This window comes from Bradyrhizobium sp. LM2.9 (assembly GCF_054056555.1).
Genome location: NZ_JBSRYJ010000002.1, coordinates 7465226 through 7522896, shown reverse-complemented (window position 1 = coordinate 7522896; position 57671 = coordinate 7465226). Strand labels below are relative to the sequence as shown.

34 protein-coding genes and 10 pseudogenes (1 of these 44 cut by a window edge) are annotated in these 57671 nt (G+C 59.8%); 16 read left to right on the top strand and 28 right to left on the bottom strand.

Annotated elements, in window-relative coordinates:
• The 6 genes and pseudogenes from ccoP to ACVWW3_RS38095 form a co-directional block, all read right to left on the bottom strand.
• Positions 1 to 620 carry the 5' portion of a cytochrome-c oxidase, cbb3-type subunit III gene (gene ccoP, locus ACVWW3_RS38120; protein WP_456651289.1) on the bottom strand. Its footprint begins 253 nt before the window's first position, so only the first 620 of its 873 coding nucleotides appear in the window; its start codon is at positions 618 to 620; its stop codon lies beyond the left edge, outside the window.
• Between the two features lie 6 nt (positions 621 to 626).
• Positions 627 to 791: a cbb3-type cytochrome c oxidase subunit 3 gene (locus ACVWW3_RS38115; RefSeq protein WP_456651290.1), complete on the bottom strand. Its 165-nt coding sequence runs from the start codon at positions 789 to 791 to the stop codon at positions 627 to 629.
• 13 nt (positions 792 to 804) lie between these two features.
• On the bottom strand, positions 805 to 1539 hold the full coding sequence (ccoO, locus tag ACVWW3_RS38110; protein WP_456672367.1) for a cytochrome-c oxidase, cbb3-type subunit II: 735 nt from the start codon (positions 1537 to 1539) through the stop codon (positions 805 to 807).
• Positions 1540 to 1549: 10 nt separating this feature from the next.
• Entirely contained in the window at positions 1550 to 3196 is a 1647-nt protein-coding gene (gene ccoN, locus ACVWW3_RS38105) for a cytochrome-c oxidase, cbb3-type subunit I (RefSeq protein ID WP_456651291.1), read from the bottom strand.
• Positions 3197 to 3408: 212 nt separating this feature from the next.
• Complete coding sequence (locus tag ACVWW3_RS38100) at positions 3409 to 3834, bottom strand: CBS domain-containing protein (protein WP_456651292.1); 426 nt, start codon at positions 3832 to 3834, stop codon at positions 3409 to 3411.
• 36 nt (positions 3835 to 3870) lie between these two features.
• Positions 3871 to 4702: pseudogene (locus ACVWW3_RS38095) on the bottom strand (universal stress protein).
• Between the two features lie 205 nt (positions 4703 to 4907).
• Here ACVWW3_RS38095 and fixL point away from each other — a divergent pair.
• The 5 genes and pseudogenes from fixL to ACVWW3_RS38070 all read left to right on the top strand — a co-directional run.
• Positions 4908 to 6425, top strand: coding sequence for a sensor protein FixL (fixL, locus tag ACVWW3_RS38090; RefSeq protein ID WP_456651293.1), 1518 nt, complete (start codon positions 4908 to 4910; stop codon positions 6423 to 6425).
• 3 nt (positions 6426 to 6428) lie between these two features.
• On the top strand, positions 6429 to 7046 hold the full coding sequence (gene fixJ / locus ACVWW3_RS38085; RefSeq protein WP_456651294.1) for a response regulator FixJ: 618 nt from the start codon (positions 6429 to 6431) through the stop codon (positions 7044 to 7046).
• Between the two features lie 44 nt (positions 7047 to 7090).
• Entirely contained in the window at positions 7091 to 7510 is a 420-nt protein-coding gene (locus ACVWW3_RS38080; protein ID WP_456651295.1) for a response regulator, read from the top strand.
• A 103-nt stretch (positions 7511 to 7613) separates the two neighbouring features.
• Positions 7614 to 8312, top strand: coding sequence for a helix-turn-helix domain-containing protein (locus tag ACVWW3_RS38075; protein ID WP_456651296.1), 699 nt, complete (start codon positions 7614 to 7616; stop codon positions 8310 to 8312).
• 170 nt (positions 8313 to 8482) lie between these two features.
• Positions 8483 to 8965 (top strand): annotated as a pseudogene (locus ACVWW3_RS38070) (radical SAM protein); the annotation flags it as partial.
• 296 nt (positions 8966 to 9261) lie between these two features.
• Here the strand turns inward: ACVWW3_RS38070 and ACVWW3_RS38065 are convergent.
• Entirely contained in the window at positions 9262 to 9774 is a 513-nt protein-coding gene (locus ACVWW3_RS38065) for an Hcp family type VI secretion system effector (protein ID WP_456651297.1), read from the bottom strand.
• A gap of 197 nt (positions 9775 to 9971) precedes the next feature.
• A complete protein-coding gene (locus ACVWW3_RS38060) occupies positions 9972 to 11246 on the bottom strand; it encodes an IS256 family transposase (RefSeq protein WP_456651298.1) in 1275 nt (424 codons plus the stop codon).
• Positions 11247 to 11350: 104 nt separating this feature from the next.
• Between ACVWW3_RS38060 and ACVWW3_RS38055 the strand changes: the two genes are divergently transcribed.
• On the top strand, positions 11351 to 11596 hold the full coding sequence (locus ACVWW3_RS38055) for a hypothetical protein (protein WP_456651299.1): 246 nt from the start codon (positions 11351 to 11353) through the stop codon (positions 11594 to 11596).
• 336 nt (positions 11597 to 11932) lie between these two features.
• On the opposite strand, the pseudogene ACVWW3_RS38050 reads toward ACVWW3_RS38055, so the two are convergent.
• The 4 genes and pseudogenes from ACVWW3_RS38050 to ACVWW3_RS38035 all read right to left on the bottom strand — a co-directional run.
• Positions 11933 to 12446: pseudogene (locus tag ACVWW3_RS38050) on the bottom strand (transposase); the annotation flags it as partial.
• Between the two features lie 873 nt (positions 12447 to 13319).
• Positions 13320 to 14249 (bottom strand): TauD/TfdA dioxygenase family protein, encoded by a 930-nt coding sequence (locus ACVWW3_RS38045; protein ID WP_456651300.1) that lies wholly within the window; start codon positions 14247 to 14249, stop codon positions 13320 to 13322.
• A gap of 408 nt (positions 14250 to 14657) precedes the next feature.
• A complete protein-coding gene (locus tag ACVWW3_RS38040) occupies positions 14658 to 14996 on the bottom strand; it encodes a hypothetical protein (protein ID WP_456672366.1) in 339 nt (112 codons plus the stop codon).
• Positions 14941 to 16005, bottom strand: a complete 1065-nt coding sequence (locus ACVWW3_RS38035; protein ID WP_456672365.1) for a pectate lyase family protein — start codon at positions 16003 to 16005, stop codon at positions 14941 to 14943. Before ACVWW3_RS38035 ends, ACVWW3_RS38040 begins: the two co-directional genes overlap by 56 nt.
• Before the next feature lie 837 nt (positions 16006 to 16842).
• Between ACVWW3_RS38035 and ACVWW3_RS38030 the strand changes: the two are divergent.
• Positions 16843 to 17486: pseudogene (locus ACVWW3_RS38030) on the top strand (FMN-binding negative transcriptional regulator).
• A gap of 114 nt (positions 17487 to 17600) precedes the next feature.
• Here ACVWW3_RS38030 and ACVWW3_RS38025 read toward each other — a convergent pair.
• The 4 genes and pseudogenes from ACVWW3_RS38025 to ACVWW3_RS38010 form a co-directional block, all read right to left on the bottom strand.
• Positions 17601 to 17999, bottom strand: a pseudogene (locus tag ACVWW3_RS38025) (IS5/IS1182 family transposase); the annotation flags it as partial.
• Between the two features lie 51 nt (positions 18000 to 18050).
• Positions 18051 to 19184, bottom strand: coding sequence for an IS3 family transposase (locus ACVWW3_RS38020; RefSeq protein WP_456672364.1), 1134 nt, complete (start codon positions 19182 to 19184; stop codon positions 18051 to 18053).
• 85 nt (positions 19185 to 19269) lie between these two features.
• Positions 19270 to 20229: pseudogene (locus tag ACVWW3_RS38015) on the bottom strand (IS5 family transposase); the annotation flags it as partial.
• A 785-nt stretch (positions 20230 to 21014) separates the two neighbouring features.
• A complete protein-coding gene (locus ACVWW3_RS38010) occupies positions 21015 to 26585 on the bottom strand; it encodes an AAA family ATPase (RefSeq protein WP_456672363.1) in 5571 nt (1856 codons plus the stop codon).
• A gap of 3260 nt (positions 26586 to 29845) precedes the next feature.
• Here ACVWW3_RS38010 and ACVWW3_RS38005 point away from each other — a divergent pair.
• From ACVWW3_RS38005 to nolL, 5 genes and pseudogenes are all read left to right on the top strand, one after another.
• Positions 29846 to 30529: a response regulator transcription factor gene (locus ACVWW3_RS38005; RefSeq protein WP_456651302.1), complete on the top strand. Its 684-nt coding sequence runs from the start codon at positions 29846 to 29848 to the stop codon at positions 30527 to 30529.
• Between the two features lie 91 nt (positions 30530 to 30620).
• On the top strand, positions 30621 to 31010 hold the full coding sequence (locus ACVWW3_RS38000; protein ID WP_456651303.1) for a response regulator transcription factor: 390 nt from the start codon (positions 30621 to 30623) through the stop codon (positions 31008 to 31010).
• 70 nt (positions 31011 to 31080) lie between these two features.
• Positions 31081 to 32267 (top strand): IS3 family transposase gene (locus tag ACVWW3_RS37995; protein WP_247350894.1). Its coding sequence is split into 2 segments (ribosomal slippage): positions 31081 to 31333 and positions 31333 to 32267, totalling 1188 coding nucleotides; the frame shifts between segments, so codons are not numbered across the junction.
• A gap of 1199 nt (positions 32268 to 33466) precedes the next feature.
• Positions 33467 to 34729 (top strand): diaminobutyrate--2-oxoglutarate transaminase, encoded by a 1263-nt coding sequence (gene ectB, locus ACVWW3_RS37990; RefSeq protein WP_456651304.1) that lies wholly within the window; start codon positions 33467 to 33469, stop codon positions 34727 to 34729.
• A 1085-nt stretch (positions 34730 to 35814) separates the two neighbouring features.
• Positions 35815 to 36937, top strand: a pseudogene (nolL, locus tag ACVWW3_RS37985) (nodulation factor fucose acetyltransferase NolL).
• 465 nt (positions 36938 to 37402) lie between these two features.
• Here the strand turns inward: nolL and ACVWW3_RS37980 are convergent.
• From ACVWW3_RS37980 to istA, 3 genes and pseudogenes are all read right to left on the bottom strand, one after another.
• A pseudogene (locus tag ACVWW3_RS37980) lies at positions 37403 to 37825 on the bottom strand (3-methyl-2-oxobutanoate hydroxymethyltransferase); the annotation flags it as partial.
• Positions 37826 to 38082: 257 nt separating this feature from the next.
• Entirely contained in the window at positions 38083 to 38826 is a 744-nt protein-coding gene (istB, locus tag ACVWW3_RS37975; protein WP_334518610.1) for an IS21-like element helper ATPase IstB, read from the bottom strand.
• Between the two features lie 11 nt (positions 38827 to 38837).
• A pseudogene (gene istA, locus ACVWW3_RS37970) lies at positions 38838 to 40335 on the bottom strand (IS21 family transposase).
• Here istA and ACVWW3_RS37965 point away from each other — a divergent pair.
• Positions 40217 to 40918: a hypothetical protein gene (locus ACVWW3_RS37965; protein ID WP_456672474.1), complete on the top strand. Its 702-nt coding sequence runs from the start codon at positions 40217 to 40219 to the stop codon at positions 40916 to 40918. The pseudogene istA and the gene ACVWW3_RS37965 sit on opposite strands and share 119 nt — an antisense overlap.
• 667 nt (positions 40919 to 41585) lie before the next feature.
• On the opposite strand, the pseudogene ACVWW3_RS37960 reads toward ACVWW3_RS37965, so the two are convergent.
• The 8 genes and pseudogenes from ACVWW3_RS37960 to ACVWW3_RS37925 all read right to left on the bottom strand — a co-directional run bounded on the left by ACVWW3_RS37960 (position 41586) and on the right by ACVWW3_RS37925 (position 51316).
• Positions 41586 to 42859: pseudogene (locus tag ACVWW3_RS37960) on the bottom strand (adenosylmethionine--8-amino-7-oxononanoate transaminase).
• A complete protein-coding gene (gene bioD, locus ACVWW3_RS37955) occupies positions 42856 to 43476 on the bottom strand; it encodes a dethiobiotin synthase (protein ID WP_456672448.1) in 621 nt (206 codons plus the stop codon). Before bioD ends, ACVWW3_RS37960 begins: the two are co-directional and overlap by 4 nt.
• Before the next feature lie 9 nt (positions 43477 to 43485).
• Positions 43486 to 44640, bottom strand: a complete 1155-nt coding sequence (locus ACVWW3_RS37950) for an 8-amino-7-oxononanoate synthase (RefSeq protein WP_456651307.1) — start codon at positions 44638 to 44640, stop codon at positions 43486 to 43488.
• 86 nt (positions 44641 to 44726) lie between these two features.
• Positions 44727 to 45080 (bottom strand): aspartate 1-decarboxylase, encoded by a 354-nt coding sequence (gene panD, locus ACVWW3_RS37945; RefSeq protein ID WP_456651308.1) that lies wholly within the window; start codon positions 45078 to 45080, stop codon positions 44727 to 44729.
• Positions 45081 to 45130: 50 nt separating this feature from the next.
• Complete coding sequence (bioB, locus tag ACVWW3_RS37940) at positions 45131 to 46114, bottom strand: biotin synthase BioB (RefSeq protein WP_456651309.1); 984 nt, start codon at positions 46112 to 46114, stop codon at positions 45131 to 45133.
• A gap of 585 nt (positions 46115 to 46699) precedes the next feature.
• Positions 46700 to 47119 (bottom strand): DUF7694 domain-containing protein, encoded by a 420-nt coding sequence (locus ACVWW3_RS37935; RefSeq protein WP_456651310.1) that lies wholly within the window; start codon positions 47117 to 47119, stop codon positions 46700 to 46702.
• On the bottom strand, positions 47116 to 47316 hold the full coding sequence (locus tag ACVWW3_RS37930) for a hypothetical protein (RefSeq protein WP_456651311.1): 201 nt from the start codon (positions 47314 to 47316) through the stop codon (positions 47116 to 47118). Before ACVWW3_RS37930 ends, ACVWW3_RS37935 begins: the two co-directional genes overlap by 4 nt.
• 3715 nt (positions 47317 to 51031) lie before the next feature.
• On the bottom strand, positions 51032 to 51316 hold the full coding sequence (locus ACVWW3_RS37925; RefSeq protein WP_456651312.1) for a hypothetical protein: 285 nt from the start codon (positions 51314 to 51316) through the stop codon (positions 51032 to 51034).
• A 436-nt stretch (positions 51317 to 51752) separates the two neighbouring features.
• Between ACVWW3_RS37925 and gmd the strand changes: the two genes are divergently transcribed.
• From gmd to glmS, 3 genes are all read left to right on the top strand, one after another.
• Complete coding sequence (gmd, locus tag ACVWW3_RS37920) at positions 51753 to 52838, top strand: GDP-mannose 4,6-dehydratase (protein ID WP_456651313.1); 1086 nt, start codon at positions 51753 to 51755, stop codon at positions 52836 to 52838.
• On the top strand, positions 52819 to 53796 hold the full coding sequence (gene fcl, locus ACVWW3_RS37915; protein ID WP_456651314.1) for a GDP-L-fucose synthase: 978 nt from the start codon (positions 52819 to 52821) through the stop codon (positions 53794 to 53796). The genes gmd and fcl overlap by 20 nt, the downstream gene beginning before the upstream one ends.
• A 220-nt stretch (positions 53797 to 54016) precedes the next feature.
• On the top strand, positions 54017 to 55843 hold the full coding sequence (gene glmS / locus ACVWW3_RS37910) for a glutamine--fructose-6-phosphate transaminase (isomerizing) (RefSeq protein ID WP_456651315.1): 1827 nt from the start codon (positions 54017 to 54019) through the stop codon (positions 55841 to 55843).
• A 444-nt stretch (positions 55844 to 56287) separates the two neighbouring features.
• On the opposite strand, the gene ACVWW3_RS37905 is transcribed toward glmS, so the two are convergent.
• The gene (locus ACVWW3_RS37905; RefSeq protein WP_456648077.1) at positions 56288 to 57562 is read right to left on the bottom strand and encodes an IS256 family transposase; all 1275 of its coding nucleotides are present in this window, start codon (positions 57560 to 57562) and stop codon (positions 56288 to 56290) included.
• Positions 57563 to 57671: the final 109 nt, after the last annotated feature.

Here is a 57671-nt window from a genome sequence, read left to right as displayed (position 1 = left end):
TCGTACCCCTTGCGGGTCGAGAGCTCTGATAGCGCGCGGACATAGTTGGCCACCGTGACGATCTCGTCCGGCTTCAGCACGCCGTCCTTGCCGAAGGCGAGCATCTGGCCCTCATGCGTCTTGGCGTGGCCGGAACGCGCGCCGAACTGGATGGTCTGCATGATCTGGTCGAGCGTGCCGCCCCACAGCCAGTCATCGTCGTTCAGGTTCGGATAGCCCTTCGCGCCGGCGCCGCCGCTGCCATGACACGGCGCGCAATTGTCGCCGAACACCGTCTTGCCCTTGGCGCGGGCGAGCGCCAGCAGCGCCGGATCCTTCTCGATGTCGGCGAGCGAGGCCGCGCCCAGCGCCGCCATCTTGTCACCTCGGATCTTCTCGAGATTGGCGAGCTCGACTGCGACGTCGGCGCGCGACGAGTAGCCGAACACGCCCGTGGTATTGCTGGAGATCAGCGGCCAGGCCGGATAGACGATCCAGTAGCCGATCGCCCAGACGATGGTGAGGTAGAAGGTGATTACCCACCAGCGCGGCAGCGGCGTGTTGAGCTCCTTGATGCCGTCCCACTCGTGCCCGGTCGTGGACCTTCCGGAGACGGAATCGATGCTATGATGATCGGTCATGATCTCTCACTCCTCCTGCAACGGCAGGTGCGCCGCTTCATCGAAAGCGGCCTTGTTGCGAGGCCAAAATGCGTAGGCGACGATCGCGAGAAAGATCGCGATGAAGACCGGCGTCCAGAGCGTGGTCACGAGACCGGACGCAAAATTGTCGAGTGTCAGGATGGCTTTCATCGGTGATGCCTTCTCAGCGAAGATTGGCTTTCTCGTTGTAGATCTTGAAGTCAACCAGCGTGCCGAGCATCTGCAAGTATGCGATCAGCGCGTCCATTTCGGTCGGCGTGCCGGTCTTGCCGTCGAAATTGCGCACGACGGCCTTGGCGTAGCGCTTGCTGAAGGCATCGCTGCCGGAATTATCCGGATCGGCCTGGGCCTTCATATCGGCGCCGGCGCTCGCGATCTGATCGTCGGTGTAGGGCACCCCGACGGTTCTCAGCGTACGCATGTGGTCGGCGATCGTGTCGGGATCGACTTCGGTCTGACTGAGGAACGGATAGCCCGGCATCACCGATTGCGGCACAATCGCGCGCGGGTTGGTCAGATGGGTGACGTGCCAGTCGTCGGAATATTTGGCGCCGACGCGGGCAAGGTCCGGACCGGTGCGCTTCGAGCCCCACTGGAACGGATGATCGAACATGCTCTCGGCGGCGAGCGAGAAGTGGCCGTAGCGTTCGACCTCGTCGCGCAACGGGCGGATCATCTGCGAATGGCAGAGATAGCAGCCCTCGCGGACATAGACGTTGCGGCCTGCGAGTTCCAGCGGCGTATAGGGCCGCACCCCGTCAACCGCCTCGATCGTGCTCTTGAGGTAGAACAGCGGGGTGATCTCGACGAGACCGCCGATCGCGATCACCAGCAGGATGCCGATGATCAGGATGATCGAGTTCTTTTCGAAGACTTGATGGCGTATCCAGAACGACATGGAAAACTCCTCATTCCGCCGGCTGAAGAGCGATGGGCATCTCTTCTTCTTCCGCTTCGCAAACCGTCATCCAGAGATTGTAAGCCATGATCAGCGCGCCGATCAGGAACAGCCCGCCGCCGGCGGCGCGGATGATGTAGAAGGGATGCATCGCCTCGACGGTCTCGATGAAGGAATATTCAAGGAAGCCGAGCGAGGTGTAGGCGCGCCACATCAGGCCCTGGAGGATGCCGGACACCCACATTGCCGAGATGTAGAGAACGATGCCGAGGGTTGCGATCCAGAAGTGCCAGTTGACGAGCTTCAGGCTGTAGAGCCCCTTGCGATTCCAGACCCACGGCACCAGGCAGTACAGCGCGCCGAAGGAGACGAAGCCGACCCAACCGAGCGCGCCGGAATGCACGTGACCGATGGTCCAGTCGGTGTAATGGCTGAGCGAGTTGACGACCCTGATCGACATCATCGGGCCTTCGAAGGTCGACATGCCGTAGAAGGCGACGGAGACGACGAGCATGCGCAGCACGGGGTCGGTGCGCAGCTTGTCCCAGGCGCCCGACAGCGTCATCAGGCCGTTGATCATGCCGCCCCAGGAGGGCATCCACAGCATGATCGAGAAGGTCATGCCGAGCGTCTGCGTCCAATCCGGCAGCGCCGTGTAGTGCAGGTGATGCGGACCGGCCCAGATATAGAGGAAGATCAGCGCCCAGAAGTGGATGATCGAGAGACGGTAGGAATAGATCGGCCGCTCGGCGCGCTTCGGGATGAAGTAGTACATGATGGCGAGGAAACCGGCGGTCAGGAAGAAGCCGACCGCGTTATGGCCGTACCACCACTGGAACATGGCATCCTGGATGCCGCCCCAGGCGACGTAGGATTTTGAGCCGAACACCGAGACCGGGAGGGCCGGATTGTTGCCGAGATGCAGCACCGCGATCGTCACGATGAAGGCGAGATAGAACCAGTTCGCGACGAAGATGTGCGGTTCCTTGCGCTTGGTGACGGTGCCGAGGAAGACGAGCAGATAGGTGACCCAGACGATGGTGAGCCAGAGATCGGCGTACCATTCCGGCTCGGCATATTCCTTGGACTGGGTGACGCCGAGCAGATAGCCGGTGCCTGCGATCAGGATGAAGAAGTTGTATCCGACGACCACGAACCAGGGCGCGAGATCGCCGGCAAGACGTACGCGGCAGCTCTTCTGTACGACGTAGAAGGACGTGGCGATCAGCACGTTGCCGCCAAAGGCGAAGATCACCGCCGAGGTGTGCAGCGGACGCAGACGGCCGAAGCTGGTCCAGGGCAGATCGAAGTTCAGCGCCGGCCAGGCCAGTTGCGAGGCTATGATCAGGCCGACGAGGAAGCCCGCGATGCCCCAGAACATCGCCATGAAGGAGGAAAACTTGATCGGGCCCATGTTGTAGTTGGGGCGGCCGTTGATCTCCGCCGGCGGCAGCGCCGCCGGGCGGTCGTAGTAGCGGTTGATGATGCAGAACACCGCCGCCAGGCTCGCCGCCGCGCTGAGCGCGGCGTGGAAGGCGAAGGGCGCGTCGAGCGCCTTGGCCGACGCGATCAAGCAGAAGAAGGCGGTGACCGCGAACACGACAGCCAGGCCGCTTTCACCCGGCGTCATGGATTTGGAGAGGGCGGGCTGGCTCATGCGGATTCTCTCTGAAAGAACACATCGCCAGAAACCACATTCACCCTCGCGGGGAATTGATTGAAATCAACAGAAGTGGATTTCCGTTGACGTGAGACCGATGCGGATCAGAGATTAGTATCAACTGCTTGCGCACAGCACGGCGCACGCGGCGAAGCATTGCCTCCGTTGAAATCACGGAGCTTGAACTCGCGGGAATCGAGGCAGACTCGTCAGTCGCGCGCGGTGACCTTGAGCGCCGCCATGACGTCCTCGCGGGCGATGATGCCGACTAGCTTCTGTGCGCCGTCGAGTACGATGATGCTCCTGATGCGATGCTCGACCATGATCTGGAACACGCGTGTCAGTCTTGTGTCGGGGCTGACATAGATGAACTCGGGTGTCATGACGTCGCCGATCTTGCGGCTCATCAGGTCGGGATAGCGCGGCAGCATCTGGCTCGGCCTAAAGGCGAAGCACTTCAGGATGTCGAATTTGGTGACGATGCCGACCACCTGCCCGTCATCCTCGACCGGATAGGAGTTGAAATCGTCCTGCTCGAACATCTCGCTGAGCGCGAGCAGGTCATGGTCGCGCTTCACGGTTTTGACGTTACGCGTCATGTAGCCGCCGACGGTCTGCTCAAGGAAATTGTACACGGCGCGTCCTCATCGATTCGTCTTGAGTTCGAAGCGTCAGTGCGACAGCAGCACACATCGGGCGGTTTGCGTGACTAGATATTGCGTGACGCCGCCGAGGATCAGTTCGCGGAAACGCGAATGGCCGTAGGCGCCGGCGACGATCAGCCCGGCCGCGATGTCGTCGGCGACCTTCTCCAATCGTTGGGCGGCAGTTTCTGCTCCACCCGCTCCCGAGACCCGCGCTGTCGCGGTGACGCCGTGGCGGGCGAGCCAGGCGGCAACGTCGCTGACCCGCCCCACCACGGCCGAACGGTCGTCATCGTCCTCCGGAATTTCTACGATGGTGACGTCCCTCGCCTTTCGGAGCATCGGCAGCGCATCGGCCACGGCGCGGCGCGCCTCGGGCGTGTCCTTCCAGGCTACGAGAACGTTGCGCAGATCGAGCCAGGTGATCCGGTCAGGCACGGCCAGAAGGGGTCGGCCGGCCTGCATCACCAGATCCTTCGGGCTTACCAGCGAAAACGCATCGGAGAAGGCCGGGCTCTGTCCGCCACTGACCACGATGTCGGCGCAGCGCGCCTGCGCCAGGACGAATCGCGCGGGAAAATCTGCGGAGCTGCGCCATTCCGCGCCCGGCGCGGGTCCTGGTGGCAGCGTGGAATTCGGCCTCCAGATCGGCAAGACACCTCTTGACCGAGACCTCCTCCTGATTGATCAGGCGTTGGGCCGCAGCGCCATCGGTGAAATAAATCGGCGGCGCGAACTTCGCTGCGGCGACCCCGACGAGTGCGGCCTCGTATCGTTCGGCGAGCTCGCCCGCAACCTGAAGGCGCGCATTGTTGGGCTGATTCAGCGCGAGGCTCACCATCACGGTCGCGTATGTCATCGGGCGTCTCCGCTGGACTGTGCTTTGACGAAAATTGTAGCCCCGCGGCGATCCGGCAGGATGAGCTAGATCAAATCGCCCTCGTCGTGCCGCGGGAAATCCGCCAACGGAATCAGACATCGGAACTTGCCACCGGGGCTTCCTTGGGCGAAATTGCCGGCAGGTCGCGGCGGTTCGCCCCCGGACAGCAGAATGGGAGCAACCAGTGTCGCCGACCCGCGTAACGCATCCGCCACACGATCATCGCGGCGAGCATTTCCGGGTCCGGATCGAAGGATTCGGCGTCGGCACCTGGGATCTCGACCTCACGACGCGCGAGCTGGAATGGTCGGAAACCGCGCGGATGCTGCTCGGTATCGAGCGCGGCAGACCTGCGACCTACGATCTATTCCTGTCGCGTCTCGAACCCGACGACCGCGCGCGCGTCGAGACCGCGATCAAACAGGTCTCCGAACGCGGCGGCGGCTTCGACGTCTCCTTCAGAATTGCCGGGACGTCCGGCCGGAGCAAGTGGATCAGGGCCCGTGCCGGCCTGATCAGGGATGATGCGGGTGTCGCGCGCCATCTCAGCGGCATCTTTCTCGACGTCGACGCGGAGAAGCAGGTCGAGGAAACCCTGCGTACGCGCGAGACCCACCTCCGTTCCATCCTTCACACCATCCCCGACGCCATGATCGTCATCGACGGAGGCGGCATCATGCAGCTGTTCAGCACGGCGGCCGAACGCCTGTTCGGCTGGTCCGAGCAGGAGGCGATCGGCCAGAACGTCAGCATGCTGATGCCGGAGCCGGATCGCACCCGCCACGACAGCTACATTGCGCGCTATCGCTCGACCAAGGATCCGCACATCATCGGCATCGGCCGCATCGTGACCGGCAAGCGCCGTGACGGCACCACGTTCCCGATGCATCTGTTGATCGGCGAGATGCAGTCCGGCGGCGAGCCCTATTTCACCGGCTTCGTTCGCGACCTCACCGAGCACCAGAAGACGCAGGCGAGGCTGCAGGAGTTGCAGTCGGAGCTCGTCCATGTCTTGCGACTGACCGCGATGGGCGAGATGGCCTCCGCGCTCGCCCACGAGATCAACCAGCCGCTGGCGGCGATCAGCAACTACATGAAGGGATCGCGGCGGCTGCTCGCCGGCAGCACCGATCCCAACACTGCGAAGATCGAAACCGCGCTGGACCGCGCCTCGGAACAGGCGCTGCGAGCCGGCCAGATCATCCAGCGCCTGCGCGACTTCGTCTCCCGCGGCGAATCCGAGAAGCGGGTCGAGAGCCTGTGGAAGCTGATCGAGGAGGCAGGCGCGCTCGGCCTTGCCGGCGCGCGCGAGCAGAACGTGCAGCTCCGCTTCAATCCCGATCCCGGCGCCGACCTCGTCCTCGCCGACCGGGTGCAGATCCAGCAGGTTCTGGTCAATCTGTACCGCAACGCGCTGGAAGCGATGGCGCAGTCGCCGCGGCGCGAGCTGATCGTCACCAACAGGCGCGTCACCGACGACATGATCGAGGTCGAGGTGTCGGACACCGGCTCCGGCTTCCGGGAAGACGTCATTCCAAACCTGTTTCAGACCTTCTTCACCACCAAGGAGAGCGGCATGGGCGTGGGATTGTCGATCAGTCGCTCGATCATCGAAGCTCACGGCGGCCGCATGGTGGCCGAGAGCAACGCATCGGGCGGCGCGACATTCCGCTTCACTTTACCGGCAGCCGATGAGACCTGAGCAATGACGACCAAGGGACATGTCTACGTTATCGATGACGACGAGGCGATGCGGGACTCGCTGAACTTCCTGCTGGATTCCTGCGGCTTCGGCGTCACCCTATTCGACAATGCGCAAGGGTTCCTCGGCGCCCTGCCTGGCCTCGCCTTCGGCTGCGTCGTCTCCGACGTGCGCATGCCGGGCCTCGACGGGATCGAGCTATTGAAGCGGATGAAGGCACAGCAAAGCCCGTTCCCGATCCTGATCATGACCGGCCATGGCGACGTGCCGCTCGCAGTCGAAGCGATGAAGCTTTGTGCGGTCGACTTTCTTGAGAAGCCGTTCGAGGACGACCGCCTCGTCACCATGATCGAAGCCGCGATCCGCCGGGCCGAACCGGTCGCCAAGAACGAGGCCATCTCGCAGGACGTCGCCGCGCGCGTCGCCTCCTTGAGTCCCAGGGAGCGCCAGGTCATGGAGGGGCTGATCGCGGGCCTCTCCAACAAGCTGATCGCCCGCGAATACGACATCAGCCCGCGCACGATCGAGGTCTACCGGGCCAATGTGATGACCAAGATGCAGGCGAGCAGCCTGTCGGAACTGGTGCGGCTGGCGATGCGCGCCGGCATGCTGAAGGATTGAGGCAGGTCAAGGCACTTGTGCGGGCCTGTGGTAGCCACGCAGGCATGATCGAGATCGGCTCGCCCCATCAGCGGCCCCCAGGCGCATCGGCAAAGCCCACCGTCTACGTGGTCGACGATGACGCCGCTGTGCTGGGCTCCCTGCGCTTCCTGCTGGAAACCGACGGCTTTGCCGTGCGGACCTTCAGGAGCGGCACTGCGCTGCTCAATGCGACGACCCCACCCGGCGCGGACTGCTACGTGATCGACTACAAGATGCCTGACATCAATGGCATCGAGTTGGCCTGGCGGCTGCGCCAATCCGACGCCGACAGGCCCGTGATCCTGATCACCGGCTATCCCGACGGAAATATCTCGGTAAAGGCAGCGGCGGCAGGGATCAAGGACGTGATTCTGAAGCCGCTCCTCGACGAAAACCTGGCAAAATGCATCCGTCACGCCATCCAGGACAGGCGCGGCCACTGACCTACGGGATTCTCCGTAGGTAAACCTCCTTAAGATATCGCTCGAAATTTCCGGATCGCGCGATCCCGCGTACCAATGCACCATCACAACGGAGATGGCGCAGATGCTGACCCAGACGCTCAAGACCCAGGCGATTAAGACCCAAATCGGCGGTAAGATCGCTCCCGCGCGTTCCGTTTCCGAACAGTTCGGCGCGATCGCCGGCCATGCCGGCCTCGTTGCCACCGAGTTCTCCTATCGCAAGGACGAGGAGATCTACGGCGAGGACGAGCCCGCCGAATATGTCTATCAGGTCGTCTCCGGCGCGGTGCGCAGCTACAAGCTGCTCTCCGACGGCCGCCGTCAGATCGGCGCGTTCCATCTTCCCGGTGACGTGTTCGGACTCGAACCCGGCCAGACGCATCGCCTTGCGGCCGAAGCGATTATTGCCACCAGCGTGCGCCTCATGGAGCGAGCCAGCATCGAAAGGTCCGCCAGCACCGACGTACAGGTCGCGCGCAAGCTCTGGGCCATGACGGCGGGCGAGCTGCGTCACGCCCAAGACCACATGCTGCTGCTGGGGCGCAAGACGGCGATGGAGCGTGTTGCAACCTTCCTGCTCGAAATGGATCGCCGCCTCGCCGTCGCCGGCATGATGGCACTGCCGATGTGTCGGCGCGATATCGGCGACTATCTCGGCCTCACGCTCGAGACCGTATCGCGCGCGCTCTCGCAGCTTCACGCAAAGCGCATACTCGGCTTCTCCGGCGCCCGCCAGATCGTACTGCGCAACCGCCAGCGCCTGCACAATCTCGATGCCTGATCGCTTTCACCCGGCCGCGTTTCTCCTCCCCGACTTGGCCCGCCGAACGCATTTCGGCGGGCCTTTCTTGCCGCAATCAAGCCGCGGGCTGCGTTTCCGGCCAGGAGGATCAGAGTTGCCAAAACGTGTGCCAACTGCTGCGGCGGAGTTGAAGCCCAAAACGACCAAACCGGATTCCTATCTCGCACATCCATTTCGGCGGCGGCACGCCGACGATCATGTCACCTGAGGCCTTCGCCGATCTCGTCGGCGCGCTCCGCTTCTCCTATTTCTTGCTGCCCGACGCCGAAATCGGCGTAGAGATTGATCCGCGTACCCTGACCGAGCCGATCGCGGAGGGTTTGGGCTACAGCGGAGTCCATCGCGCGAGCCTGAGGGTACAGAGCTTCGATCCTGTTGTGGAGTGCGCTATCAACCGCCTGCAGATTATCGAGCAGACCGCCACGTGCGTTGAGCGCCTGCGGCGGGCCGGCGTCGGCCGGCCCAACTTCGATCTTAACTACGGTCTGCCTCTTCAGAGCGTGGAATCGAGCCTAGAAACAGTCGCCAAATGCATCGAATTCCGTCCGGATCGCTTGTCGGTGTTCGGTTACGCGCATATTCCCTACTTCAAGAAGCATCAGTGCAAGATCGCAACCAACGTCTCGAAGGATGGCGAGCAGCAGGCCGGCAATAGGTCACGAACCGACGTCCGGTCTATGGGGTGCTGAAGACGGTGCAAAACTATACGCCGTCCGAGGTCCTGTTGAGCATCAGTGAGCTCGCGCGGCCATCCACTTTGATGCACACCCAGCGCGGCCGCCTCTTAGTTCTGCGACGACCGCGTGGAATGCGCGCTACTGCTCTCGATGTATGGCCGATGTATGAGGGCAAGTCGGAGCGCCCTTATGACCTGCGGAGAGGACCTCTGGCAAGTAAGACAGCGACGGTGCGAACGCTGCTGCGTTTGTCACCATTTATCCTCTCCGCTGGTGCTGCCTGGAATGTGCTCCCATTTGACTTCCTTGTAGGTGAACGACCAATCTTCCATGTTCTGGAAGAAGTTGTTCTGTGGGTTAATCGTCAGCGGCACATAGGCCTTGCCCGCGACTAACGTTGCGTTCTTCCAGCTTATTTTGAAGAAGTTCTGCGGCTGCGGCAAGCCGGCCGAATCGGTGCGATAGAAGTCGCAGACCACCTGTTCGAGCACTTCGTTGGTGGCCAGTGCCTGCCACAGCAGCGGCGAGGACCGATCGAAGAACTTCGTAAAGAGGACTGGCTCGTGGTTGCGAGCGCCCGTGGCGACCCCGCTCGTCACGTCACGTGGAACGACAACGCCGCTGGTGAAGCCGACGACCGTGATCTTCCCTTGTTTACTTGAGTCACCCTTAGCGACCTGCCCGATGCTGTCCGGCTTGGAGGCATCTTTAGAGATGTCGCCCTGTTTCAACCCCTTGATTGAGATGTAAGCTTCAAGTGACACTTTGGTCCCTCCGTATCTCTGGCATGCGTCGGAATGTTCGGGCACGATCGTTATCGCAACATTCATGCCAAGGGCCGTGCGCATCCTTGGCCTGTCTTGGGGCTTTCTGGGTTCTTGACTGTCAACAACAGCACTCGGATGTGGGGATGTCCCGATCGGTGTTGAACTACGTCGGGCCGACGTTGCCGGAGTGAATGTTACGCGGCCCTCGTGACGTGGGCAACGGGCTTGATCGTCATGCGATCGTGGTGAGCTTGAAGGGCCGCACGCAGAACCGACAATTGCTTATGCGCCTTCAATCGTCGGAAGCCCTTGTTGGCCTCGATCATGCCGGCCGCGACCCATCGCAAGGCCATACCGGCATCCCGCCAGCGTTTGACGTTGCGCGTGACGCGGCGAATGGTGCCCATCATGTTCTCGACGATGTTGGTACAGGCGAGCGATCGACGAAGCTCCTTCGGCAGCTTCAACCGGACGACAGTCAGGATTTCGTCGAGGCCTTCGAGGATGCTGGCCGCTACGCCGGGCCATTGCTGGTCGAGTCGACGCGCGAGATTGCGGATCAATTTTTCAGCCTTGTCGGCGTCATCGAGCTCCCAGGCCTGGCGCAGCACCCGACGGGTGGCCGCATGATGTTCTTTCGGCAGGCGTTCCACGATGTTGCGCGCCTTGTGGATCTGGCAGCGCTGGATCGCAGCGGCCGAACCGAAGGTGCGGCGGATCGCCTTCGACAACGCTTTCGCGCCGTCGGCGATGAACAGTCTTGGCACCGTCGGGTCGAGCCCGCGCGAGACCAGGTTGTCCAGCAGGGCCTGAACCGTTGCGGCATTCTCGGTCGCCCCTTCCACCAGAGCCAGCGGATGCTTGTTGCCTTCGCCGTCAATCCCGATCGCGGCGACCAGCACGAGATCGTCGCCGAGATGCAGCCCATCGATTTGGACCACTAGAAGGTCGAGCGCGGACAGGTCGGCAGCCATGAAGTCGGCCAGCCGCGCCGCCGACAGCGCTACGAATCTCCGCGAGGCCGCCGACTTCGAAACCCCCGATCCGGGCGGTGCCGGCACGTCACCCTCGGGCAGCCGGACAGCGCGGCCGAACCGGCGCGTCGACACATTGATCAGCATCAGGTTCATCGCCCAGCGACCGAGCCAATCCTCCTGCGCCGCCGTTTCCCAGCTCGGGATCGTGACCTCGCGGCCGTCCACGCCCCGGGCCCGCGGGCGCTCGACCTCGATCTTGCCGCCGTGGAAGCCGATCCGTCCCCGCGTTCGGCCCCAACGGTGCGCCCGCCGCGCCGCGTCGCGACCGTGGCGCAGCCCGCAGGCCGCCGTGACATCCGCCTCCATCATCGTGCCGAGCGCCTCGATCCCTGCCGCAAGGCAGAACCGATCGAAGCTCGCCCGCACTTCTGCAAAAGCTTCGTCCACAGCCCCGGTCGCCGGCGAACCAGCCAGTGTGATATCTCTCGTCATGGCGTTGCTCTCCTTTGTGGAATCAGCACCCCGAGCCTACCGGCTCAAGGTGGGCAACGCCGACCTCTTCAGAAATTCAACAGAACCCGGGACATCCCCCTCGGATGTCCAAGCACCGACATCACGTGATGGCGGTGTCGCGGACAAAAGACGATCTGTTATGGCTCAAGGGGGCCGACTGCGTCCAATCGACACTCGACATCGAGAAAGGCCCGCGTCGCAACGTCGAGCATAGCCCGCCCCGTCACACGATAGCCCGTCGACTTATCGACGACGGCATTGCCATGAAGCGCGTAGACCAGCACCGTGCAAAACTCTCGCTGTCGTCGCTCCAGGTATTGGCAGGATAGGCTAAGGCGCAATTCTCTTCCGTCACGAAGGCGTTGCGAATGAATCCCGTTGGCCGACGGCGGCGGTATATTGATCGAAGCTCCGTCAGGTTCTCGATGCCGCGATCTGACTGACAGTCCTACGCAGCTGAGCATGGACAGGAGGACTCATCTTAATAAAACTGGGAGTCCAATACTTCTCCGTCGGGTCCACAATTGTGACGCTTCGCTCTAACAGTCTGCCGGAAAAATCTTAAATGGGGAATTTTCATTTTTCCGCCGGTCGTTTTTGGAACGGCGCGGTAGAGTTGGATGTAATTTCTAGCTTGTTATTGAGTGTGCCCCGGCGCGGGGTGGCTATGCGGCGAGCAGTTTTGGAATTCGGATCAGGTTATAGGCGATCAGATTAAGCAGGAAGTCGGCGGCGACGCGAGCGATGCCCCGATGTTTGGTCTTGCGCATGGTGCCATGCTGCTTGCCCCATCCGAAAATGCACTCGACCATCGCCCGGCGTGATTGCGACATGCCGTATCCCGGATGCCGCGTGGTTCGTTCGTCGATCGCGCTGTTACGGTTCTTGCCGGTTTTGGTGATGGCCTGGTTTCTGTATCACATGCGGCGTCACGCCGATGGCGCGAAGATTGGCGACATGATCGGCCGTATCGTACGCCTTGTCCTCACCAGCCGTGATGCGGCGACCTGCGGCTTTGCGTCTCGCCTTCAGCATGACCTCCGCAGCCCGGCGCTTGGCGGTGCCATTGGCATGCGTGACCCTGCCGGCCACCGCCAGCCCATGCCGGTTCTCCATGGTGGCGTGGCCCATATAGCAAAGCTTGGCCTCCCGTCCGGCCGCCTTGCGATAAAGCCTGCTTCATAGGTCACGATCATAGAGTCGACTGTACTAAATGTCGGATTCTGGCCGATATTGTTGATTGGCGATGGTGCTTCTGGCGGCATTACCGAGTTGATTGTTGACAAACGTGTTTAGGGTCCAGCCAGCGATTCCAATCCCGAGATCCGAAAGCTCGGATCTGACAGAAGCTGTATCTCCGGGTCACTGGTGCTCGAACTGCCGGCGAGACTAGCTATCAGGGAAAGGAGAATACGCTCTCTTGGCTTCGCACTTGGTCGAGAGATGAAAGCAACTACGCCAGCCAAGTATGCCCGCATGGATACTGGCGCTATACCGCAACGATGCATAGTGATTTCCACGTCCATCGATTTGAATGAAATGCACTTCCTGATCTATCGTGTCCGCAGGACCAAGCCCAGTGAACGCCGCACCTTTTTCGCGGAGCTTCTCGAATTTGCGAATGGGTCAATCTGCTTTTGACTTCTGCTCTTGGCGGTCTCCTCCGCACTGTCGCGCGTTGTGGTAGACCTAGCTGCTTTTGGTAGCGAGTTCCCAGAAAGGCGCGCTGCTACTTTACGGCAATCGCTATATCTGTCCGATGGTCGTGGCGCTGGCCGAAAGGCGATGCGCAAGGTCGGCGGACACGAGCCCCCTTCCGCGGCAAATCGACCGAACGCGGCCGGATGATTTGCGCCACTCGAATGCTGACTCATTTTCGAGACGCTTTAGCATCTTACTTCAGCAAGGATGTCGCCTCCCGAGTCTGCGGCGCGTTAGCCCTCCCATCCAATGGCGTGTGGCGTTCTGCTGGGTTCACTTCTCTTCTCAAACATCTATTCGCGCGAACATGCGATAAGAGCAGTGCACTATCGGTGAATTTGCCGAGCCTTGCTAGGCAACCTTCGTGGACGTGTGCTTCGTCGTCTTGAGGCGCGTTACACTGCATCGACCGTCGACGCTGACGGGCGCGTCACCATCGATTGCGGCACGATGAACGACGCGATGCTGGTCACCGTAATCGTTGACCGCATAATGCTGCGTTGCGCGGTTATCCCAGATCGCGACATCGCCTTCTTTCCAGCTCCAACGTACGGTGTTTTCGGGAGCCGTGATATGAGACTGGAATAGATCAAACAGCTTCTGACCGTCGCGTTTTGGGATATCAATAAACCTTTGCACCAGATCGCCGAGCACCAGCGCGCGCTCGCTGGTCTCGGGATGTACACGGACCACCGGGTGCTCCGTCTCATAGATCGTTTTGGTAAAGACCTCATCAAAATGCTTCTGGTCGATTTCGCGAACACGGCAGGTCCCGGCGTAGTCGAAGGCGTTGCTGTGAACGGTCCAGAGTTCGTCGGCAAGCCGTTGGAGCGGCCGCGGCAGATCCAGATAGGCGGCCACAGCGTTCGACCAAATCGTATCGCCACCGGACGATGGGACCACAATGGCTCGCAGCACCGCAAGTTTAGGATACGCCGCGAGAAAGGTTCCATCGGCGTGCCATACATCAGCCCGGCTACCTCCGCGCGCGGAATCAAGCTCGATGATCGAGGCCGTTCCATTGATCTTACCGAGTGTCGGATGCGGCACCAGCCTTCCCAAACAAGCAGCAAATCGCTCCTGCTCCGCGTCATCAAGATGCCCCTGATCGCGGAAGAAGATCACCTTGTGTTCGAGCAGCAAGCTGTTGATCCCAGCGATGGTTTGGCTCGGCAAATCACCCGAGAGTTTGATATTTCTGATTTCAACACCGATGCGCGCTGCGCGCTTGACGAAGTCGCTCAGTGGAATGACACTCTCGGTCGAAGGCGTTTGTTTCATTGCGAATTTTTCCAAAGCTTTGCGGATTCTTTAAGCGAACGAGGGCGCGTGTGACTCGGTTTCGAAGGCGAGCCTCGCGCTATGGGGTACTCTCGAGCAAGCACCATGCCAGTCGGAAAACGGAGCTGTGAACGTCCGTCAGGTACAGGATCGGATTTAAGTCGAACAGTTTGCCAGGAACTCGATGCCACCTCCCACCCTTTTTCCAACGCCACCCGGGTCGGTGGCGAAAGGCATAGGGCGCATAATCGACAGGAAATGTACCGCTCGGCACCCGAAGAGAAAGGCCATACGGTCCTCGTGCAACGTCGGGCAGCCAGCTGTGCGTACTGTTCTCGTCCAGTATGCGCCCTCCGCTTAACATTTGCGGACGTCGGCCAGTCTCGAGCCGCCTCTGCGAACGGGCCATCACCGGCTCTCAAGGTGTCCGGGACCTGCCCTGGCCGTGATCACTGCCGAAACATCATCGGCTGGAAATGGAAGAGGAATAGATGACCTTGGAAGAGCTCCAAACGATTGAACTACGGCTTCATCCAGGCGAAAGCCATTGATCCGCGGCACTGGGATCGCGATGTTCTCGATGCACCGACGTCCGAGCACGGTGAGGCAGATGTTCTGCACGGTCCGGCTGGGTTTGCCCAACAAACCAAAGATATGTCCACTACCGGTCTTTATAGGTGTTTCAATGTTGTCAAAGTAGTTGCCCTCGATCAGTACTTGCACAGATGGTCCCAGCATCCACTGCATGGAAGAATCCGCCGCTCTGTTGCGCATTCGTGTTGTGGAAGTAATTGTTAAGGAGATGAATAATAGCCCGCGCACCGTCAATGTGCGGCGCCCGCCCTGAGATCTCATGGAAATAGTTATTTGCGATGGTGATCGTCTGCGGGACACCAAGAAACAGGAGATTCCAATAGTGCTCCCCGTTACAATAGGAAGAATAGGTATCGCTGCCATCGAAGTCGTTCCAGGAAATCGTAATATTCGTCGTAGGGCCAAAGCCGCCGGCAATCATCTGCCGCCCGATATTATGAAATCGGTTGTGATCGATCCAAACCAGGTCGGCTCGTGCAATTGCAATAGCATCGCCGGCAAATATCACGCCCTGATTGATATCACTGATGGTCAGGTTGCGAATAACGACATTGCTGCCCCCATTTAGGCGTAGCCCCTTCCCTTTGATTGTAGAACTCGGGCCAACGCCGATCAACGTCTTGTTTGAGCCAATCTCCAGCGGGCGCTTGCCGGCCCTGTCGAAGCCGACCAATGTCTTCTCCTTGCCATCGCAATGCGCATCGTTGCCATCCATAAGGAGAAGGGACTCACGCTTGTAAGGCGCCGAACAAGCACGGCCGTATTGGCAACCCTGCCCCTCGCCTTGCCCTTCCGTACCGGTAAAGTCTATGGTTCCGGCTACCTGGATCTCGCGCGGACTATTGTCATTGCAGTGCCCGAAGCTGTACGAACGACATAACTCATACTTCAGAGCTTTGGTTGATCTGACCTGAACTACCTCGCCTCCAAGGCCGCCCGTCGCTGCAGAGCCAAAGCCCTTGAGGGCTTCCGGTCGCACATTGTTCGATCCGAGCACGGAAGAGACGCCGACGACGACAGCAAGTCCACCGAGCACGCACAACGACCGCTTGATGTGCTTCATCATGTCCTTCATAGGCATGTGCTCTCTCTTACCCGGAAAATCCGCACGAGGACTTGAACTCTCGAACTCAAATGCTGAACTGGAATAGGCCATCAGCATGCGGCGTTAACGCCATCAGATCGTCCTCAATAAGGCAGGATCGGAAGATCGGAACCATGCTACGCAACAACCGAAATGCGCAGCCGCAGGCTCCGCTGTGATGCATCTGGTTGCCATTGAGCCAATCACGGCCGATGAAAGCAGCGGTCGATGCTTCGAGAGCCCCGTCAGCGGAATACTGTAGGGTGCAACACATCTGGCCTCGGAAGATGGGCCGTTGCTCCTGACCGTTTTGCTGGACCGGCGGGAGGCGCTTGAGCTCTTCGGCATTTTCAACCAACACCAGAACGCGTGGTGCATGATAATTCGCATCCCGCGGGAAACAGATAGGCGGCGCGGCTGGGATCCTCGTTTTCCTGGATTGCACGTCGGATGTTAGACCCCCTCTTGTGCGATATAGATGGGCGAGCTTGGGCCCGTATGTCGCGTGCCCGACACATCACACGGACGGACGCCTCCTACACTTCATGACCGGCAATGTCACGCCACCGGAATGGCTACGATTTCCCGGTTTTGATATGTCCGACCAGTGCCAAGGGGCGGATCTAGCACAGCCAGTCACCGCCAACCTGCGACTCACGGCGCGGCGAGCTGATGCGGCAACGGCTCAGCCGCAATTCTGGTCGTCCCCCCTCATAGCCCGAAGGTGAAGCTGCTCATGTGCTGCAGTCATCGCCACGAAGAGCCGAATTCGTCTTACCGCCCCCAGGGGCCTAGCGCGCGCGGAGGATTGAAACTACGTACCAAACTGCTTCTTTTGTGATCCAGCATGAGGCGTACCTTAGTCCGAATCATGACTCGCCCGGCTTTCCGTCGGGCTGCCGGGGAGCTTCGCCGATGTACACGCCGCCCTCCTTCCAAGTTGTCGATATCACCGACGTTCATCAGACGATGCGCGAGGCACGCTCGGCGACACTGATCACTGCTACTCACGAGGGGCTTGTTGGAACGATGCTGCCCGTAGTACTCGACGGGAGCGAAGGCTCCATGGGCACGATTTTCGCCCACGTGGCGCGTGCGACTCCGCAGTGGAAGCTGACACGCACTGGCGAAGCGATGGCGATTTTCGCTGGGGCAGAGGCCTATGTCAGCCCCTCCTGGTACGTGACCAAGCACGAGAGAGGCGAGGCCGTACCTACGTGGAACTATGTCGCTGTGCATGCCTATGGGCCGATCGATTCTTCGATGATGCCGATCGGCTGCGAAAGGCGGTCACGCGACTGACCGATGTGCATGAGCGCTGGGGCAAAGACCGTTGAGCGGTGTCTGACGCCCCTGCCGATTTCATCAGAACGGAGCTTAAGGGGATTGTCCGTCTGCGATTGCAAACTACACGGTTCGATGGCACGCGGAAGATGAGCCAGAACCGCAACGCGGCGGATCGCGCCGGCGTCATCGAGGGGTCATCGAAGAGCGACCGTGACGAAGACCGTCGTGTGGCTCACCTCATTGCGATGACGAACCCGAACGAGGTATTGTGAAAAACGCGGTACCACTTGCATTTCTCCATATCCTCGACTGCTCTCCTTCTGCACAGCGATGCGCCGGCCGCGGTCGGTTCCTGCTCGCGTCAGGTGCTTTTACAGAGTCGTCCGTTAACAACCCGGTTGAAGCGGTGATCGGTCGCTGGCAGCAGCGATGAGGGCGGTCAGGATCAGGCACCAAAGAGCCCTGAACCAGGCGAGGATGCGGCGGAAGTTGTGGCCGACGGCTGAGAGGATGACGTTGGCGGCGTCTCCTGCGCGGCCTTTGAGGTAGCAGCGGCCGAGGTGACCATCGGTCTTCAGGTGTCCGATGATGGGTTCGATGGCGGAGCGGCGGCGCAGCTCGCGCTTGATGACACCGAAGACGCCGCGCTTTTGACCCGAAATGAAGACGCGACGGGGATTCTGTGCGTCGTGGCCGCGATATCCCTTGTCGACATAGGCCCGCTCGATCGCACAGCCGGTGAGCGTCTCGGTGCGGTCGATGACGTCGCGCAAGGAGAGCTGGTCCCGGTTGTCTGAACAAAATCTCCGCGTCGATAAGTGGAGCGTCTGCCGGGGTTAGGCCGCCATGCGGATTGGCGGCTGGTTGAAGTAGGCTTGATCCGGTGTGCTGCCGTCAAGGCTCGAGTGTGGACGTCGGCCGTTGTAGAAGTCGAGATAGCGGCCAATCGAAGCTCGCGCCTCGCCGACCGTTTCGTAAGCTCGCAGATAGACCTCTTCATATTTGACGCTGCGCCACAGCCGTTCGACGAACACATTGTCCCGCCAAGCCCCTTTGCCGTCCATGCTGATGGCGATGGCTTGGTTGGTGAGCAGGCCCGTGAAGGCCGCGCCAGTGAACTGCGAGCCCTGATCCGTGTTGAAGATTTCGGGCTTGCCGTGACGCGCCAAAGCATCCTCCAGGGTCTCGACGCAGAAGGCCGCCTCCATCGTGATCGACAACCGCCACGAGAGAACCCGGCGGGTTGCCCAATCCAGCACGACAGCGAGATACACGAAGCCGCGCGCCATCGGGATATACGTGATGTCCATCGCCCAGACCTGGTTCGGCCGTGTGATCTCCATGCCGCGCAGCAGATACGGATAGATCTTGTGACCGGGCTCTGACTTGGTCGTGCGCGGACGGCGATAGAGCGCCTCTATCCCCATCCGCCGCATCAGCGTCTTCACATGCCGGCGGCCGACCTTGCACCCCTCGGCAGCCAGCAGGCCGCGCAACATACGCGAACCGGCGAAGGGATACTCCAGATGCAACCGATCGAGCCGTTGCATAATCGCGAGGTCGGCGGAGGGCACCGGACGCGGCAGGTAATAGACGCTGCCACGGCTGATGTTCAGAGCTTCCGCTTGCCTAGTGATCGACAGATCGTGCTCACGGTCGATCATCGCTTTGCGCTCAGCAACCCCGCCTTGGTGAGCGCTCCTTCTAAAAAATCGTTCTCCAGCGTCAGCTCTCCGATCTTGGCGTGCAACGACTTCACGTCGATGGCACGGCCCGGCAGATGCCGCGGGACCTGCCCCGAAAACGTCAGAGGCACCGCCCTCCAGTTGGGCCTTCCACGCCGTGATCTGATTGGGGTGGACATCAAAGTGCTCGGCCAACTGCGCCAGCGTTCGATCGCCCTTGATGGCGGCCAGCGCTACTTTCGCCTTGAAGGCCGGGGAATGGGTTCGGCGGGATCGTCTGCTCATCGTCGCTCCTGTCTGCGGCAACTATCGCCGCATTCAGGCAGAAACTCCACTTATCGCGATGTTCAGATTTCTGAGACCAGCTGTAGGTGTGACCGTCGTACGGGTTGTCGGGCAGCGCCCTGGCGTGCAGCACGAACAGGCCACCGGGAGCACGGCGGTTGTTGGTGACGATGGAGGCTTTGACACCGAACTCGTAAGGCGCGGCTGCCTTGCCCTTGCCGATACACTCCACCTCCGGGGCGTGGAAGGAGTAAAGCTTCCAGCCGCGCTGGCGCTGCTGCTGCGAGCGGATCTGCGAAGCCCGGCTGAGCGGGAGGGCGAAGGCGTTCTCGAGCACCGCCTGCCCTTCGATCTTGCGGCGGATATCGCGAATGATCCGGCCCAGCCGGCTGCGCAGGATGCGCAACTGCCGCTGATGCCGCTTGAATTGCTTGGCATGAGCGTAGCGCCCCGCCATCATTGCCGCGGTCTTGGCGATGCGAAGATAGGACTGCCGCAGCCTGACCCCGTGCTTCCTCGCCAGGCGGTTGAGCCCCTTGATCGCCGCGTGCAGCAGCTTGGCATCGGTCGGGAAGGTGATGGCCTTCGGCTGCACGGTGGTATCGACCGTGACCCGCTTGAGGTCCTGGCTGCGCAACGCGCCGGCCTCGTGCGCTACCCGCAGGCTCTCGGCCAGCAACAGCTCCAGCTTGTCGCCGAGCCGCTTGCGCCAGTGGCTCAGGTCCGAGCGCTCGTGCGGGAACGCGTGCTGGAAGAACTCTTCGCCGGTGAAGTACTGGAAATACGGGTCGTGGACCCAACGCTCGCACACACCCTCATCGGACAGGCCGTAAATGTGCTTGAGCAGGAGCAGCCCGATCACGAAGCGGGTCGCGATGCCCGGACGCCCGTTCTCGCTATAGAGCGGCGCGATCTCGCCGTCGATCCAGTCCCAATCGACCTTGCCGGCGAGCTGAACCAGCTCGTGCTTCATGTTGATGATCTGGTCCAGCCTGGCCCGGAACAGATCGCCCGATCCCGTCGTCCTGTGCTTCTTCGGTCGCATCGCCACCTCCGATGCGACCACGGAATCATGACTGGCGATTCGACGGAATCCTGAAAATGAAATCGCAAGCTTCCGATGCCCGAAGCATCAAATCCCTGCAATCCCAAATCAGTCTACAAAGACAAATGCGATTCTGGCTCAGTCGCTTAGCCCAACTTCACGGACGACTACAGAGCACAGAAAACCACACACGAGGCCATCGCTTGCTGCGAGCGGCAGCAGCGGCGCGAGGCCCAACGCCAACTCCGGAGAAGAAGAGCGGTACACCGGTCGCAATCCGGAGCCTGCTTCGGGGCGCCTGACAGGAATGTTCTGCATTGAGATCCGATTCAAGGAGGCTGCGCCGGCTCCCGTTGCTAAACCAGTTTAGTACGGAATCTTGCGATTGGCGCTAACTGATCAGCCACACTGAAACTCTGCACAGCCACAGGCGAAGGTTGCATGCAATTAAAGTAGATCTCCGCATTGATGTCGCCCTTCCGACTCAAACAAAGATGCGGAGGACGATTGCCGTCATTCTCTCGAACACTGCGTGTGCAGCTTTCGTCCGATTCCGCTTGACGCCCTGCAAGTCTCAAGAGACTTGCAGGAAGCGCTCAAAGCGTCTTGAATCTGGACGTTACGGTCAGACTGCAGATCTTCTGACAATTCGCGACAATCTGCGCTCGCTCCAACACTGATGGGCAGTAAGAAAGCGAATGTCTCAAATCCGCGAGGTCTCGCCGCTCGCTTCTGTCACGATGATCGGGGCTCCCGGAGCGCCCTGCTCGATATCGAAGTCGAGCCTAAGACGTTGAAGAAACCTGTTCCGACCGATCCACGCCCTCCGGCGCAACCGGCATGCTGAACTGAAAGACGGCCCCGCGAGGATCATTGGCGCCCGCCCATATCCGGCCTCCGTGCGCCTCAATAATAGAATGGCAAATGGCCAGCCCCATGCCCATGCCTTCGGACTTGGTGGTGTAAAACGCCTCGAACACGCGGTCAGCGCTGTTCGGATCGACTCCTAGACCTGTATCCCGAAAAGTGACCACTACGTTATTCGAGTCATCTGTCCGCGCACTGATCAGTAACTCGCGGTCACCTTCGTTGATCTCGCTCATGGCCTCGATGGCGTTCGTGATCAAATTGAGAATCACCTGCCGGACTTGGACGCGATCTGCGCGGACGAGCGGCAACGCCTCAGTCCGTCGCGTTTGCACCCATACATCATTTTTCGCAAGTTCCGCGCGAACTAGGGCCAGCACCTCTAAGATCAATTCGTCAATTGCGAGAAGCTCCGTTTGCATAGGAGCCTTATTCATAAGAGCGCGGATCCGACGGATCACGTTCCCTGCACGCATACTGTCACGGACAATCAAACCGAAGGTCTGCCGAACTTCTTCCAGATTTGGCGGTTGAGCGCCGAGCCAATTTAGCCCCGCCCCCGCATTACTTCTGATCGCGGCAATCGGCTGGTTGACCTCATGGGCGATTGAGGCGGCCAGCTGTCCCATTGTCGTGATCCGATTGGCGTGTGCCAGCCCCATCAGAGTCTCGCGATACCGTCGTTCGCTTTCACGGGCTTCCGCTTCCGCTCTCTTTCGCTCTGTCAGGTCGAGGACGAAGCCAACACCTTGGTCGTCTCGCGCATCGAATACGGCGAGGCCAATTAGCACCGGCACGCGGCTGCCATCCTTGCGGACATACTCTTTCTCGAACTGCTGAACAGCTCCGGTCCTTTTTGCTTCTCTTCCAGCATTCAGTGTGCGCTCGTGCCATTCTGGCGGTGTCAGGTCGAGACCGTTCACTCGCCCCGCGACGAGATCCTCTCGGTCGTATCCTACCATCGTGAGGAAGGTTTGATTTGCCTCGATGATCTCGCCTCCTTCGCGAATGATAAATATTCCGATGACGTTAGCGTCGAGTAAGCGCCGGATTTTCGACTCCCGTTGCTGAACTTCGCTGTACAACCGGCTGTTTTCCAGCGCTGTTGCAGCTTGCGAGGCAAGCATTTTCAGCACCGAGTTGCGGGCAGCCGAGAATATGCGCGCGGCGAGATTATTCTCCAGATAAAGTACACCGATCAGCTTGCCCTGCGTGATCAGTGGCAGGCAAAGAATAGAACGCGCTTTGCGCTCGCGGATATACGGATCTTCCGCAAATGAAGGCTCGGCGGCAGCGTCTTCGAGAATGACGTTTTCGCGGACGCGTAGGACGAAATGCAGCACGGACTCGGGAAGCGCCATCGGAGTTACGGGCTGTTCATTCACCGTTACAAGCAGCGCATCCGCTACCGTTGTGGCTTCCGCCTCGATCCGTGGCTCGCCTCCATGCAGCAGAATTAACAAACCTCGTTCGGCGCCGGCCTGCTCAATGGCAGTCCGCATAAGCGTGTCGATTAGTTTTTGGAGAACAATCTCGCCGGAAATCGCCTGCGACACTTTTGTCACCGTCGCGAGATCAAGATGCTCAACCGGAGCTCCGATCCTCATTCCATTCATGGCAGGAGTGGTCTCCTCATGGCTGAGATGGGGATTCAGCTCGTCGAGCTGACGCACCTTGCCATCTGCTCCCCAACGAAGGTAGCCGCGCCGCGCGTCCTGCAGGTAAACCCGGGAGATTCTGTCAAAACCGCGCGCAGCATAAAAGCGCGCTGCAAGTTCGCAAGCGATTCCCTCGTGGTGGGCGAAACCGTTGCGTGCTGCGGTCTGGATTGAGTGTTCATATAGTCGCATTGCGTCTGCATCCCGGTATTCGAGCCTTGCAATTTCAGCGCCGACCAAGGCAGCCCGATTCTCAAAATTTTCAGGGCAATTCGTCGCCCATATCTGCAGCTGTCTGTAATGGGCATCAATGATATCCCAATGCTGCGGTTGTTCGCTTTCGCCTAGCTTGTCGCAGTAACATGAGTGAGACAGCGCACCATAGAAGTGAAGCTCCGCGATCAAGGGCTCCGTCGGCATAGTCCATAATTTGGGCTCCGCCTTGGAGCGAGCATCAACAGCCGCAGCATAATCGCCGGCTAGAAATCGCGCCTGAAGTTTGCGGATCCAGTAGACGGTTTCGCTAGGTGACAGCTCCGGACTCCGTGCCAACGATCGCTCGACGTCTAGCTCGTCAAACTGTTGGTCATCGAAGCAACCGAATGAGCGCGTGAGGCCGCGCATGTTTCTAATGATTGCGAGCTGAGCGGCTACGCCATCAGCAGCAAACTGAACCTTTCTATTCCGTATCGCAGCAAAACTTTTCTCTGCGTCGTTCTGCACCTCTTTCAGGGGATCTCCGGCCATCATCATATTTGAGGTTAGATGAAGCAAGCTGTACGCTTCATAGATGACATCGCCGCTGCTGACCGCAGCTGCGAGCGCTCGCCGAATCAAAACTCGGCCACCTCTTAGGGGCTTCGTCCACGGGATCACGTTGCACCCGAAGGCCAAATAGACGGGAGCCCGAAAGCGGGAGAACTCACCGCGATCAACCAGGTCGCAAGCAAGACGACCAAATTTGTCAGCTGCTTGGTAGTCACCGAAGCGCCCGGCCAAGATTCGGCCTAGCCATGCGTAATGGGCGCAAGAAGCATCAGTGTTGCCGTATTCGAGGCTGATGGTGACAGCTCTGCAGATGACCAAAGCGGATAAATTGGCGTCCGTGAAACCTGCGGGCGGAAGAATCCGCGTCAAGACGGCAAGCGTGGCGAGCGCGGTCTGATCTGTCATTGCAGGCAAACTAGCAAGATCCTCGATTGCGTTGGGCAGCTGCGACCACATCCGCTGATATTCGGCTAATGTTTCCTGGTCCGTCGGATGCTGCGACCACTCGATCCCGACGTCGTGAAGATATTCGAGCCCTGTGAGCACTGCCCGCCCGTGCTGACCGAGCGTCAAGTAAAGATCGACCCGCAAACAGGCGACCGTTGCTCGCTGGGGCCCGTTCAAGGCGCGCTTCGACAGAGCGGACAGGAGGCTCTCTGCAACGTCCAGGTGGCCTACCAAGAATTCGCATTCCGCCCGGCTTGTCTCCAGTGCAAACGCGAGTTCGTGGCGCCTTCGCCAAGAGTGCTCCGCGAGCAGCGCAGCACCGACGGTGAAATATGTGAGTGCCGAGGCGTAGGCCGCCGACGCCCTGGCACGCTGCCCTGCGACCAAATTCAGCTCTGCGAGCTGCTCACGCTCCTGACCGGAGGCAATTAGCGCGACACCTCGATTGAGTTGGCTGACGATGTCGAAGATTGCCTCTTCGCGTTTGTGCGCAGGGGCGTGCGCCGCCAGCATCCGACCGATCCGCAGATGGGCAGGAGCGCGCGAGGATTCCGGCACCAGCAAGTAGGCCGCCTCTTGAACGCGATCGTGGAGGAAGCGGTAGACTGTTCCGTGGCGCGCGATCAGTTCCTGCCGGATCGCCGGCCACAGGGTCGCATGCACTTGCTCCTGCGAAGTTTCGAGCACGATCGCAAGCTCCGCCGTCCCGGCGATGTTGCCGAAACAGGCCAGCTGTTGCAGCGCGTCCTGCGTTTCCTCGGGCAGGCGGATGAGCTTGCCGAGCATCAGATCTACGACGTTCTCGGTGTACGCTTTTGCGTGAATACGCTCGAGATCCCATCGCCAGCGCGCCGACTCGTGATCGAACGTCAACAGCTGCTCTTCGGCCAGTTCAGAAAGGAATTGAATGGCGAAGAACGGATTACCCATCGTCTTCTGATGCACCAACTTTGCAAGCGGGGCAGCGCGTTTGAGTCCGCAGCGAAGGGTATCCGCGACTAACTGCGCGACATCGTCTGCAGTGAGCGGCGAGAGCGTGATCTCCTCGAAATTTACGTCGGCTCTCCTGATGGAGTCCAGCTTGCGTTTGAGTGGATGGCCTGCATCAAGTTCGTTGCTGCGGTAAGCTCCAATGAGCAGCAGGTGCAGATCCGACTGGGTCAGGAGATCCTCGATCAAGTCGAGCGTTGCGGCATCATGCCACTGCAAATCGTCGAGGAAGAGCACCAAAGGATGGGTTCGCCGGGCGAACACGCCAATAAAGCGGCGAAGCACCAGCTGGAAACGAATCTGCGCTTGCCGGGCTGGAAGCTCAGCAACCGAGGGCTGCTCGCCAATGATCAGGCTCAGATCGGGGATCAATTCGACCATCAGTCGTCCATTCGCGCCGAGCGCCTCCCGGAGCGCTTGCCGCCAGGTGGCGAGTTCGCCCTCACTTTTGCTGAGAAGAGCACGGACAAGACTCTGAAACGTGTGCACTAGCGTCACATAAGGAACGTCGCGCTTCAGCTGGTCGAATTTGCCTGACACCAACTGCCCGCGCGAGGGCACCAGCGCTTTGTGTAGCTCCTGGACGAGCGAAGATTTACCGACACCGGAGTAACCAGCGACGAGCACCAACCTCGGCGCGCCGCTCTTCACCGCGCGATCGAAAGAGGCAAGCAAAGCCTCGATCTGAAGGGCTCTGCCATAGAGCTTTTCGGGGATGAGCAACCGATCAGGTGTGTCGTCTGTGCCGAGCTCAAACGGGTCGATGCGACCGTGGTTGGCCCATGCTGCGAGACAGTGTTGCAGATCGTGCTCAAGGCCAGCGGCAGTCTGGTAGCGTTCCTCGGCGGTTTTCGCGAGGAGTTTCATCACAATCTGAGATATCGGCTCGGGGAGGTTTTGCGATTTCTCGACGGGCGGTATTGCTTTTCTTGCAATATGACAATGGATCCACTCCAAGGGATCTGAGCCCGTGAACGGCAGCGCGCCGGTCAGCATCTGGTAGAATGTCACGCCAAGTGAATAGAGATCACTGCGACAATCGACCGAGCGATTCATTCGTCCGGTCTGTTCTGGCGCCATGTAGGGCAGCGAGCCGGCGATGAACTCGGCAGGCTCAGGCGGCACGCGCTCGCGGGCAAGACGGGAAGCCAGACCAAACCCAGTGAGTCGCACCTGTTCGTCAGGACAATTGACCAGAATGTGAGCGGGTTTCAGGTCCTTGTGGACCAAGCCGTGCCGGTGAAGCTTGCCCACGGCCCTCGCGATACCAACAGCGAGGCGCAGGAAGCGCTTGGGCTCCATACGGATCCCGAGTAAATTTAGCAGTGGCTCGCCGGATGGATCCTCCAGGACCAGCATAGTCCGACCAGCTTCGCGGATGAGTTCCAACGGCCGCACCGCCCAGGACTCGTCTAGCTCCTCCGTCAGCTCACACTCATGGGCGAGGCGGTCGAGCGTCGCTGGGTGTTCCGTGATGGGCCGCACGACAAGCACGACAGCCCTGCTGCCATGGATTTGCCGGCGCCACGCACGGCAGAACGCGCGATCACCGTCCTCCCACAGGGGCTGGATGTCACTGTCGACATTTGAGCCGAACAGAGTTCGGCTGAGGGGGTCCCGCGGCATTTGCCCGCCCGGTCAATAAGGAGTGAGCCGAAACCTGACACATATGGGGCGAGCTTGTGAAGGGACTTCGCAAACGGCGCGAGTACCGATTAAGGCCGCCAAAGAGTGGACCGCGGCACGCCGAGATGCGACTTACACACCCAATACGTGGCCCGACCGTGTCGATCCTAGCCCAATCCTGCGCGCCGGCCGGGCCTGCACAGCACCGGCGGCGGGCGCTGCCGACTAGCGCAGTGTGTGGGTGAAGGATTGTATTCGATAGAGCGGCTCGTGGCCCGTTACCCGACCATGGCCCACTGCCCGACGCGCAGCAGCGCCCAGATCGCTGCTACCGCTCAAGCAGACAATGACATGTGAAAGCTGATCGGTTTGCCCAGGATCGGCACAATGCGCGAGGCCATTGGACGCCGGCTTCTGAGCGCTGCATCGGCCTGAGCGTCCGGGCCGCGATGCGCAACGCCATCCCATGAGCCAATTGCGAGATCTCCTAGCGAACTGAAGCCCCGAGCGCCACAACTTCCTTCGCACAACGTCGTCCGAGTATGTCTTTCGAGCAAGCGACCATACCATCGACGCGCTCAGTCTTCAGCACCAAACTAACATGGCATTGGGCCGAGAAAAGTGTCTAGTTTCGAAGCCGTCCCGGCGCGCGCTGTCAGGGCCTTAGCGTGCGCCCGGTCCGTCCCGGCGTTATCTGTGAATTGTTGATCATGCTGTCCCCATGAAGCAAGCAACGCGGCGACATTGAGGTCGCCGTACCGAGCTAAGGAAGCACAGAGCCTGTGTATCCGACATATTGAAGGAGCTCGCCGTACACAATATTGCACTTGAGGAAGGCCGCCCCTTCGACAACGCCTCTCAGACGCTAGTCACGAGCCTGATTCACGATCGAAGCAGAGACTTAACTCCAAACGAGACGAATCCAGTGATGCGGCGGCGCGTTTGGACATTGACGGATCAATGAATCACAACGCCTGATCGAGCTACTTGAGCCAAAGAACTGAAGCAGCTTCCTGATTAGCATGAGCCCCTCGAAAATCGGATGTACTAAAGCTCGGAGCGCTCGGTCCAATTGCAGCAAATCGAACAGCTTGACCTTTCCGCCGACCCCGCGGACATAAGCGCGGTCGATATTGCTTTTTCGAACTGAAACCGCACTGGCGCGGTATCAGCTCGGCCTATTCCCCTCAAGGCCTGCACGAAGCTGTCGATCTCCGGGAGTCCCTAGATCTGAGGTCGATGCCGGCCGAGGAATACCGGACGGCGGGGCACTTACGCTGACAGGCGGAATGTCGCTTCCCCGGTTGACGATGGTGCGAACCGCTCTGAGGCGATCAGTCGATCGGTGAGCTCGGCGATCGCCTCGCTGATATCTGGCATGTGGAACGACCCTTTCAGAAGGCGGCCCGAGAGTTTGCCCACGCTTAACAGCACTGCCGCCAAAGAAGTTTGCTCCACAATCGGCCATGAAGGCGTGCTTCTAAGGCCCAAGGAGAAGCAAGATGCTCGGTCGAGTCGCTGAACACAAACGCCGCAGGGGCGCTCAGGCTAGAAATCCGGCCGAGAAGCGCGGTGCCATTTTCGAGATTGACGTTCACTCGTGGCTCCATTGTTGGAAGGCGCCATGCAGATCGACTCTGAACCACAGCATCAAGGGCGGATCTGCGAGCCACTGTGAGCGAAACCGCGCTCATAACTATTCTCTTCATTCCTGCTCCCATTGATAGAGCAACTGACCCGTGACAAAGGCACCCCTGATGCTCACCGAGCGCCCTATAGGACCTCGCTGATCGGAATGCCGCTCGCTTCGGTTCGCAGGAGGGCGAGTGCCGGCCATGCGAAGCCGATAGATCCGAGAGAGTTCTCGCTGCTTGAACCGCTGTTCAAAAGGCGTAAGCTACCCCAAAACCGGTGAAGAGAATTGCAATCAAAATGAAGAACAGCGGAACGCCTTCTTTGCCAACTCGATAGATCTAAACCGGCATCGTACAACCTGACGCTACGAACGATTCAAGCCCTTCCTGGCCGGTGCGAAGTAGCAGGGAGTCACTACCTACTCTGCCTTGCTGAGCGAGTCTCAGTTTCGCCGCGACTGGTTGCTTCATCGGAGGCAGCGTCACCACGGATGTACTAGCGATGTGGGCCGAACCCGACGCACTTTCTTCTCAACGGAGTGCGTCGGGCCGCCCATAATGACCCTGCCTGGGCCGTACGCCCTGAGCAAATCGATGAGCTACTGGCAGGTCTAACAACAGCTTCAGGTTGACCGCTCGGGGCGCGTTTTGTCGTTCCTATGTAGGTCAAAGAGCGAATTTTCAAGGCGCCCGGCACGGACCTATGATGTCCGCCAATTCTGGTAGGAGAATGATTCTTTCGCTGGATCAGCGGTTGTTTGGCTGATGCGGGAGAGCAAATACAACTGCGTTTTGGCGAACTGGTCCGTAGCTGGACACCGAGCGGAGTGTGTCCCGCCTCTCCATTCAGATTACGCCGCCTCATCTTGGGGTGCGAGCCTCGTGAAGGAAGCAACGACACGAACGGACGTGAGCGCCCCTGCAGCAGCTCGAGTTCGAGCATCTTTACTACAAACATGACGGAAAGGACTTGAATCGCACCCTGCGTCAGGTTGTACGAAGCCGGCGCAAGGTGCTTTCCTCAACCTCGCAAAGAGCAACTCACAGGCGCTCTGACGACGGAAAAAGAAGAGTTCATGTGCTGATGCCGCTGCTACTCCTCCTAATGTCTATTTTCCTTAGTATGGGTGCGATAGTCTACGCCGCTTGCCGATCTCAACGCCGGCGGGATCGGCGCATGCACAGGCACAATCACGCCAGTTCGCTCAGCTCGCGCCCCCGCGTTCAACTACCGAGGCGACGGGCATTCTGATCCTTCAGCCGCATAATGGGTCGTCCGCTGCAGCCTCATTCGCGAAGGCCAGGCGACACGCGCCGCCATGCTAAAGCGAGCGCCTCAAATTCTGGATTCGGTGCTTCTCGATCGGCTGCTGATCGTTTGATCGATGCCGCGGGGCCGATCCAACGCGACGGCGGACAGACGCGAAAGGCAGTTCTCGACCAGTCGGGCGGTTTTTGCTAGACTTTCCTGTAATGCGTCACGCTGGCGCGAATGGCTGACCCGTCACATACCTGGAAAATCTCAAAGATTTGCACTGCGCGAAAGGCCTCGAAAGGCACGCGGTCAACCAAAAGTCATAGTGAGGCGACAATTCTACTGTAAATCGTACAAATGAGGCTCTTATCGTGACCAAGCGCTCTGAACCGCGGAAGGAAGCCGCAAATGTCGAAGGGCCGGAGGTGAGGCCGAGCGTCTTCCTCGTCGACGACGACCTCTCAATGCGCGAATCGCTGGTCAACCTATTTCGTTCGATCGGTCTAGATGTCGTTGCTTACGGATCGGCCCGGGAAATACTCCAGAGCGAGCTCCCTGATGTTCCTAGCTGCCTTGTGCTTGACATCAGGCTGCCGGGATTGAGCGGCCTTGAGCTCCAGAGTGAGTTAGCCAAACTGAAGATTCACATTCCCATCATTTTCATCACCGCTCATGGCGATATTCCGATGACCGTCAAAGCCATGAAGAGTGGAGCAATCGATTTTCTCAGCAAGCCGTTTCGCGATCAGGAACTACTCGATGGCGTAGTCGCAGCTATCGAACAGGATCGGAAGAGACGAGGTGTAGACAAGGTGGTCAGGAGGCTGCAGTCCTTGTTTGAGGCCCTAAGTCCACGAGAGCAGGATGTATTGAAACTGGTTGCCGCCGGCCTATTGAACAAACAGGTAGCCGCGGAACTCGGGCTCGCCGAGATTACAGTCAAAATCTATCGCGGTCACGTGATGAAGAAGATGGGAGCTCGATCGTTAGCCGATTTGATCAGGATGGCTGAGAGGCTGGGAATTGGGACCGACCGTTTCAGGGTACAAACCTAGGTATGATTTTACAATTTCGTCGTACACGCGCATCCTTCTGCTGGCCGTCATGCTTCGGCCAGCGCTTTCGCACAACTAAGAACGGGTCGTCTTGTCTAGGTATTCAACTGTTTCCGTTGTCGACGACGATCCTTCGATTCGTGCCGCACTGAACAACCTTTTGAAATCGCAGGGCCACATCGTTCGTACGTTTGCATCGGCTGAGGAATTCTTGCGCTCGTCTCAATTGAGGGACACGTCCTGCGTCATTGCAGACGTGCAGATGCCCATGATGAGCGGCTTTGAACTTTTGGAACAGATGCGGGCCCAGGGCCACGCTGCGCCTTTCATCCTGATGGCTGGCTTCGCAGATGATCGCACACGAGCCCGCGCGTTGAGCGCCGGCGTAACCGGCTTTTTTGCCAAACCCTTTGCCGGTCTGGAGTTGATCGCCTGCGTCGATGAAGCCCTTCGCGAGTATCGTGGTGGATCGAACGCGTGAAGGATGGTGACCTGCCCCTGCCGATTTCCTCCGGTTGAAGTTAGAGTCCGGCCTTCTGAAGGACGGACAGATGAAGCGAGCCAGGTTTACGGAAGAACAGATTATCGGTGTGCTGCGCGAACATGAGGCCGGTGCGAAGGCGGCCGATTTGGCGCGTAAGCACGGCATCTCGGAAGGGACGCTGTACAATTGGAAGGCCAAATTCGGCGGGATGGACGTTTCGGAGGCCAAGCGGCTGCGGCAGCTTGAGGACGAGAACGCCAAGCTGAAGAAGCTACTGGCCGAGCAGATGTTGGATGCCGCCGCGTTGCGCGAGCTTCTGTCAAAAAAATGGTAGGGCCCGTCGCCAAGCGCGAGGCTGTCGCGCATCTGCAGGCCGAACTGGGCCTGTCAGAGCGGCGGGCCTGCTCAATCGTTAGCGCCGACCGCAAGATGATCCGCTATCGGTCGTGCCGGCCGCCGGATACCGAACTGCGCGTCCAATTGCGCGAGCTTGCCAATGCTCGCAGGCGCTTCGGCTATCGCCGGCTGTTCGTCCTGCTGCGCCAACATGGCGAGCCGTCCGGGCTAAACCGAATCTACCGTCTCTATCGGGAGGAAGGCCTCAGCGTCCGCAAGCGCCGGACCCGCCGCCGCGCGGTGGGTGTTCGGGCGCCAATCCTGGTCGAGGCTCGGCCGAATGCCCGTTGGTCGCTGGATTTTGTCCATGACCAGTTCGCCAGTGGTCGCCGCTTCCGGATCCTGAACATCGTCGATGACGTGACCCGGGAATGCCTGGCGGCAATCCCCGACACCTCGCTCCCGGGACGGCGGGTGGCGCGCGAACTGACGGCGCTGATCGCCCGTCGCGGCAAGCCTGGCATGATCGTCTCGGACAACGGCACCGAGTTCACCTGCAACGCCATGCTGACCTGGTCGGAAGACCACCAGATCGCCTGGCACTTCATCGCACCGGGAAAGCCGATGCAGAACGGCTTCTGTGAAAGCTTCAACGGCCGGATGCGCGACGAGCTTCTCAACGAAACTCTGTTCTTAGGCCTCGATCACGCCCGGGCCAGAATTGCCGCTTGGGCCGCCGACTACAACAGCCAACGCCCGCATTCTTCGCTGGGCTACCTGACGCCTGCGGCCTATGCCGCCAACCTCACCGCAACGTGCGACCGGCTGCGCAACCCCGACCAGCTCCGCCGATCGCACGTTGCTCACCCCGCGCCAAACGGCGTAACATCCGCTGAGGCTCTAATCGCCACTGGATGAAACTTCGGAGGCAGGTCAATGGGGAAGCAGTCTGGACCAAGCCGCACCGGCGCGGCGCTTGCGATGTCGATCAATGCGCGATTGCCCGTGCTTACCGCGTGCCAGTGGCGATCCTCGCCTTTGGATCTTGCCGCATTCCTGTCGCTGTTGTTGCACTTTCGGCATCTGGTTGAAGCACTTGCAACGTCGCGCTCCTGACAAGGCGCCTCTGGTATGACGCGCAATCAGACGAGGCGAGGCCCTCCTCGCTTTTAACGAAGGAGCGCCCCTACGTTCAGTGCCACGATCCTTGCTGAGCTTAGCGCGAAAGTGCCACGGCAGCGGCTTGTCGGCACGACCTCCTTACGAAAAAAAACATTCACCTAAAACTTGTGCGACCGTTCCAGATAGGTCGGGCACCCTTTTTGCGGGAGGAAAGACGCGGCGATCGCGGCCGAATCACGCAGTCGGTCGAGACGATCGCTGCGGAATTCACAAAAGCCACAAAGGCCGCATTATGGCGATGTTGGGCTTTCGAAGGATCGAGTGGTGTACGCCAAACTCGCCAACTTGCGTTCGCTCCCAGCAACCCTTCGGCGGGCCGAGGCACCCAAAACCTACGCATCCGTTGCAGGGCAACACAAATGCCACTGGTCGAAGCGATCTCAAGCCACGCCGACCACTCTCCCGCGCCGTCCCGGCCAAACGCAAGGCCCAAAGCGGTGGCTCTGGACGCGCGATAAGTCCGCGCACCGGGCCAGATCCGCGGCGGCCGTGTCCCTTCTACTCGCCGTGAGCGTGAGCATCCAAGTCCGGTTGGCGGGCTCCGCCGTCGGCGGTAGCGCATCGGCCCCTCTGGTCGCGATGCACTTTCGGCCCACATACTTCCCCGTTTCCAAGCTAACCGCGCAGTATGCGCAAATTCTTCGATCGCGCGCGGCTAAGCAAACCTGCCCGCGAAAGACGACTTAGCCGGGGGGCCGTCGCTGGATGGGGACGAAACTACTAGACATAGTAGCTTTGCTCCGCCTGGTTCTCAGGTAAGCCGTTGGAGCTGATTTTCAGGCGCGCTACGCATAGCCCAAAGGACGCCGAGAGGCGCCGGAACCACGTGCTCATGGTCTGCCAATCCTATACGATGTTGGCCGCGCGCTTGTTCGTCGGGCAGATTCTCTTGTCGAGGAGACGACCACATGGTTGGAGGACACGGGGCACGCAGAATGAAGACAGTCGAAATGCTAGAGTCCAACGTGCGCTCGTACTCACGTTCCTTTCCTGCTGTGTTCAGCAGGGCGCGCGGGTCGATTATGTTCGCAGAGGGTGGCCGGAAGGTCATCGACTTTCTGTCCGGCGCTGGAGCGCTAAACTATGGCCACAACAATCAGGAGATCAAAGCGGCAATCAGCGAGTATCTGGAGTCGGATGGGGTCGTCCACGGCTTGGACATGGCCACTCCAGCAAAGATCGAATTCATGGAGACCTTTAGCTCTGTCATCCTTCGTGAACGGAATCTTTCCTACCGCTTTCAATTTACGGGGCCTACGGGAGCTAACGCTGTTGAAGCAGCTCTAAAGCTCTCGCGTAAGATCACAGGACGTCACAACGTCATTTCTTTCACGAATGGATACCATGGCCAAAGCTTGGGAGCCATAGCCGCGAGCGGTAACCGCTTTTACCGCAAAGCCAGCAGCATTCCCTTATCCGGCACAACGTTCATGCCCTATGATGGGTATCTTGGCTCCGCTCACAGTGCGGCGGATTACGTGCGGAAGGTCTTAATGGACGACAGCAGTGGCACTGATCTTCCAGCCGCCATTCTCGTCGAAACCGTGCAAGGAGAGGGAGGCATTAACGTCGCCGGTGAGGAATGGTTGCAGTCAATTCAAGCTTTGGCAAAAGAGGTCGGAGCTATTTTCATAGTTGACGATGTCCAAATGGGCTGTGGCCGTACAGGCGAGTTCTTCAGTTTCGAGTTCGCTGCGTTGTCGCCAGACATTGTTGTAATGTCGAAATCGCTAAGTGGGTACGGTTTGCCACTATCGATGCTCCTGATCAAAGAAGCGATTGACGCATGGGAACCAGGCGAGCACACGGGGACGTTTCGAGGAAACAACCTTGCACTCGTTTCTGGCAAAGCGGCTTTGAATCTGTATTGGCGCAACCAGACGTTCTCGCAACAGGTCCGACGCTTGGGCGCATTTATGCGGCGTCGACTCGATGCCATCGCGCACCAGCACGGAAACAACTTTGCTGTTCGTGGACGGGGCATGGTATGCGGATTCGATTGCAAAACGACCGAAATCGCAGAGGCGACGTCACATAGAGCGTTTGAGAAGGGATTGATTATCGAGCGATGCGGACCGACCGATCAAGTTGTAAAGTTCTTGCCTGCACTTACGATCGATGAAGAAACGTTGGGACAAGGCCTAGACATCTTCGAGGAGTCATTGACCGAAACGTTGAATTCAGCCCTTGCAAGCTAAACTTGTAGGCACACGAGAGCAACTGTTGCTAGCGACCGCATCGCCGCACAAGTCACTGGCGTGAGTCCTCACTTGCCGCCGAAATGGTCGGGAGTTTTGAGGCCATGATCATGAAGGTGGAGCCTGAAGGCCAACACTATCTGTGATCCGCCGAGTCGGCTGATGCGCGGAGAACACCTGCTGCCCTCCTCGATCCACAACACGTGAGTGCGAGCAGCACCTTTGACCATAGAACCTCGCAATCGCGAGCGACTCTGGTCGAATTGGCTTATCTAAGTTTCCAGTCTGAGGTTTGCCAAGGTGAGCTCGTTGGTGCGGAATGGAGTCCAATGGTGTAGTATGCCTTCTTGGTGGCCACATGCCCAGCCGCACGAGTGCGGGCTTTGTTAGGACCGTGTATTGTGCAGCAGCGATCCAGGCTGAGCCGTTTACAGCATAGATGCAGCAGCAATCACTCCGGCCGCCGGCTTTGCGACGAAAGCCGTCAACGAACGCGCGGTGGCGATGTCCCGGGTTCTATTGAATTTCTGAAGAGGTCGGCGTTGTCCACCTTGAGCCGGTAGGCTCGGGGTGCTGATTCCGCAAAGGACAGCAACGCGATGACGAGAGATATCACACCGGCTGATTGGCTGGCGACCGGGCCTTTAGACGAACCATTTGCGGAAGTGCGAGTGCCGAGTTCAGCTATCAGAAGCCCATATTTGGCGTGAGCGCCTCGGCGGCAAGCGAAGGTGACGGACCAAAGGTGAACTATGCTGGGCCAACCGAAGAAGCCCGACGCACCTGCCGGGTCTGAGATGCGTCGGGCTGAGTGGGAGACTGAGCGCGACAGTCTTCCTCCCAGAGCCGCGCCTGCAAGTAGTATGCCGTGTCCGTAGTGCTACACCAGCATTTTAAATTAGATATCTGCTCTGCCGCAAAGTTCCGCGAGGCATCCAGAGACGCTCGGCCAGCTCCATCTTCAAGGCCTAACAGCTGAGCTTATTCCCGTTCCAAAAACTCCCGCCATGACCTTTCGTTTGGATCAAAAATGAGGCAGAAGAAGCGGACATCGGGCCGCCGGCTCATCAACAACAGATATCTAGATGTTTGATACATTGCTACGCGCGACTGGAACGATCGCCCCGAGCTCGCGCACGACAGAGGCACACGATCGAGATCTAAGCTTAGATTTCGCGAAAGGTGCGCTCATTGTTTTGGTGATCGTTGGGCACCTGATTCAGTATGTCATCTACCGAGACGACGGGTTTTGGGTATTCGCCGTACTACAAATCGATCTATATGTTTCACATGCCACTCTTTATGGCGATAAGCGGATATCTTTCTTCTCGATCGCTGCTGCAAAAGTCGTTCACTCGAGCCGCAAGCGACCGTGCGAAGCAGCTCTTGCTGCCGATGCTGTTTTGGTGGACGTTCATGGAGACAGCTAAGCTGGCGGCATTGTGGCGCGCGACCAGCCTAACGAGCGGACTTTTGGCATTTGTAGACGATTTCACTGGCACATACTGGTTCATCTGGGCGACGTTTGTTTCCTATCTTCTCCTCAAGATTTCTACCAAGCTCAACCACCAATCGTGGGTCATCTCTGGTTTAGCCATACTGGTCGCACTCGCGCCTCTGACATTGTCCATATCACCCCTGATCAGATTCACTTACCCGTTCTTCTGCTTCGGCTTCTTGCTTGCTCAATCGAGAGAACGATGGACGAGTACATCGCGACATCACAAGCCGCTCCTGATTTTGTTTCTCTCGATAGTGACTTGCGTATGCTTTCTAGCTTGGGGCAAGGACACCTATGTCTACAATAATCTTGGGGTAATTCACGATTCTCGGTCGGCTAAAAACGTGCTTCTGATGTTTGTTGGCTCTGCAGCCGCCTCAGCAATCGCTATCGAACTCCTGCTGCAATGCTGGAGCGTTGGCCGTTCAAATCGAATGGCCCGCTTTATCGCTGTGGAGTTGGGCCAGACCACGCTGCTGCTCTATCTGGTCCAGGGTACCGTGTTCCGTCTCATGGATTTCGTACAGTTCGGAGAACTTTGGAATCTCACGACCCGGTTGATCATCGCGGGTATGCTCGGGGCCGCGATTATTGCGATCGCGCTAACGGTGCGCTCGATTGTTCGCGGCGTTCCATATCTGTCACAGCTCGTCCTTGGAATGCCGCCACGCTCAGGTCTTCCGGAAGTCAAACCTGCAATGAACTAGCTGTATGCATTTGATTGTTTGAGTACGGCAGGGTATTGCGATAGCATCGATTTGTGACGCCGCGGGAATAGCGTTCGAACCTAGATCCGGCGGGGACGGCGTGCCGCCGGTCGAGCCGGTGATCGGCATAAGAGCAACCCCATCGGAGCGTGTATTGCTCAGGGTTTGTATGGCACCGGCGAACTCAGCCCATTGCGTCCATCCAAATAAGATCGACTGTCGTGAGATTAGCTTCGCTGTACCAGTCGTCTAGCCGCCGGGTTTCGACCCAGATCTGGCGATCGAACCTAATCCAATCACACTCGGCGGGATGTTTCTTCGAGTGCCGTACTGAACCCGAGACGTCCCAGTCGTTCGAATCTCCGTCTCGGCCCGCAGCTGCCCGAAGTAAAAGGCCCTCGGCAACGAGCAAGCCGCTTTTGTTCGATGAGATGGCGATGCGATTGCTCATCGCGAGCCTGTTGTGCTCAGAGATTCAGTCGCTCGCGCAGCGAGCTCGGACGGGATGCCTTCGAGACAAGAGCAAAGCATCCGGCCTGCTGTAGCTGGCGCGCATCGTCAAGCAGACGTAGGGCATCGTCCGCGTTCCGACCTTGTACCTTGAAGCCACCCATCGCGTTTGACGCTTTGTGGCGTGAGACCAAGATGGCCCATCACGGGAATTTCGCAACTCACCAAGGCTCGGATCATCTCGACACGCTTACCCCCGCCCTCAAGCTTGACGGCGTCTGCGCCATGCTGCAGGGCGCCTCCAGCGTTGCGTATCGTGTCGTCGGAACTGAGATGAAAGCTGAGAAACGGCATGTCAGCTACAAGCAGGGCGCCAGGCCTTGTTCGCGCGACCACGTCCAGGTGGTGATCCATCATCGCCATGCTGACCGGTAAAGTGCGGATTCCGATGATCTCGCCCGGGTGTACCGATTTGATCTCGCCCAGGATTCCGAGATGATCTCGCCCACCCTTCCGATTTGATGTCGCTCGGGGCGCGAGGCGTTCTGGCTGTCTGGTTTCTGGCATCGCGAAGCCGCGTGGTCAATCTTGAATCGCGGCTCGAAGGACTTGTTTTTTGCTACTCCTGCTGTGGGCATGTGGGCAACGCCCTTCGCGTTGTCCAAGCGCAGCGGCATGTCCACAGGGCCACGGGCTCAGGCCTTTCGGCCGGGCTTACGGGTTCGCCGCAGGCTCTCGCCGTTGAGATCGATCCGGTGGGCGTTATGGACCAGGCGGTCGAGAACGGCGTCGGCGTAGGTGGGGTCGCCGATCAGCGCGTGCCATTGATCGACGGGAAGCTGGCTGGTGACGATGGTGGAGCGGTGGCCGTAGCGGTCCTCGAGGATCTCCAGGAGGTCGTGGCGGGCCGCGGCGTCGAGCGGCTCGAGGCCCCAGTCGTCGAGGATGAGGAGATCGACGCGGCCGAGCGCGCGCAGCAGGCGGGGGTGGCGGCCGTCACCGCGCGCCAAGGCCAGATCGCTGAACAGTCGCGGGACGCGCTGATAGAGCACGGAGCGATTGTCGCGGCAGGCCTTGTTGCCGAGCGCTGAGGCGAGCCAGCTCTTGCCGACGCCGGAGGGCCCGCAGATCAGCAGGTTGGCGTGGTCATCGATCCAGCGGCCTTCGACCAGCATCGTCAGCAGGCTGCGGTCGAGGCCGCGTGGAGTGCGGTAGTCGATGTCTTCGACGCAGGCCTCCTGGCGCAGCTTGGCGTATTGCAGCCGCTTCGACAGCCGCTTGTCGCGTCGCAATGACGCTTCGCGTTCGAGCAGGAGCGCGAGCCATTCGGCGTGGCCGAGGCTTGCGGCGTCGCCGCCGGCTTCGATGTCGGCGAAGGCCTTGGCCATGCCGTGAAGGCCGAGCGCGTGGAGCTGATCGAGGGTCGGATGGGTAAGCAAGATGAGATCTCCTAATTGTAGTAGCGCGGCCCGCGGATGTTGGGATGAAGGATCGGCGCGTCGTCCGCGGAGCGCTTGGGTGAAGGACGCCGATCGAGATTGTTGGCGAGGATCGATTTGACCGAGCCGTAGGTGCGCGCGCCGATATCGATCGCCCGCATGGCGGCGGCATCGAGCCGCTCGTGCCCGTAGGATCGGGCGAGCCGGATGATGCCGAGACAGGCGCGGAAGCCCTGTTCCGGATGCGCGCGCTCGTCGAGGATCAGGTCGCACAGCGCCGCGGTCGCCGGCCCGATCGAGGCTGCGTCCCTACGGATGCGCTCGATGGTCCAGCCGGCGTAGCGCCGATGACTGGATGCCATGTGCTCCGGCACGGTCGTGTGCTTGTGGTTGCCGCTCATGCGCTGATGCGCGGCGATCCGCTCACCCTTGTGGAATATCTCGACGGTGCGGGCCGTGAAGCGCACCTCGACCTCGGCGCGGACGAAGCGATGCGGAACGCTGTAATAATGCGCCTCGATCTCGACGTGATAATCGATGCTGACCCGGCAGATCCGCCACTCAGCGAACACGTAAGGGCTCTCCGGCAAGGCCTGGAGTGCCGGCCGGTCGATCTCCTCCAGCAGCTTGCGGCGAGTGACGCCGAGCCGCCGGATCGGCCGCTCCTCGTTGAGCCGGGTCAGCAACTCGGCGATCGCCGCGTTGACCTCGGCAAGGCTGTAGAACGTGCGGTGGCGCAGCCGCCCGAGCAGCCAGCGCTCAACCATGAGGACCGCCTGCTCGACCTTGGCCTTGTCCCGTGGCCGTCGCGGCCTGGCCGGCAGAATGGCGGTGCCGTAATGCGCCGCCATGTCGGCATAGCTGCGGTTGATCTGCGGATCGTAGAGGCAGGCCTTGATCACGGCGACCTTGGTGTTGTCCGGCACCAGCAGCGCCGGCACGCCGCCGATCGCCTCGAAGGCACCGACGTGGCCGCTGATCCAATCGGCGAGGCCCTGCGTCCAGGTCGCCTGCGCGTAGGTGAAGCTCGATGCGCCGAGCACTGCGACGAAGATCTGCGCGGCGCGCCGCTCGCCGGTCAGCCGGTCGATCACCACCGGCACGCCGTCGCCGGCATAGTCGACGAACAGCTTGTCGCCGGCCGCATGCGACTGGCCGCATCGTCACCGACAGGCGGCCTTCCCAGGCCCGATAGAGCTCGCAGAACCGCGAATAGCGATACCCGCCGGGTTCGCCCGCGATGTACTCCTCCCACACAATCGACAGCGTCACGTGCTTGCGCTTGAGCTCGCGATGCACCGCCGCCCAGTCCGGCTCGGCCTGCCGCCGATGGCCCCGCCGGGTGCCCGGACCGGCTCCGGCGCTGGCGAACAGCCGGGCCTCCAGCACCGTGTCGGTGACGTCGTCTGGCAACGGCCAGGTCAGCCCCGCCGCCTCGAACCGGCGGATCGTCAACCGCACCGTCGAAGGGGCCGTGCCGACCCGCCGCGCAATCTCGCGGGTCGGCATCCCGGCCGACTTCAATCTGATCACCTCGCGCACATGGCGCATCGCAAACCTCTCCGTCGGCATCCAGGTCCCCCTTCGCAAAGCCGAAAGGCGGGACCGTAGCGGAGCCAGAAGAGGCCTCGTCACCCCGGGCGACATCATCCCGGAATGGTGGGCGAGATCATCTCGGAACGGCGGGCGACATCAAATCGGAACGGTGGGCGAGATCATTCCGGAATGGTGGGCGACATCGAGCGGAATCAGCACGGTAAAGCGATCATCAAACCCAAGGCATACGTTGGCGACGCTATCGCCGAAGAATGACGTCGAGAACAGGATCGGCGATACGGGCCGTTACCGCATCATAAGCCGTGGTCATGACGATGGCGCGCGTTTCCTCCTTGCATCGTTGCAGAACTGGAATCGTGACGGGTTCAACCGACAGCTGCGACATGCGGCTCATGTCGATCTGATCCGGCCCCGCATGTCTCTGGAAATGGCCTTCCCCTTGGAAGAGCGAAAGGTATCTGTCAATAGCCGAAAAGGCGCGTCACTGAGAAGTCGGAAGCACAAAGTTTCCAATGATTGGGCGGTCAGCAAATAAGATCTTTCAAGATGTCCTCTGCGCGGTGGTTCTGGACTGACCATCCAAACATTCTGCGCGTCAAAACGGCGGCCTGGAGACGACGCACGCGAGCGGCGACAGTGGATGTGATGAGGCTGCGATCTACGTGTCAAAGCCGCTGTCAGCCCCTTAAGGCGGCATGTCCATTACCTCTCGCTGCTGACCAGGATGGGCTTATGGCGCTTAAAGCCGCGGCTCCGGCGGACTGCAGGCTCCGCAAACGACCGGGACCCAGGCGAGGGAAATAGGAAAGATGCACCAGCGCGTGCACGGCTGCCGCAAACTCCGGAATGCGGATGACGTATCCAGCATCTTCGCGTCCGTAGATGCTTGATAAGACCTGCCGCCCAGGCAATCTCTTCTAATCGAAAGAGCGGCGGAACTTCCGCAACAGGCCGTCACCCATGGACGCATAACTGCATGTACCAAATTCGCGCAGGCATCCACACAGATGAACACGCAACCAATCGCGGTGACCCGATCGGACTGAAACCGAACGCGCGATGACACTGTGGACGGCCCGGCGAAGCCCGCGATCTCGCCCGACGGGCAGCACCCACATTGCAGATGCGAGGTCACAATCGTCCATTTCGTAGGTCGATGGCAAGGCTCTCGGATCCTTGATCTTGCGCTGCCGCGCGCGTCTTCAGGCCAGCGCATCGGCAGCGTCACAGATGCCTTCATATATTTCGTCCAGGTCACCTGCTGTTACACAATATGGCGGCATCACATAAATCGTATTACCGAGTGGGCGCAGCAAGAGATTACGGTCTTTAAAGAAGGCGTGAAGCCTCGGGCCGGTGCCTGCGAGATAGCCGGTATCTCTCGTCTTCAGATCGAGTGCTGTGATGGTGCCGCTACGGCGAACGTTTGCAAAGCGCGGATCGGCGCGGAATGGTTCAATTGCCTGCTCCTGCATGGTTGCGACCGCAGCGATGCGCCGGTGACATTCCTGGTCTTTCCACAGATCCAGGTTAGCCTTGGCGGCGGCACAGGCCACCGGATTTGCCGTATACGAACTCGAGTGCTCGAGTGAAAGAATGTGCGCCTACGGTCTTTTGAATAATGGGCATCGAAAATCTCTGCCCGGCAGAGTGTCACCGCGAGCGGCAGTGCCCCTCCCGTGAGACCCTTCGAATAGCAAGCTATATCTGGCACAACATTGGCCTGCTCACAGGCGAAGATTGTGCCGGTGCGGCCCCAGCCCGTCATGACCTCATCGGCAATGAACAGTACGTCCGACGCCTCGCAGATCCGCTTCATCTCTCTTAGCACCCAAGCTGGGTACATCAGCATTCCGCCTGCCCCTAACACCAGAGGCTCGACAATAAAGGCTGCGGGATTTTCGTTCCGACATGCTGATTCAAGCGCGTCAAGCGTCGCCCGCTCACGACCGCTCGCAGGGAACGGGATTGAGGTCACGTCGAACAGGAGAGGTCCGTACGCCACATTGAAGACACCGCGGGCACCAACTGACATCGCACCGAACGTGTCCCCGTGATAGGAGTGCTGCATGACAACGATGCGTGTTCGCCGTTCGCCTATATTGTGCCAGTAACCGAGCGCCATCTTCAAGGCGACTTCCACGCTGGCTGAGCCACTGTCCGAGTAGAACACGTGGTCCAAGCCTCGGGGTGTGAGTTTCAAAAGGAGCCGAGCGACCTCCTCGGCCGGATCATGCGTGTAGCCGGCGAAAATGACTTGGTTCAGCTTGCCGGCCTGTTCCTGAATCGCGCTCACGATCTGCGGATGGCAATGGCCGTGAGTGACGACCCACCAGGATGAGATTGCATCTATGATTCGATGACCATCCGCAGTGTAGAGAAAAGCACCGTCACCACGCACAACCCTGGTCATCTCGTTGTGAAGAGCATGCTGCGTGAATGGATGCCAAATTGGCCACCTCTGGTTTGGCTTCATGGTTTGAAATCGCCGGGAACAAACGAGCCTTTGAAGGCACCCCGCAGGCTGTCTGCCGTCAAAGGAGAAATCCAGGGCAGCCGTCCTAACCAACGCACCCGCGCGATGTCACAAATTGCGCTCTCAGTTTCAGCATTTCTTTCCCCGATGAATGCGATCCCAAGAATGTCGATCTGGCGCTTTCGCAAGGCCTCTATCGAGAGCAGGGAGTGATTGATGGTCCCGAGTAGCGTGCGCGCGCAAAGCACGACGGGAAGTCGCCACCGCTCGAAGATGTCGATGTAGAGTGCACTAGAATTCAGCGGCACCATCAGCCCGCCAGCGCCTTCGATGACGAGCGGTCGCTCCCCGGTATGCGGCAGGACGAGCGAATCGGGGTCGATGCGAATTCCGTCTAGTTCGGCGGCATGATGCGGGGAAGCGGGCGTTTTAAGGCGATAAAGCTCCGGAACGATCCGATCGGCCGGAAGACCGCTCAGTCGTACGACCTGCTGGCTATCGGTCTCTCCTTCAACACCGGCCTGAATTGGTTTCCAATAATTCGCGCCGAGAAGATGGGCAAGGCCTGCCGAAAAGACAGTTTTGCCGGTTCCTGTATCTGTGCCGGTCACCACGATCCGCTGTACTCATCGAGATCCGCCCCTCGTCTCCTCAGCGAGGGCATCGAGCATCGCACGCACCTCATCCTCTTCCACGTTGAGCGTCAGTGAAATTCGTAAACGGGCCGTGCCGGCCGGCACCGTTGGCGGTCTGATTCCTCGGATGTCAAATCCGCGAGCCTGGAGCGCGGACGCCAGCCTCATGGCCCGGGCATTCTCGCCGACGATATGGGGCAGGATCTGCGAGTTCGAAGGACTTCTCTCGCCTCGCGCAACCATCTCCCGATGCGTGAACGCGACAAGCTTCGCCAGCCGCTGTTGGCGCTCCGGCTCCTCCTGCAGGATCAACAGAGCCTCCCGTACGGCCACCGCCATCAACGGCGAAGGGGCAGTCGCGAAGATAAACGGGCGACAGCGATTGATTATGAAGTCGCGCAGCACGCCAGAGGCGGTGACAAGCGCGCCGGCAGCTCCCAGCGCCTTGCCGCAGGTATGAATAACCAGGAGATTTTCGCGTCCTTCGTAGGGCGCTGTGAGCCCTCGCCCCTGCTCGCCGTAAACACCGGTGGCATGCGCTTCGTCCACAATCAAGAACGCATCGTGCCGGTCCGCGATCGCGAGCAGGTCTTCAAGCGGTGCGAAATCGCCATCCATGCTGTAGAGGCTCTCGACTACGATCCAGACCTGCCCCGCTCCGCCCGCGGCACGCCAGTCGCAAATTGCGCTTTCGGTAACCTGCGGGTCGTTATGGGCGCTGATTCGAAACGCGGCTCGGCCAGCTCGTGCCCCTTCGTGAATGCTGGCGTGAACCAGGGAATCAAGGACGAGCAGGTCGTCCCGTTGCGGCAACGTTGTCAGCACCGCAAAATTTGCGATATAACCACCGCCGAAGAAGAGCGCGGCCTGCGCGCCGAAGAACCGCGCCGCTGCTGCTTCGAGGCACTCGTGCTCCTCGCAGTTGCCGCGCAGAAGCCGTGATCCGCCGGCTCCGATCGGAGTACCGGCTTCGAGCGCGGTGACGATGGCTTTTTTCATGCGCGGCGCGCTCGCCAGCGCCAAATAATCGTTGGATGAAAAGTCAATCCCGGTGCGCGGCCCGAGACTCCGCAGGCGGTCGTCGTCTTTAAGCGCATCTAAGCCTGCCGCATACCTGGCGACTTTACCCGCAATGATGGAAATCATTCTTCACTCGCTGAGCAAGGATGGACGCCGCAAAACTCGCAACTGGCCGCCAAGGATAGGGTCTTCACGCGGTTAGCTTGTTGGATTCAAATCGGCACGATGCGATTTTGTCGGTCAACCAGCACAATGCGCGGCCTGAAGACTCTTGCATCCGCCTCGTCAAGTGAGACGTATGCAACGATACTTATCCTATCGCCGGGCATCGTCAGTCGCGCCGCCGCACCGTTCACGTCTACCGTGCCGGACCCTTGTGGCGCTTCTGTCACAAACGTTGCAAAGCGCGCCCCCGTCTCGAGGTTGCAGAGTTCGACGCGTTCGTTAATCAGGATACCGGCCGCGTCCAAAAGTGCGCGGTCAATCGAGATCGAGCCTTCAAAGTGCAGATCGGATTCAGTTACCGAGGCGCAATGAATCTTTCCCTTCATCAAGACAATCTGCATTTCTTACCTACGCTAATGGCTTGCGCGCAGCACGCCGTTGTTCTGATGGCTTAAGCGAGTCCAGACGTAATGCCGAGCCGGGCTAACAAAGTTGCATCACGGTCAAGTTGCGGGTTTTTGGTAGTCAGCAACACATCGCCGACAAGGATGGAATTCGCACCCGCCAAGAAGCATAGGGTTTGGAGTTCATCAGTCATGTACTGGCGCCCGGCGGCCAACCGTACGACGCTCTTGGGCATCATGATCCGCGCGGTCGCCACCAGGCGCACCAGTGCAATCGGATCGGGACGGTCCGCCGTGACCTTCACCGGCACGCCATTCACCTCGTTCCACAGGTTGATCGGTACACTTTCCGGATGGTTGGGAAGACTGGCGAGCAGTACCAGCATGCCGAGACGGTCATCGACGTGCTCACCCATGCCAATAATGCCGCCGCAGCAGAGTTTGACCCCCACCTCGCGCACGCGCGTAAGAGTGTCGATCCGATCTTGCAAGGTCCGGGTAGTGATGATGCTGCGGTAGAACTCCGGCGAAGTGTCCACGTTATGATTGTAGAAGTCGAGGCCGGCGTCGGCGAGCCGTGCGGCTTGCTTTGGCGTGAGCATGCCGAGCGTTACGCATGTCTCCATGCCAATACGTTTAACGGCGGCAATCATGTCGCAGACTTTATCGAGGTCGCGGTCCTTTGGACTGCGCCACGCCGCGGCCATGCAGAAGCGACTCGCCCCGGCCGCCTTGGCGCGCCGCGCGGCGGCGACCACATCAGCGCGATCCATCAAGCGAGTCGCCTTCAGGCCAGTGCCGTAATGCACGCTCTGTGCGCAGTAGGCGCAGTCTTCAGGACAGCCGCCGGTCTTGATGCTGAGCAGGCTTGCGGTTTCGACGTGGTTTGGGTCAAAATTGCCGCGATGAACGGTCTGGGCCTGAAATAGGAGCTCGGCAAATGGCTGCGCGTAAACCCCTTCCGCCTCGGCACGTTTCCAGTCGCGGCGGACCGGCGCGCCGTCGCGGCCGCTATTGCCTTCGACTTCCACAGCACCCCCAAGATTCTCACTCGATCGCACCGACGACACCGTCGTGCGTAGCTCCGCAAAGCAACACTCTTGCCCTGTATTGAACGAGAAATATCGCCGATTTGCGCGAGCATGGCGCTCATTTCAGGCTACTCGCCGCCCCTCATGCAGGATTTCCTCGCAGGGTCGAGGCAGGCGCAACAACGCTCCTCGACGCACCTCACTCGGGTAACTAGCCGATGCGTACGGTAGTTGCGCCCCGTAGGAGCCTCTCCTGATACAAGTGTATTTGGCCACGCGCCGTGTATAACGGATCGACGAATCTGCTGACCTGGCCGATTCCTCGAGGGTGTGGTTATGCGTGTCACATTCCGCACAAAAACGTGGCCCGGACGAGCCGACTCTGCGAGCGTTGCCTCCCGCCGCCTTCAGAAGCGCAGCCGGTTGGGCTCTGGGCGCAGAGTAGCGGCCCGCGCCCTTGGCGGGCCTGTGGCCGCCTAGGCTCGCTCACCGCTGCGCTCGTCGCCCCTGACTGTGGTGAGCAACTCTGCTGGACTCTCGATCACGTCGCCGCCGCCCGACTTGGCATCGACGGGGGGAGATCCGCTAAGAGGTCGCACTCATCTGCGCAAACAGAATTGCCGCTTCAGACGGCCCGAGCCCGACGATGCCCACGAAGGCTGCCGGAGGCATCGGAATGACCTGACCGGTCGGCCTCCAGAGATGCAGGCAGTAGCGACTATTGTTCACATACTGCGAATGAGGAGGATGCAGCTGCATCACGCATTCCTCTTCATCCCAAAACATCTCTTTGGCGAAGCACATCTCCTGCCAGTTTGGAGATCGCCGTGGCGTCGACACAGAGACATGCTCCCATCCCGGACGGACGAAGCCGACGATCTTGAGTTGGCAGCCACAAGGCCCCTGCACGAAGAAGAGACCGGAAGGACCAGACCCCGGTGCGGTGGCGAATCGGCCATCGCGGACGCGCCCCGCTTCGAGTCTTTCTACACCTTGCTTCCTCATGCGTCCTCCTTCTTCTTTTGGCCGATAGAGTTGCATCCGGCACCACTCGTGTTGTCCGACTCGTACATCGAACGGCTGGTACCCTGGCATGGGCAGCCCCAACTACTGCTGATCATCTGCACCGAACTTACTTGGATGAAGAACATCGGTTTGTCCGCATCGTTCACCGGGAAGTTCTTGGGTTTGTCTTTCGACATCTGATCTCTCTTCAATCTTCTTGTCATTCGCGCCTTCGTTGCGAACTTGGCCTCATGCAGACAATCTGCGCAGATGATGGCTTGTCTTAGCAAGCCGTGCCAGCAGGAGCTTCTGCTCGCCTCTTCGCCTGAGCAAGTCCGCAACGTATGGCGTTGAGCTAGCCGTGCTTGGTGCAAGATGCCAGAATTCGACTGAACGCCTCACAGCCAAAATGGCGGCGGAAGCCAATTCGCATGGCATGATCCGGCGAACCGGCTACTTTGTCACCCAAACACACGTCGCTGGCTTCAGCACATGATGCATAGCGACGCCATTGCCTCGCCAGTTCATCGAGCGAGAGGCTTTTAATTAGACGATCTGACGGTGGGCTTTCATCTCATTCCTTCTCATGTCTAGCGGTTAGCCGGCTTGCCGCCTGAGACACCGTCAATGCGTCATCTATGTGGCCGGCAACCGTGACTCAGAATGGATTCATGGTCAGAGGCTCGCACGCGCGGACCGCACTCGTTCAGCAGCCTCGCCCATTGGCCTTTACCGCATGACGCAGTATCGCAGTTCAGCCCTAGCGGGCTGTGAGCTCCAACGCAGAGACACCCGCGCCGCGGTCCAACGCGTTGACGATCGGTGCAACCGTCCGTCCGGTGGCGATCAGAACTGCCCGTCAACCTCATTTCTTTGCCGCCCCTCCGCGAGGCGAGCCAGCTTATCATATTCCTCAGCGACCTTGATGAGCCTGCATCTGGATGTGTCGTCCTCGAGCGACTCCGCTTTTGTTCGCGTCGCTTCAGCACGGCTTCGCCAGTGTTTGGCGTCTGAGAACAGCTTTTTTTGCTTCATACGGAAGACAATGCAATTTTTAGATCAAGAAAATGCGACACATGCCCTACGTAAGATACCGTAGGTTGGCTTTCGCAAAAGCACCTCATTTGCCGTTATCTGCCGACCGCTCTGTTGATGTCTGAGATGCGACAAGCCGCTCGCAGCAAGCGCGGCGAGGGGCGCGAAATGCGCGACTCTCGACATTAGGGCTTGAATCGTACGTAGCGTCAGATTGTAGGGTCTTCTTACAGCTGGCGAGCGTGCTTGGCCGTACAACAGCTTCCGGCCGACACAATTTCGAGTGTGTCATTTGGCGCCCAGATTGCAGAACGCCCGCGCCTGGATTGCCTCCGTCGCCGCCTCCATCATGTTTTTCGTATCCAAAGACCGGGCAACACGGCCTCCGCAGTAGCAATGACTTCTGCAGCTTTGGCTACCAAGCAGTCGTTCAACTGATGACCAGCGCGAGGTCAGACCACAAGGAAATCTCGATCTATGCTCTGTCCGAAATGTCACACAGATAACTGGTGCGAGATCGCAATGCACGATCCCTGGAGCGGCCGACCAGTGATCAAGTGCAATATTTGCGGTGAGTATGCCGAGTACGATTGCCTCCAGCGCAAAACAGCGCACGCGATCATCGCAGCTACCTTGGCCTGTAACGTGAGCATAGAGGACCAGCGCGATCCGCGGGCGGTGGCTGACAGGATTTTGGATGTGCTGGAGAATGCCGGCCTAACAATCGCTAGCGCCTCAAGATGAATGGGAGGAACGCCGATCGGCGCCGCTACAAGGCCCCGCCCGCCCATCAGAGAGCATGGCCAACTGCGCCGCTCGTTCCAACAGCCATTTGATTGCCTGCAAAACCGCCGTCTTTCCCCCGGCCGACCTGGAGTAGTCGCCATAGCAACTCTTTGATACCAACAACGATTGTAGCAAACGCGCCAATCTGGACCCGAGCCGCGATGCTCTCAACGGACCAGGGCTGGGTACGGCTTAGGCGCGGGCTTCCAACGTGACGCCCGGCAGATCTTCCCACAAGTATCGGACCCGCGATGATCAACCCGGCGTGGCCTGCACCTGACGGCGCCTTTCGAGGTCCATAGTTCAAAGTTATCTAGAACGGCGAAGTCACTGCTGGGTGCCTTGACGGGAGTTTGGCTCATTGACCAGGTTAACGCGCTGCCGATTGATCTCGTTTCCTATTCTGCTCAGCCGCCGCGGCACCGACAACTCCCGGGAAGCAGCCCCATTGTGATGGTGACAGCGGGAGAGCTCGGCTGGATAGACAAAGCCAATTCGCACAGACTCGACAGAGCATTCTAGCCATGGACGATGGATTCCGGCGCCGAGGCAGCTCCTATCCACACATTCAAGTAAGCTCGATTGATTCGCTTGATCACTCGTGGCCAGCGACGAGCAGCCTCACAGCTGGGTGTAGCTATGCGCGCACACTCGAGCGGACCCGAGCTGCGCGTTCCGCAGACGACGAATACCGAAAGCCAACTGCCTTGGTGAAGCGCCGCCCGCCCTCCTCGCCTTGCGGCTGGCTCCTGGCAAACGAATACGAGTTCGACATATTCACGCGATAAGCCCCCAGGGGGATTGAATCGTACGTAGCGTCACATTGTACAGTGCCCAGCTAGGAAGCACCAATGTTCGGTCGCTTCAGAATTCCTGTGCTAAAAGCGGAGCAGGCCGGTCGCTTGCGATGAGCGGTTTTCTGCCAAAGCGGCTGAGGATCGCGCTCAGTCCGAAGAACGCTGTTTCTGTCCTGTCCACGCAGATCACCGGCCCGTATGAAGACAAGATCGCCCACATGTAAGAAGCACCAGTCCAGCCTTGGAGGCTTCGAAATACGTTTGCGGGCACTGAGTGCCCAACCAGCCGCCGCGAGATGGATGCGCTATCTCGGGAGCGGTCATGTGAGAGGACCCGATGGATCCAACAGGGTCTTGCTCGTCGATCACTGTGAGGGCCAACGCCGGGCCATTGTTGGCTTCAAGAATGGCGATCCTGGAACCGCCTATATGTGCGGCGAACCCGTTGTGACGGGACCTCGCCAAAAGCTGTCATCATGGTGCGCTTGGCACCATTCCCGAATGCACGTCAGGCCATGGTCGGACGGACGCAGCGTCGTTGAAGGAAAGCAGACTAGATGACCAGATTCGAGATGAGCGCGCGCAATTGCTAGGCATGGGCAGTGGTCAACGCGGGAGCAAGAGAGCTGCCGATAGATCCGCGAGCCGGGTCTGCTCGACGTGCAGGCCTGACGATTGCCCCAGGGTCGAACGCCGATCCAGGCAATGAGGCCCATCAAGACCTGACGAACGAGTATTGACAAGCTCATGTGAGCGCCTTGGAACAGAAATGATGTGGAAGTTTGGACCCGCGAGCGACTGAAGATTGATCTCGGCACCTCGATTGAGGGCAACACCCGCCTTCGAACCCGATAAGCCGGCGATCCATTTCGAGGGCGCGCCTCTAAAACTTACGCTGCTTTCGGCGCATTCCAGCGGGGAGCACGTGGTTTAAAGGCCCGGATCCACTCTCCACGAGCAGCTCATCCGACTTCTTTCTGCCGAGAGGCTGCAACTCAAATGTGATAATCGAAGTAGAACGCAGTTGATCCGTCAGCTCAGGCTGGTGTCCCCAAAGCTTGCTCAAGAACCGGGACTTTGCCGCGGGCATCGATAAGAGAAGGGGCGCTCGGGACCAGCAAACCGCCAGTTTCAATGACAGCGGCACGTGTTCAAGGCGGCTTGTTCACGCACATGCGGGCTTTGCCTGGTCATAGTACCGCCGGTCCAAAGACATGCTTGCGAGCGCGGAAAAGACCCCGGCGGAATGGTCGCCGAACCGAGCACTGACCTTCTGAGCCATATCGTCCGCGCGCTAGACGCACCATTGTTGTTGGTTCCGTGGCCACTCGCGAGCAATGAACCGCAGATGCTTTTCGCACTGAATTCGTCCTTCGGGGGCACAGGGCACAGTGATCGTCGCGATAAACCCCTTGAGATCCCATATAGCACTGGCCTCGTTCATGCAGCGTTTTTCTGTGAACTCAAACAGCACAGAGACAGTATGCGCGCCTTCACTTTTGCCTGCCAGATCATCAAGTTGATTGTCCAGAGATGGATCGATGATGATAAGTACTGCGCGACAGAGAACGAATTTCAACGCTTTGTTTGCCCGGCTTGCTCGCGATTGCACTGGATGAACAGCAAGACTGGAAAACTCTTAGGCAAGGACACGAAATGAGGGAAACTCGCTGGCTCAACGCGCGAGTTGACCACGCAGGGACTGTGGAACGCTTCGTGGCCAAACGGGTCTGCTTACCTCCCATCCGCGCCGCAATTTCATTAGTCGCACCCACGCAATAGAGAAACGCTTGACGAAGCCCGAGCGAAATCTTCCAGACAACAAACTTTCGTATAGTCCTTCAAAACCCTTTCGATGTGGAAGGTTACCTCCGTACAGTTGAGCGATTGATGCAATGCCTATACAGAGTTCAGAACTCGGCAGTTCGAGAGCGTGACGCTTCCGCATTCGAAGAGGCCAGACGCGATTGACGTCGTCGATCGGGAACCGACATTAGCCTGCGCAGAGCAACGATTTGTCAAACCAAGAGAGCAAACGGCGGGTCGCTCTAATCACCGGCGTGACTGGACAGGACGGCGCCTATCTCGCCGAACATCTGCTGTCGCTCGGCTATGTCGTGCACGGCATCAAGCGGCGCTCGTCCTCATTCAACACTGCGCGGGTCAACCATCTCTACCAGGACCCGCATCTCGGGGACGTGCCGTTCCTGATGCACTACGGCGACATGACGGACTCGACCAATGTGATCCGCCTGGTGCAGCAGATCCGGCCGACCGAGATCTACAATCTCGCCGCCCAGAGCCATGTCGCCGTGAGTTTCGAGAGCCCCGAATACACCGCCAATGCCGATGGGATCGGCGTACTGCGGCTGCTCGAGGCGATCCGCATCCTCGGCATGGAGAAGGAGACCCGGTTCTACCAGGCCTCGACCTCCGAGCTCTACGGCCTCGTTCAGGAGATCCCGCAGAAGGAGACCACGCCGTTCTATCCGCGCTCGCCCTATGGCGTGGCGAAGCTCTACGGCTACTGGATCACGGTGAACTACCGCGAAGCCTACGGCATGTTCGCCAGTAACGGCATCCTGTTCAACCATGAAAGCCCGATCCGCGGCGAGACCTTCGTCACCCGCAAGATCACGCGCGGCGTCGCGCGTATCGAGGTCGGGCTCGAACAGACGCTCTATCTCGGCAATCTCTCGGCCAAGCGCGACTGGGGCCATGCCAGGGATTATGTCGAGGGCATGCACATGATCCTTCAGGCCGACAAGCCCGACGACTTCGTGCTGGCGACCGGCGAGACGCGCTCGGTGCGCGAGATGGTCGAGCTGTCCTTTGCGCAGGTTGGCCGCCGGATCGAATGGCGCGGCGCCGGTGTCGACGAGACCGGCATCGATACCAAGAGCGGCAAGACGCTGGTGAAGATCGATCCGACCTATTTCCGTCCGACCGAGGTCGATCTCCTGGTCGGCGACGCCAGCAAGGCGCATCAGGTGCTCGGCTGGAAGCCGAAGCGCAGCTTTGCCCAGCTCGTCGAGGAGATGACCGCAAGCGATCTGGCGGAAGCACAACGGGAGGCGGCCCATGGCAAGCGCACTGTTTGAGCTGAAGGGCAAAAGCGTCTACGTCGCAGGCCATCGCGGCATGGTCGGCAGCGCGATTGCGCGCCGGCTCGCGCGGGAGGACGTGCAGCTCGTCACGGTCGATCGGCGCGAGGTCGATCTCTGCAACCAGGCCGCCGTGTTCGATTGGTTCGCGAAAACGCGGCCGCAAGTGATCTTTCTCGCCGCCGCAAAAGTCGGCGGCATCGTCGCCAACGACACGCTGCGCGCCGAGTTCATCTACGACAACATCACGATTGCCGCGAACGTGATCCAGGCCGCGCATCAAAACGGCGCCGAAAAGCTGATGTTTTTGGGCTCGTCCTGCATCTATCCGAAGCTGGCCGCACAGCCGCTGCGCGAGGATTTGGTGCTATCAGGCCCGCTCGAGCCGACCAATGAGCCCTATGCGATCGCCAAGATTGCCGGCATCAAGATGGCGGAAGCCTATCGCAGCCAGTATGGCAGCGACTTCATCAGCGTGATGCCGACCAATCTCTACGGCCCCGGCGACAATTATCATCCCGAATTGAGCCATGTCGTTGCGGCGCTGATCCGCCGCTTCCACGAGGCCAAAGTCGCGGGCGCAAAGAGCGTTGCCGTGTGGGGCACCGGCACGCCACGGCGCGAGTTCCTCTATGTCGACGACATGGCGGATGCCTGCGTGCACCTGATGAAGAGCTATTCGAGCGCGGACCTTGTCAATATCGGCACCGGCGAGGACATCACTGTCGCCGAGTTCGCGCGGGTCGTGGCTGAGGTCGTCGGTTACGGCGGCGAGATCGCCTTCGACACCTCGCGCCCCGACGGCACGCCGCGCAAGCTGCTCGACGTCAGTCGTCTCGCCAGCCTCGGCTGGCGCGCGAGGACATGGCTTGTAGATGGAATGCGGCAGACCTACCAGGCCTTCTTGGCGGTATCGGGTACATCGGACAAAACGAGAGACTCATGCGGCTGCTAACTGCTGACGGCGCTCATTGTGCGATTGCCAGACAGTTGCTTTAGGATCTTCCGGTGAATTCGACAGGGCTCCACGTGTTGCTTGGAGCTCGCGCACCTCCGGGTGCCGCGTGCCCGATGAAGGTCAGGCACGGCTAGACTGGCCGATAACTATAGCGAGCGAATTGGTCGCGCGCGCCTTTGCGCGAGGGTCTGTTTTGAACTTGAGGTAAACTGATCAAATGTGCGGAATTGTCGGCATCTTGGGGCGCGGTCCGGTCGCAGATCGTCTCATCGATTCACTGAAGCGACTGGAATATCGCGGCTATGACTCAGCGGGCATCGGGACGCTCAAAGGAAACCATATCGAGCTTCGACGCGCCGAGGGCAAGCTGAGGAACCTTGAGACACGCGTTCGCTGCCATCCGCTCTCAGGCCATGTCGGGATTGGGCACACGCGCTGGGCTACTCATGGCAAGCCGACGGAGCACAATGCTCATCCGCATGCAACGGACAATGTTGCAGTCGTCCATAACGGCATAATCGAGAATTTCCGCGAGCTGCGAGCGGAGCTAAAACAGCATGGCGCCTGTTTCGCCTCTGAAACAGACACCGAGGTGGTGACGCATCTCATCGACTTTTATCTGAAGGATGGCTGCTCGCCGCAGGAGGCAGTAAAAGCGTCGCTGCCGCGGCTAGTCGGCGCATTTGCGCTTGCAATCCTGTTCAAGGGTCAACACGACCTCATGATCGGTGCGCGGAAGGGCTCACCACTCGCGATCGGGCATGGCGAAGGCGAAATGTATCTCGGATCGGATGCCATCGCGCTCGCGCCCCTTACCGGCTTGATCACCTACCTTGAGGACGGCGATTGGGCTGTGCTCAACCGCAACTTCAGCGTGGTCTACGACGCACAAGGCACGGTTGTCCGCCGGGAGGTGATGAAATCTGGCGCGTCGTCGGTTCTCGTCGACAAAGCAAACTACCGCCACTTCATGGCGAAGGAAATCCACGAACAGCCAGAGGTGATCGGGCAGACGCTGGCGCATTACGTCGATATCGCCACCGAGAGCGTGGCACTGCCGCAGGAGCTTCCGTTCGACTTCAACGAGATTGGACATATCTCGATCGCGGCTTGTGGTACGGCAGGCTACGCCGGCCATATCGCCAAATACTGGTTCGAGCGGCTGGCTCGTATTCCGGTCGAGCTCGATGTCGCCTCCGAATTTCGCTATCGTGAGGCGCCGATGCGCAAGGGAAATCTTGCTATCTTCATCTCGCAGTCCGGCGAGACGGCCGATACGCTGGCCGCGCTCCGCTATGCCAAATCGCAAGGCCTGCATACTCTCTCGATCGTGAACGTACTGAGTTCGACCATTGCGCGCGAAAGCGGGGCAGTGTTGCAGACACTCGCCGGACCTGAAATCGGCGTTGCCTCGACCAAGGCGTTCACATGCCAGCTGGTCGTCCTGGCGGCGCTTGCGGTTGCTGCTGGCAAGGCGCGCGGTGAATTGCCGGAGAGCGACGAGGTCGATCTCGTGCGAGCGCTGATCGACATTCCGCGGCTAGTTACAGCGGCGCTTGCCAGCGAGCCGCAGATCGAGAAGCTCGCACGCCACATCGCCAAATCGCGTGACGTGCTGTATCTTGGTCGCGGCACGTCGTTTCCGCTCGCCCTGGAGGGGGCACTGAAGCTGAAGGAGATCTCCTATATTCACGCCGAGGGCTATGCGGCGGGAGAGCTCAAGCACGGCCCGATCGCCTTGATCGACGAGAGCGTTCCCGTAATCGTCATTGCTCCCTGCGACCGGGTGTTCGAAAGGACCATCTCGAACATGCAGGAGGTTGCCGCACGCGGCGGCAAGATTATCTTGATAACGGACGCTCGGGGAGCCGCAGAGGTATCCATGGATTCACTCGCGACGATTGTGCTGCCGGAGATGGGTACGACATTTACGTCGATTGTCTATGCGATTCCGGTGCAGCTTCTGGCCTACCACACGGCCATCCTGATGGGTACGGACGTCGACCAACCCCGAAATCTCGCGAAATCGGTAACCGTCGAATAAGGCAAGGTGGCGCGACCTGGAATTATCATGGTCAGATTTCGAATGCACACAAGCCTCGGTCAGATCGAATTACGATGTGCCGCCCGGCTCCTGGCCCGATGCCACCGCATGGTTTGTGCCGGTTCATAGCCCTTGCTCACGGAGGCTGAGACTCATGTGCAAAATCCATGGCCAATCAGGTTGCGAGGCTGGCGTGGCGTTGCCTCCGGCAAGCAAGGAGTCGCGCATGACTTATCATGGCAGTCCGATTGCTTGGACCTGGATCATAATTCGTGACGAACATCCAGGTTTTTCATACGGCGTGGAAGCCAGATGATCCTGTTCGATCGATCCAAATGAATGCCCGTTATCGCTGGGGAGGCCCGCTATGTTCCTCCCCCTCAGTACGGGGGGATGTCCCGATCGGTGTTGAACTACGTCGGGCCGACGTTGCCGGAGTGAATGTTACGCGGCCCTCGTGACGTGGGCAACGGGCTTGATCGTCATGCGATCGTGGTGAGCTTGAAGGGCCGCACGCAGAACCGACAATTGCTTATGCGCCTTCAATCGTCGGAAGCCCTTGTTGGCCTCGATCATGCCGGCCGCGACCCATCGCAAGGCCATACCGGCATCCCGCCAGCGTTTGACGTTGCGCGTGACGCGGCGAATGGTGCCCATCATGTTCTCGGCGATGTTGGTACAGGCGAGCGATCGACGAAGCTCCTTCGGCAGCTTCAACCGGACGACAGTCAGGATTTCGTCGAGGCCTTCGAGGATGCTGGCCGCTACGCCGGGCCATTGCTGGTCGAGTCGACGCGCGAGATTGCGGATCAATTTTTCAGCCTTGTCGGCGTCATCGAGCTCCCAGGCCTGGCGCAGCACCCGACGGGTGGCCGCATGATGTTCTTTCGGCAGGCGTTCCACGATGTTGCGCGCCTTGTGGATCTGGCAGCGCTGGATCGCAGCGGCCGAACCGAAGGTGCGGCGGATCGCCTTCGACAACGCTTTCGCGCCGTCGGCGATGAACAGTCTTGGCACCGTCGGGTCGAGCCCGCGCGAGACCAGGTTGTCCAGCAGGGCCTGAACCGTTGCGGCATTCTCGGTCGCCCCTTCCACCAGAGCCAGCGGATGCTTGTTGCCTTCGCCGTCAATCCCGATCGCGGCGACCAGCACGAGATCGTCGCCGAGATGCAGCCCATCGATTTGGACCACTAGAAGGTCGAGCGCGGACAGGTCGGCAGCCATGAAGTCGGCCAGCCGCGCCGCCGACAGCGCTACGAACCTCCGCGAGGCCGCCGACTTCGAAACCCCCGATCCGGGCGGTGCCGGCACGTCACCCTCGGGCAGCCGGACAGCGCGGCCGAACCGGCGCGTCGACACATTGATCAGCATCAGGTTCATCGCCCAGCGACCGAGCCAATCCTCCTGCGCCGCCGTTTCCCAGCTCGGGATCGTGACCTCGCGGCCGTCCACGCCCCGGGCCCGCGGGCGCTCGACCTCGATCTTGCCGCCGTGGAAGCCGATCCGTCCCCGCGTTCGGCCCCAACGGTGCGCCCGCCGCGCCGCGTCGCGACCGTGGCGCAGCCCGCAGGCTGCCGTGACATCCGCCTCCATCATCGTGCCGAGCGCCTCGATCCCTGCCGCAAGGCAGAACCGATCGAAGCTCGCCCGCACTTCTGCAAAAGCTTCGTCCACAGCCCCGGTCGCCGGCGAACCAGCCAGTGTGATATCTCTCGTCATGGCGTTGCTCTCCTTTGTGGAATCAGCACCCCGAGCCTACCGGCTCAAGGTGGGCAACGCCGACCTCTTCAGAAATTCAACAGAACCCGGGACATCCCCCAGTACGGGT

Coding starts and splice junctions, on each gene's coding strand:
- ACVWW3_RS38115 (WP_456651290.1), bottom strand. CDS start 791: ATGAAAGCCATCCTGACACTCGACAATTTTGCGTCCGGTCTCGTGACC.
- ccoO (WP_456672367.1), bottom strand. CDS start 1,539: ATGTCGTTCTGGATACGCCATCAAGTCTTCGAAAAGAACTCGATCATC.
- ccoN (WP_456651291.1), bottom strand. CDS start 3,196: ATGAGCCAGCCCGCCCTCTCCAAATCCATGACGCCGGGTGAAAGCGGC.
- fixJ (WP_456651294.1), top strand. CDS start 6,429: ATGACGACCAAGGGACATGTCTACGTTATCGATGACGACGAGGCGATG.
- ACVWW3_RS38080 (WP_456651295.1), top strand. CDS start 7,091: ATGATCGAGATCGGCTCGCCCCATCAGCGGCCCCCAGGCGCATCGGCA.
- ACVWW3_RS38075 (WP_456651296.1), top strand. CDS start 7,614: ATGCTGACCCAGACGCTCAAGACCCAGGCGATTAAGACCCAAATCGGC.
- ACVWW3_RS38060 (WP_456651298.1), bottom strand. CDS start 11,246: ATGACGAGAGATATCACACTGGCTGGTTCGCCGGCGACCGGGGCTGTG.
- ACVWW3_RS38055 (WP_456651299.1), top strand. CDS start 11,351: ATGTCCAAGCACCGACATCACGTGATGGCGGTGTCGCGGACAAAAGAC.
- ACVWW3_RS38045 (WP_456651300.1), bottom strand. CDS start 14,249: ATGAAACAAACGCCTTCGACCGAGAGTGTCATTCCACTGAGCGACTTC.
- ACVWW3_RS38040 (WP_456672366.1), bottom strand. CDS start 14,996: ATGCAGTGGATGCTGGGACCATCTGTGCAAGTACTGATCGAGGGCAAC.
- ACVWW3_RS38035 (WP_456672365.1), bottom strand. CDS start 16,005: ATGCTGATGGCCTATTCCAGTTCAGCATTTGAGTTCGAGAGTTCAAGT.
- ACVWW3_RS38020 (WP_456672364.1), bottom strand. CDS start 19,184: ATGAGCAGACGATCCCGCCGAACCCATTCCCCGGCCTTCAAGGCGAAA.
- ACVWW3_RS38010 (WP_456672363.1), bottom strand. CDS start 26,585: ATGCCGCGGGACCCCCTCAGCCGAACTCTGTTCGGCTCAAATGTCGAC.
- ectB (WP_456651304.1), top strand. CDS start 33,467: ATGAAGACAGTCGAAATGCTAGAGTCCAACGTGCGCTCGTACTCACGT.
- ACVWW3_RS37950 (WP_456651307.1), bottom strand. CDS start 44,640: ATGATTTCCATCATTGCGGGTAAAGTCGCCAGGTATGCGGCAGGCTTA.
- panD (WP_456651308.1), bottom strand. CDS start 45,080: ATGCAGATTGTCTTGATGAAGGGAAAGATTCATTGCGCCTCGGTAACT.
- ACVWW3_RS37935 (WP_456651310.1), bottom strand. CDS start 47,119: ATGAGGAAGCAAGGTGTAGAAAGACTCGAAGCGGGGCGCGTCCGCGAT.
- ACVWW3_RS37930 (WP_456651311.1), bottom strand. CDS start 47,316: ATGTCGAAAGACAAACCCAAGAACTTCCCGGTGAACGATGCGGACAAA.
- fcl (WP_456651314.1), top strand. CDS start 52,819: ATGGCAAGCGCACTGTTTGAGCTGAAGGGCAAAAGCGTCTACGTCGCA.
- glmS (WP_456651315.1), top strand. CDS start 54,017: ATGTGCGGAATTGTCGGCATCTTGGGGCGCGGTCCGGTCGCAGATCGT.
- ACVWW3_RS37905 (WP_456648077.1), bottom strand. CDS start 57,562: ATGACGAGAGATATCACACTGGCTGGTTCGCCGGCGACCGGGGCTGTG.